Origin of the sequence: Acinetobacter sp. ANC 3929, assembly GCF_000369405.1 — a bacterium.
Taxonomy (GTDB): domain Bacteria; phylum Pseudomonadota; class Gammaproteobacteria; order Pseudomonadales; family Moraxellaceae; genus Acinetobacter.
In genome coordinates, this window is the sequence record NZ_KB849999.1 from 385,914 (window position 1) to 443,584 (window position 57,671).

Below are 57,671 nucleotides of genomic sequence, written 5' to 3' on the forward strand. Positions count from 1 at the left end.
TGGACAGCAAGTGTGGCAGGTAGTGACTTGTTAATAGATGCTGACCACACTATCGATGCCAAAGCGACCTTCACCGATGCAGCGGGTAACAGCAGCAACGTGACTGATACCCAGGTGTATACAGTAGACATTACACCGCCGAATCCAGCAGGTGCAGTGATCAATATTAATGCGGTCACCGCAGACAATGTAGTGAATGCAGCTGAATCAGCAACCAATGTGACCATCACAGGAACCTTGACAGGTATTCCTGCGGATGCAGCAACGACTGTGGTGACCCTGTTGATTAACGGAGTGAGCTATACAGCGACGGTTGATCCTGTAACAGGTAACTGGACAGCAAGTGTGGCAGGTAGTGATTTGGTGGCGGATGGTGATAAAACCATTGAAGCCACAGCAACCTTCACCGATACAGCGGGTAACAGCAGCAATATTATTGATACTCAAGTGTATGCGGTGGATCTTACTCCGCCAGATACAACAGGCGCTGCTCTAAACATTAATGTGGTGACAGCAGACAATGTGATCAATGCAACTGAAGCAGCTGCGAATGTTACAGTCACTGGTACTTTGACTGGTATTCCTGCAGATGCAACTAGCACAACGGTCACCTTATTGATCAATGGTGTGCTTTATACCGCAATTGTAAATGCCGTAGCAGGTACATGGACGGCAAGTGTCGCGGGCAGTGACTTATTGGCAGATGCAGATAAGACCATTGCAGCAACGGCAACCTTTACCGATGCAGCAGGCAACAGCAGTACTCTGCTAGATACACAATTGTATGCTGTAGACATTACACCGCCAGATGCTTCAACAACAGGAATCACAATCAACCCGATTACCGGTGATAATGTTATTGATCTCACTGAAGCAGGTCTGAACCAAACTATCAGTGGTACGGTAACAGGTGAATACACTGTTGGTGATGCAGTCACCGTCAATGTAAATGGTGTTAACCTTTCAACGACGGTACAAGCGGGTGGAATCTGGAGTGTAACGGTTGCAGGTTCTGAACTGGTTGCAGATGCAGATAAAACCATTAATGTGTCGGTTAAAGCAACAGATGCAGCAGGTAATATTGGAACGATCAGCTCAAATGTCAGCTACATCGTAAATACAAGTACCATCATTGCGTACGACAACGTTGGCCATGCGGTATTGAGCCCACAACCTGCCTTAGTTCAAGATGATGTGAGTTTAGGCAGTGCATCATATCTGTTATTGACCTCATTAGCTGGAATTGATCTACAGCTTGGTGGGAACTCAATTGGCTTCAATGTCGCTGCTAATCATGAAGGTACGGTGACATTCCAATATAGTGGTTTAATCGATGTTGGTTTACTGTCCGACTATAAATTAGTAGTACAGAAATTTAATACGACAACGAATCAATGGGAATCTATCCATGGTGATAGTGATGCTTCACTTCTTAGCTTACATTTACTCGGACTTGGTATCGGAAATGTACCAGGTGTGGTACTTGAAGGCTTAGATGCGGGTCAATACCGTGGATTCTTAACTTACGATGGTTTATTAGGACTGGGTGTTCTCGGTACTTTATCTGCAACCATGGATGATTATGATCTGACTATCCCAGGTGGGTATGAAGTGGGCAATGCCGAAGGTAATGTGATTCTTGATCCAGATCCAACAGGTCATGTAGATCAAATCACACCAAACACTTATGTTTCTTCAGTCAATGGTCATCCGATTGATGCAAATGGTGAAACCTTCACGGGAACTTATGGAACAATTACTTTCCATCAAGATGGTAGTTATACCTATGTCCCATTCTCGAATGGTTCAGGTGTCGGTCATAACGATGTGTTCACTTATACCTTAACTGATTCAGTCACTGGCGCGACAACACAAGCCAATTTGACCATTGAGTTTGATACGATTCGCGCTGCGGACAATTTGGTTGAAGTCGAGATTAACCCTCAATATCAATTGGTGGGTACAGAAACTGATTCAGCGTTCTACGGTGTGTTGCTGAATGTTGGAAATCTGGTTGATTTACAACTTCTCACAGTGAATACGGTCGACTTTAACGTCGCTGCAGGACAAGAAGGGGTTGCAACATTTAGCTTCAACAGCTTGATCGGTGCTTCAGCACTCGGTAACTATAATGTTGTACTGCAAAAATACAATGAAGTGACAGGACAATGGGAAGCGGTGAACGGTACAGGTGATCGTTCATTACTCAACCTTACCTTGTTGGGAACAACACCAACCGCTCAAATTGCTGGATTGACAGAAGGCGAATATAGAGCATTCTTATCCTTCAACGGTGCGCTCGGTGGTGCGATTGGTGTGACCTTAAACGGTGAAGTTGACCTTTATAACCCAGCTGTTGTAACTGGATACGATGTTGTTGCGGCACATGGTAACTTGATCTCAGATCCAAATACCAATGGCGCAATTGATATCGCTACACCGAACAGTGTGATCAGTGAAATCAATGGTGTTGCAATAACGGCATCTCCAACCACGATTACAGGCACTTACGGTACCTTGGTCATCTATCCAAATGGTGACTATACCTATACACCAAACCCTGCAAGTGCAGGTTTAGGACAAGTGGATCAGTTCACTTATACCTTAAGAGATCCAGTATCTGGTACAACTTCACAAGCGACATTCTATGTTCACCTTGATAGTAAAGTTGTCGATATGAATTGGCCGGCTGATCCATCACAACCTGCAACTGTCAGCATCATTGCTGCAGACGATGCAGTGAATGCTGGAATCACCGCTCAACCTCATCTTATTGATGATGATCGAGCATTGGGCAGTGCAACTTATCTTGCATTGCTTTCATTGGCAGGTATCAACTTACAAGCACCTTTACCATTCGTGAACAGCACAGTGAACTTCAATGTGGCTGCGGGTGAGCAAGGAACAGCAACCTTCAAATACAGCAGTTTAATCAATGAAGGTGCACTGGGTGATTACCAACTTGTGCTCCAAAAATTCAATACGGTCACAGGTCGTTGGGAGTCTGTTACAGGTAGTAGTGAGGCATCCTTACTCAATCTTAGTATCTTAGGTATAGGCTTGAATGCTACACCTGGGGTTGTCATTGAAGGTCTGGAAGCAGGTCAATACCGTGCATTTATGACTTATAACGGTCTATACGGTAAGAGTATCTTAGGCACATTGTCAGGTACGATGGATGTCTATGACCCAACACTAGTGGATTATACGGGTGTTGCGACAGAAGGAAACGTGATTACTGGTTTAGGTGTTGGTACGCATGCTGATTCAGTCACAGGCTATACGGTGGTTGGTTCAGTAACATTCAATGGTGTAACCACTACTGTTGATCTTACCAATGGTGCAACCATTGTGGGTCAATACGGAACACTGAAAATATTTGCAAATGGTGATTACATCTATACACCAAATAATACCAATGCAAATATCGGTCTGGTTGATCACTTCACTTATACCTTATCAGATCCACTTGGCGGTAACCTTGCCAGTGCAAGCCTAGACTTCACAATTGGCAACAGTGCACCAGTGATTGCGGTAGACGATCTTGCGGTTGCGGAAATCAATCCTGAATATCTACAAATTGGCAATGATGTTGCGGTAGGCAGTCATGGTTATCTCGCATTGGTATCATTAACCAATAACTTTGATTTCCAACTGGGTTCAGCGGGTGTGAATTTCACACTATCAAACAGCACATTGAATGATGTTACGTTTAGCTACAGTGCATTGATTAGTGCGAGTCTGCTTGCTGACTATGTACTCGTGGTTCAAAAATTTGATACTGCGACAAATCAATGGGTTGCTGTACATGGAACAGGCAATGCAGATTTACTGAGCCTCGCAGCCTTTGGTGGTAATACCATCACATTAGATGGATTAGGTGCAGGACAATACAGAGCCTTTATGACCTATGCTGGCGGTGGCGTTGGCGTAAGTCTATTAGGTACACTTTCTGTTCAAAAAGATGTGTTTGATGCGACCAACATCACTGGATACAGCGTCCAAGCTGCGGAAGGTAATGTGATCCATGACATTGGCTTGAATGGACATGCTGATACTGCATCTGGATTCAGTAGCATTACAAGTGTGATCTTCAATGGCGTTAGCCATGCTGTGAACGCCACTGGTGTTACAACGATTGTCGGTGATCATGGTACATTATCGATTTACGCAAATGGTAACTACAGTTATCAACCAACAGCCAATCCAAATGGCTTAGGACAAGTTGATCAATTCACTTATACATTGACTGATGGTGTGAATAGTTCACAAGCAACCTTGTACTTCCATATTGATAGCGATGCTGTCGATATGACTTGGAATCCAACTGATCCATCACAACCTGCGAATATTATCGCGACACCTGTAGATGCACTGGATGATGTGGTCTCTGCTGGCATCGATATCGTTCCGCAAGGTCAACTTGGTGTAGCAGTTGGTTCAGCAACATACTTGTTGCTGGTTGGATTAACAGAGAACCTCAATGTTTCCTTGTTAGGCACGCCGAGTGTGAAATTTAATATTGCAGCTGGACATGGCGCGGATGTGACATTTGCTTACGCCCCAACTGTTTCACTATCTTTACTCAATGATTATAAAGTGGTGCTACAAGAAAAAGCTGCAGACGGAACTTGGCATAATATCAGCGGTGGTTCAAGTACCGGAATATTAAACATTGGATTGTTAGGTAGTGGTGGTATCGGGGTAACTGTTCCTGACTTGGGTCAAGGTGAGTACCGTGCATTCATGGTCTACACAGTCGTTGGTATCGGTATCTTAGGTACCATGAGTGTGGTTAAAGATGACTTTGACTACAGTGTGGCTCCAACCAATACCGCAGTTGTTGCAACAGGTAATGTGTTGGCTGATGACTCAATTACATTGACCACACATGTATCCACAGTGACTTCGGAAATTGTGGGTGCACCAGTCCAAACGATTGGCACAAATACAACGATTGTTGGTGCTTATGGTACCTTGGTGATTTCCGCAAATGGTCAATATACTTACACGCCAAATACAACTGACCTCAGTGCAATTGGCAAAGTAGATACATTTACCTATACGGTTCGTGATGTACTTACTGGCGCAACCGATACAGCGAAATTGCATATCCAAGTGGGTTCACCAGATGTCAAAGTGGTTTGGGATACTGCCAACCCTGCGAATGATGGCACCATTGATATCGTTGCCAATGCAGATAATGTTACTGCAACGACAGACTTCTCGAATAGCAAAGATGCAGCAGTTGATGTACTGAGTCCTGATATTACGATTAATGGTCTTGGCTCAACTACGGTTAACTCTAGTACCTTCACTATTGCAGCAGGAACAGTGGGTAGTATCGATCTCGCGGCTGTTTATAAAGTTCAACCATTGGTTGGGCTATTACCAACAGTGAGTTATGTGATCCAGATATGGAATGCAGCAACCAGTCAATGGGTTGATACGGTCTATAAAGGGTCTCAAACAGCTTTAGGTAATTTAGCGACGCTTCAAGTTGGTAGTGTGGCTTTCCAAGATACTGTAGAGAATCTTGCTGCTGGCTTATACCGAGTTCATTACGGATTACAAGGAGTCTCAGTTGGAACCACAACGTTAGACACAAGCGTTACAACAACCACAGTTCATTTGAATCAATATAGTTCAGATTGGATCAACGGTAATGTATTGCTTGGAGACACAATTGGTGGAGTAGCAGATACAGGTCTTCTTTCTCATGAAGGTTATAAACTTCAAGTGTGGAACAGTGTTTCAGGTTCATATGTGGATGCATTAGGACAAACGATTAATACCGGAAACGGTGTGTTAATCATGCAGTCAAATGGTGAGTATGAATATCGTCCAAATGATGTCAATGTGACAACGCATTTAACATCTACAGACAGTATTGAATACAAAATCATTTCTGCAACCGGTGTTGAATCAACTGCAACCTTGAATATTAACTTGACGCATCCTGATTACAACTTGCTTTATTCGAGTACCAGTGGCAATGATACATTTACCAGCGCGATTGTCGGCAGTGGCTCAGATACCTTAATTTATCAAATACTGAATGGTACTGCGGCAACAGCGGGTAATGGCGCAAATACAGGCGGTAATGGTGCTGATCATTGGAATGGCTTCGTGGTCGGAAACACTGATACACATGCCGTTAACTATAATGATCAAGCCGATAAAATTGATATCCGTCATCTTTTAGATGGAGATCAAACAGATGGTAATATCGCTGAATATCTCCGTGTAACTAACGTAGGTGGTAATACGGTGATTGGTATAGACCGTAATGGAGCAACTCCAATTCTTGGAAGTAACTATACTGACTTGATTACTTTAGATGGTGTTACAACGAACTTAACTACCTTGTTAAATAACCATCAAATCCTTTACTAATCCAAATCCTTAACTCAAAAAGAGAACCTTCGGGTTCTCTTTTTCATTTTGCGAAGATCATAAAAATATGTGGTATCGTATTTAAAACACTTAAAAATTCTAAAAATTGAAGCTATGACCATTACAACGATTTCAGCATTCGAGCAATTCAAACAACAACTCAGTGATCATTTTTTTAAACAGGTTCAGCAACATATTGATGTGTCTAACGCTGTTATCTTTTGTTCCTACGGAGAACAAACACAACGTTGCCAAGTCTGGAATTCATCTTGTTCAGACTTTTCTAGCAGTAAGCAGGAATTTTTTGATTTTCTGGCGTATCAATTTACTCTGCAGCCAGAGTTTACGACACTGATTAAAATTGATGTCGCCTTCAATATTCAAAAAGTAAAATGGCAGGATATTGAACAGACTTTAAAGAATCAACTGCATAATAATCATTATCGCAAAGGGATCAGTTTCGATGCCGATTTTAAGCAGTGTTTTTTGGAGCAGGAGCTATACGGTAAGGCGATTATTCGTGCACTCAGCTATAACACACCTAACTTTGTTGATGAAAAGAACTTAAATAGCAGCCTTTTAAAAAAGTATCCAAATCAGCATTGCATGATAAAAACTGAAAACCTTGAACAGGTATGGACTTTTGATACTTTAGCTGTGATTTATGAGGATCGACAGTTGATTCCACTACACAGTCTGTTTAGTGCAAATGGGGTACGTTATCTGCTTGAACCGAAAAAAAAGCATTTCAAAAAAATGATCGAAGCAAATGCTGAATTCCTATCACGGCAAATACACACGGATGGACGTTTTGCCTATGGTTTTTTCCCTGCTTATGATCGTGAAATTCGTAGCTATAACACGGTCCGGCATTGCACTTCAATCTATGCATTAATTGAAGCTTTAGCGATTCAATCGCATCAGGCTGATATCAAAAAAATTCAATCTGCCATTGATTATGCACTACGGCATTTTTATATCGAAAAACAGGCTGAACTGAGTTATATGCTGGATGGCGATGAAGCTAAAGGGCTAGATGAAATTAAGCTGGGTGCCAATGCTGCAGCGATTTTAATGTTGAGCAAATATCAAGAAATGACAGGAGATAATCGCTATCTTGCTTATGCTCGGCATCTGGCGAATGGTATTTTGTCGATGGTCAATGAGGCTGGCGAAACCACACATGTTCTGCATTACCCTGGTTATGAGGTAAAAGAGAAGTTCCGCATTATTTATTATGATGGCGAAGCCGCATTGGCATTATTACGGCTCTATCAATTGCATGCAGACGAAAAATTACTACAAACCGTCAAACAGATGTTTGAACGTTTTATGACACAAAAATATGATCGTTATCATGATCATTGGCTCAGTTATTGTACCAATGAACTGACAAAAATTTGCCCAGAAGAAAAATATTTCCAGTTTGGACTAAATAATTATTTAAAACATATGGTTTTTATCCGTAACCGAAAAACAGTCTATGCCACTTTGTTGGAAATGATGATGGCAGCCTATCAAATGGTTTGTCGAATTCGAGTGCTTGGTTTGGATCAACTTTTTGAAAAAGCACAATTTGAAGAGTTAAAAAAACTGATTGAGTATCGGACCGAATTTCAACGGACAGGATTTTTCTATCCAGAAGTGGCGATGTATATGGCCCGACCAGATAAAATTTTAAATGCTTTTTATGTGCGGCATGATCGTTTTCGTGTACGGATTGATGATCAAGAACATAATCTCTCAGGTTATATTGCTTATGTTCAGCACTTCGAAACTGAAGCCTAAGGAGGAATAAATGAGTCTTCCTCAAGAAATCAAAATCATCAGCCAGATTGGCAATCAAAACTTTCAGCATCCCGTCTGGCAAACTGAAATAGCAGGGGATTGTTCGTATTTGATTTTATTACTTCTTAGTTTAGAACGTATTGCCGATGGATCGTCGCAATTCGATGATATGGTGACTCATCATGTTCTCGCAAGAAAGGGATCGAATCCTGTCTTTGAAGATCACTATTCTATTCTAGAATTATTGCAAGCTTTAACCTTTACTCAAACTCAGGAGACTCAACAGCTTCTCGGCTGCCATTTATTTGGAAATTGGCAACAGGCACAACATGAAGTTGCTCAAGAAGCACAACAGTTTGATTTAAAAATTTATTCTGCCGATAAAAATGTTAAAAACACGCTCCAAAATATTTATCGTTTGGCTGAACGTATTTTTAGCTTACCCATTGAGTTATTGAATCAAGTCTTTGTAAAAGCATTGAATATCAATGGAAAGAAGATTGCTCCAATCCGTTCATTATGGACATGTAGGCAGTTGGATGCTGTACTTTATCTGACCGATCAAACACAAGATTTTTACTTTTCTTATCGACATCATAACCAGAGCATAGGCATTTTCCACTTATTGGATCATATGCATCGGATTGATCATTTAGTGCCGTATTCTCATTATTTTCAGCAGGGTTTATTGCCTGCAAAACAGATTCAAGCCAAAAGTGAGTGGGTCAGTATTATTGGCGATACTTATTTTGGTGAATTTTATACCGCCAAAAGAACACAACAAGGGATCGACGATGCTTTACAGCGTTATGGCTATCAACATTCGTTTGAAGGCATCAAACAGTTTTTTGGTCCAGATGATATCAATATTGCCAATCTAGAGGCAGTTTTTAATCTTGATGAAGACTCAATTTTAGAAGGGAAAAAAGCTTATATTCTTGGTGCACGGTCTGAGCCAACCTTGGCAGAATTTAAACGTAGGCATATCAATACGCTGTGTTTGGCCAATAATCATTTAAAAGACTATGGTGACGCAAGCCTCAAACATACTTTGGAATTGCTAGAGCAAGCAGAGATTAATTTTATCGGGGCGGGGACTGATCAGCAGCAAGCACATCAATACCTAGAAATTCAAACTGATGGGCAGCGTGTGGCAATTTTCAATGGTTATTGGCATCGGGCAATCGCTTATCAAGATTACGATTTTTACGCTCTTGGCAATAGTTCTGGAGTGGCTTGTCTCAATGCGATTTTATTCGAACAAATCATGCAATATCGTGTCAAGCATCCACAGCATAAGATCATTGTCATTGGTCATTGGGGCGTTGATTTTAAATCGATACATCCAGAGCAAGAAAAACTTGCCAAGATACTGACTCAAATCGGGGCAGATCTCGTCATTGGACATGGCGCACATACCATTCAGCCAATACGATCTATTCATCAAAAACCTGTCATTTTCGGCATAGGAAATGGCGTATTTAACAGTAATGGCAATTTTGAAAACTATCAGGCCCTGCCTTATGGGGGAATTATTCGACTCAATTTAAAACAATCTCGATTACGGTTTTATCCAATTTATACTCATAACCGTAAAACCTTTTGGCAACCTCGTCCCGTCGATGAGATACAATTCGAACAAGCTCAATCTGTTTTGACCAGTCAGTTCGATCAAGCCAATTACACGCTAGGGCAGGACCATCTAGGCCATTATATTCAGCTTGATTTTTAAGGATATTGGTTATAATTGTTGAGCATAATATTGAGCTGTTCACGGGTAAAACCAAGGTTGCGTAAGCCACCACTGCCCAAACGACAGTCGTAACTGCTCATGATATTGGTCGGTGTCGTTTTGGTCGCTTTGGGTGAGCACACATGACCTAAGCCGAAAGCATGTCCCATTTCATGGACGCTGGCGGCTTGGGTTTGATAATTCAGTCGTTCCCAATCAATCAAAATAAACGGTTGACCTTGATTGCGGAATCCCCAACTGGTGATATCTGCATATTTCAATTTTTCGCTATAAGAGTCATAAATAATAAACAGTACTTCCTTGCTTTTTCTGCGTGGAAAACAGCTTTTAACAGCAGCTGGAAGATTGTCAGGAATCAGTGCTGTCGGTTGATTTAACTGATTTGCAAGATCACATTTACGTTTATTAAAGTCTTGATATGAATAGTATCGGTGGATTTTAAACTTAAAGATTTTTTGATTATTTTCATCGACAAAATATCGATTCAATATCGCCAGTTCTTTATAGATCTGTGTTTTGTTATCCAGTGCTTTAATTTCAGGGCGATTGCTGGTCACAATAAAACTGACATTGACCACAGGTAAATCATTGGCATCTAGAGGATACTGATAGGGGGGCATTTTGACAGGTGCTTTTTGAGTAGTACAAGATGCACTGAAGATCAGACATAATAGGGTCAGGGCCGTAATTTTTAACCGCATTTTGTTCTCTCAAGTTATTGCGTTTTAATTATTGTGGCTAGCTTTTCGCATGATTTTGATCATCTTAGCAGATTTTTGGAGCTTGTATGGTGCAAGATACCAATGAACTACATCGACAGATTTTAGAAGTGATTGCCTTAATTCCCTATGGAAAAGTGGCAAGTTATGGACAAATTGCCAAGCTGGTGGGTTTGCCTAAACATGCACGTCTAGTCGGCTATGTACTCAAGCATTTAGATATCGAAAGTACCATTCCTTGGTATCGTGTCATTAATTCTCAAGGCAAGATTAGCGTGACTCGAATCAATGAGCGCGGTGAAAATATTCAGCAGAATTTGTTGGAGCAAGAGGGAATCTATTTATTAAATGGCAAGGTCAGTTTAAAAATCTTTGGCTGGCAGCCTTAACTCGGATGTGAGCTTAGAACGCATAATCTGTTATTGCAGAATTCAGCAAATATAGATTATACGTTCTGAGACTTTTAATGATTCAGCGAACAATTAATACAGGAATATGGCTCTCTGCCAAAACTTTCTGCGCTACGCTACCCAGTACAAATTGTTTAAAGCCTGTACGTCCATGTGAACCCATAATAATCAAATCTACCCCAATGTTTTGGGCCGCACCAATAATTTCCTGATGCACTGAAAAGCCTTCCAAGACTTGAGTTGCGACAGTGAGTCCAAGCTCTTCAAACTTTTGTTCAGCCTTAGTTAAATTATCTTGAACATAGCCTCGGACACGTTCAATCAGTTCATTGCTTTGCCCCATACGAACATAGGCATCGGCAAGATAGGGATCTAAAGTCATCACTTCAACCACAGTGATTTCACTATTTAACGCTTTTGCGAGTTGGGCTGCTTCCCGAATGACATTCGCAGCAATTTTAGAGTCATCGATCGCCACTAAGATTTTTTGATAAGCCATGTGCGTTACTCCTTATACTTATGATTTTGCATTGAATTCAGTATTTAAAAATTGTTTAAATTACAAGCTCTATGGTTATAGTAAACCTGTTGGAGGATAAATAAAACCTAGCATTTTTATAGGGATAGTTATTATTTATAGCAGTATGGTTAAGCGCAGGTTTTATTTAAATTACATGAAATTTCCATGAAAAAGGAACATAGGTATAACTCTGATTTATCTATAAAAAAGTTAGATTAACTTTCCTTGAAGTATTGGATAAGGGCTTCTACATCATCCGTCTGTAACTGTTCCCGCATTTTTAAAATCTGCTTTTCATCTAAGTCATAAAGTTTAAGAGCAAGCAGTTTATTAATATCTTGTTCAGAGAAACGGTATTTAATGACTTTGGCAGGCACGCCACCGACAATTGCATAAGGTGGTACATCTTGCGTGACCACAGCACCAGTTGCCACGACTGCACCTTCACCCAGTTTTACCCCTTGCATGATCATGGCACGACTACCAATCCAGCAACCATCTGCAATTACTGTGTCGCCCGCAGGTAGAAAGCTGCGGGTATCAAAAGGGAAGGTCGAGATCCAGTCAGGACGGTGCAGTTGATTACCACCCATCATAATCACGCATTCGGCACCAAAGCAGACAAAGTTGCCAATATGGAGTTGATCAATGGGTTTTTCTGCTGTTGAAGCTTTATCATGTAGATAACGCACAACACAGCGTTCAAAGCCCTGATCCCAGTAAGCTGAATAATAAGAGTAGTTGCCTTTGATATGGATATTCGGATTTTTCACCGTTTTAGCAATAAACTCAAACTCGCACCAATGTTTGACAGGGGAGTTGATCAATGAATCCATATGAAATCCAAAATGAATACAGATATATTGTACTAGGGTGAAGAAATTACGTTTATTTAGTCCTAATACTACTAGGTATCAGGACTAAATATTTACACAGTTTTATTTGCAGTCTAATTATTGAGACCAAATGAAATAAAATGAGCATATCTGGATACACTCATTTTTTTCACGCACAGATATTAGCATGAAGAGTTATTTTTATTTTAGATAATATGAAAATACATTACTTCAGATTGATTGCATAGATCGTGGATGCATTACTAACTAAGAGTACCCCATTTGATGTAATGGCAAGATTCCCAGTTTTTTTGAAGTACCATACTGGAACATGTGTGGTTTTATCAATTGCATAGGTTCCAGCATTTGTTACTACAAAAATAAGATTGGCTGTCACAACTATATTACCTATAAATTGTGTTGTTGATGCATCGTCAGGCAGCCAACTCCAAATAAGCTTGCCATCAACTTCATTTCGCGCTTCTAAACGAAATGGAGAAGCATTGGTGACATAGACAACTTTATTTGCAACAGCGGGGGTGCTTTTAAATTTACCACTAATTGTCCAATTTACATTTCGTTGAGTGATGTTATAACTCAGAAGACTATTATTATTATTTTCTGTACCATTGACAACAAGTACATCACCAAGACTACCGATGACAGGTGCACTATTTATACTATATCCATTCCACTTAAATGTTGAGTCTGGAATTTCAAAGACTTTATGACCATCTTTCGCACTTAAGACACTAAACATATTGCCTGTATAGGCATATACATAATTCGCATCTACCGCTGGAGTCCACATATCATATTGATTTAATACTTGAAACCAAGAGTCTGTGCCATCTGAAATATTGAAGCTATTAACACCACCATTATAACCACCATTGGTATAGACCTTACCATTTTTTATAGTCGGTGCAAGATAATGTTCCCATTGAGAATCAAAGGGGGTTTTTATAAGTTTAGCTCCAGTTGCGGCATCAAATTGCCACATTGCTGTATCTCCATGACCAGAAGATGCTACAAAAACTTTACCATTAGACACGGATGGAGGACTAACTGCAAAGATACTTCCAAAGTTTTGAGTCCATGCCGTGCTCGCATCACTTTCGTTAATTGAATATAGTTTTGAATCTGCAAAAAAACCAGTGGTTGTAACAAACATTTTACCCTGATTAGAGCTAATAGTACTCAAGTCCTGTGCATCTGTTGATGGTTTGACCCAGCTCCATCGACGGGTAATCTTTTTAGGGTCAATAGTGATAGGAACATAGCCAGTATGGGCAGCATTACCTTGGAACATTTCCCAGCCACTAACTCCAGTAACTGGCGTTAATGCTGTTAGATTTACGATAGGTTTAATCTTAATTGTATAAGGAATTTTTTGAGGAGAGCCTGCATAGGTTTTAGAACAACTTTCATCTACACATAAAGAGACATTTACAGTACCAGTATGTGTGCCGACCGCTAGATCACTAGGTACGGTTAGTTCTAAATTGTATTTTTTTGCATCAGTTTGGCTGAATGATTGCGTAAAATGGATATCACCAGATGTTGTAACTTTAGGTAAGACATTTGTAATTCTGTCTGTAACTTGAATTTGTATGACCGATTTTGAGCTATCGTCTACATCTTGTTCAAGTGTAATTGCGGCAGGACTCGTGCTAAAACTAGCAGGAGGTGGCGTGACTGTAAAAGAATATGGGGCTTTTACAGGTGATCCTGGATATTGTTGTTTACACGCACTATCACGGCATAACATAATATCTAGAGTGCCAGTATGTTTTCCTAATGCTAATGATGCTTTGGTGGTCATTCTCACATTATATAAATTAGAACTTTCTGATGAAACCATGATGCTTGGTTCTATCATGCCAGAAGAATCAAGGACCAATACATACACAGATCCATTGACTATTGTTGTATTTACAGTTGCTTTTAGATTTAATTCTTGGGATTCACCTGCGTACAGTGTTTGATTTAGAGTGGTTGGTGTAAGTAATAACGCAGGTGTAGTAGGCGTCGTCGGTGTAGTGGGGGTTGTTGGTGTAGATGAGTTATTATTATCTCCGCTACTACTGCCACCACCACAAGCAACCAATGCCAAAGAAATTGCACTAATGAGTGCAAAACGATTTGTTATGTACATTATTCTCTCTTTTTTTACAAAAATAAACCAATTTGTAATTGTATATAATCTTTGATTTTTAACCTAGTGAATTGTCACTAAAATTTTCTTATTCTATTATTGTGTAGTAGCCGTATAACGTAATATCCCTAATGAAAAAATTGGATGCCTGAAACAAAAGAACTCTTCAATTGATGAAGAGTTCTTTACTCACTTAGTCGAGTGGATTAGATGTATTCCACACTCACGATTTCGTATTCAACTTCACCTTGTGGTGTTTGAATTTTTGCTTCGTCGCCTTCACTTTTACCTAAAAGACCACGTGCGATCGGGGAGTTTACTGAGATTTTATTAATTTTAAAATCTGCTTCGTCATCGCCTACGATTTTATAAGTCTTACGTTCTTCGGTATCCAGGTTTTCAATGGTGACAGTCACGCCAAACACAACACGACCATTTTGCTCGAGTGTTTTAACATCAATTTCTTGAACTGCACCAAGTTTACCTTCGATATCCTGAATACGGCCTTCACAGAAACCTTGCTGTTCACGCGCAGCATGATATTCAGCATTTTCCTTTAAATCACCGTGCTCACGTGCTTCAGCAATCGCTTGAATAATACGTGGGCGATCAACTGTTTTGAGCTGTTGTAATTCTTTCTCTAAGGCAACCTTGCCTTCGGGAGTCATAGGATAACGTTGCATTTCAGTCCCTCTAAATTGGTTGGGAAAATACAGGATTAAAAAAAGAAAAAGCCCGCCACCGATAAGGTGACGGGACTTTATCGGTAGAGAATTAACCTACAGTTTGTAAATCTTGCAAGCGGTATACATCCATTGGCAATTTCACAGCAAATGCTTGGCAAACTGCTTCTGCACCGTTAATTGTCGTAGTGTAATACACCTTGCCTTGCAGGGCAGCACGACGAATCATGGCAGAGTCATACTGAGCTTGTTTGCCTTCAGTTGTGTTGACAATAAGATGAATTTCACCATTTTTCAAGCGGTCAACAATATGTGGGCGACCTTCGGTCACTTTATTGACTGCTTCACATTCAATCCCTGCTTCTTTCAGAACACGATGTGTGCCATTGGTTGCAACAAGCTTAAAGCCATAAGCGATTAACTGTTTTGCAATGTCGGCAATGTATTTCTTATCTGATTCACGAACAGATAGGAATGCATGTTTCACTTCGTCTTCGGTTGGTAAGCCCGGTAAACGTTCATTTGAACCAAGCACTGCTTTGTAGAATGCTTCACCAAATGTTTTACCAACGCCCATCACTTCACCTGTAGATTTCATCTCAGGCCCAAGCATTGGGTCTACGCCAGGGAATTTAGCGAATGGGAATACCGCTTCTTTAACAGCAAAATGTGTTGGAATGATTTCTTTGGTGAAACCTTGTGATTCCAAAGATTGGCCAGCCATACAACGTGCAGCAACTTTTGCTAAAGAATCACCAATACATTTAGATACGAAAGGAACGGTACGTGATGCACGTGGGTTCACTTCAAGAATATAAATGTCATCGCCTTTTACCGCAAACTGCACGTTCATCAAACCGATTACGCCAAGCTCTTTTGCCATTGCAACCGTTTGACGACGCATTTCATCCTGTACTTCTTGAGAAAGAGAGTAAGGAGGAATTGAACATGCCGAGTCACCTGAGTGAATACCTGCTTGTTCAATGTGCTGCATGATACCGCCGATCACAACATCTTTACCGTCAGATACGCAGTCCACGTCAACTTCAGTTGCATCGTCAAGGAAACGGTCAAGCAGGACAGGGGCTTCATTCGATGCTTGTACTGCTTCACGAAGGTAACGTTTCAGTTCTTCTTCGTTATACACGATTTCCATTGCACGACCACCCAATACATATGATGGACGAACAACCAGTGGATAGCCTACTTTCGCTGCTTCAGAAATACCTTCTTCAGCAGATTTTACAATGCTGTTGTTCGGTTGACGAAGCTGTAGACGTTGAATCATTTGTTGGAAACGTTCACGGTCTTCTGCACGGTCAATTGCATCAGGAGATGTACCAATGATTGGTGTACCTGCTTCTTCCAAAGCACGCGCCAATTTCAAAGGAGTTTGACCACCGTACTGTACGATCACGCCTTTAGGCTTCTCGGTACGTACGATTTCAAGTACATCTTCAAGTGTTACTGGTTCGAAGTATAAACGGTCAGATGTATCATAATCGGTTGAAACAGTTTCAGGGTTACAGTTCACCATGATGGTTTCATAACCGTCTTCACGCATTGCAAGCGCAGCGTGTACACAGCAGTAGTCAAACTCGATCCCTTGACCAATACGGTTAGGACCACCACCAATGACCATGATCTTGTCGCGGTTTGATGGATTAGCTTCACATTCTTCATCGTAAGTTGAGTACATGTAAGCAGTACCAGATTCAAACTCTGCTGCACAGGTATCAACACGTTTGTAAACTGGATATACACCCAAGTTCCAACGTTGTTTACGGAATTGCTTTTGTGAAATACCCATCAAGTCAGCAATACGAAGGTCAGATAAACCTTTGCGCTTGAATGAACGGATATTGTCAGCGTTTAGGTCACCAAAACCTAATGCTTTCACTTGTGCTTCAGTTTTAATAATGTCTTCGATTTGGATCAAGAACCAACGGTCGATCTTGGTTGCTTCAAAGACGTCATCTAAAGTGAACCCATGACGGAATGCATCAGCAACGTACCAGATACGCTCTGGACCAGGAACTTTAAGCTCTTTTAAAATGATGTCTTTGGCATTGGCAGTACCAGCTTCAACTTTCTCGTCAAAGCCACTGACACCCACTTCAAGACCACGAAGTGCTTTTTGTACAGATTCTTGGAAGTTACGACCAATCGCCATGACTTCGCCCACAGATTTCATCTGAGTCGTCAATACAGGCTCAGCTTGTGGGAATTTTTCGAAGTTGAAACGTGGAATTTTAGTAACAACATAGTCAATCGATGGTTCGAAAGATGCAGGTGTAATACCGCCAGTGATGTCATTTTTCAATTCATCAAGGGTATAACCTACAGCAAGTTTCGCTGCGATTTTAGCAATCGGGAAACCTGTTGCCTTAGATGCAAGTGCAGATGAACGAGATACGCGAGGGTTCATCTCGATCACAACCATACGACCATCTTTCGGGTTAATACCGAATTGAACGTTCGAACCACCAGTCTCTACACCAATTTCACGAAGAACTGCAACCGATGCATTACGCATCAATTGATATTCTTTGTCTGTCAATGTTTGAGCAGGCGCAACAGTGATTGAGTCACCTGTGTGTACGCCCATTGGGTCAAAGTTTTCGATCGCACAGACGATGATACAGTTGTCGTTTTTGTCACGAACAACTTCCATCTCGTATTCTTTCCAACCAATCAGTGATTCATCAATCAATAATTGTTTGGTTGGAGAAAGATCGAAACCACGTTCACAGATTTCAAGGAATTCTTCGCGGTTATAGGCAATACCACCACCTGAGCCACCCATCGTGAATGATGGACGGATGATGACTGGGAAACCAAAGCCTGCTTGAATTGCCAAAGCCTCTTCCATTGTTTCAGCAATGGCCGCTTTTGGACACTCCAAACCAATTTTACGCATCGCGATATCAAACAGTTTACGATCTTCTGCTTTTTCAATCGCTTCTTTTGATGCGCCAATCAGTTCTACATTATATTTTTCAAGAACGCCGTGCTCGTCTAAAGCAAGGGCACAGTTCAATGCAGTTTGGCCACCCATGGTTGGAAGGACTGCATCTGGACGTTCTTTTTCAATGATTTGTGCAACTGTCTGCCAAGTGATTGGCTCGATATATGTTGCATCAGCCATTGCAGGGTCAGTCATAATGGTCGCTGGATTAGAGTTCACCAAAATAACGCGATAACCTTCTTCACGAAGCGCTTTACATGCTTGCGCACCTGAATAGTCAAATTCGCAGGCTTGACCAATGACAATAGGACCAGCACCAATAATTAAGATGCTTTTAATATCCGTACGTTTAGGCATTATTCGCTCCGTAATTACTTCTTAGCTGCTTCGATAAGTTCGATGAAATGATCGAACAATGGGGCACAGTCATGTGGACCAGGGCTAGCTTCAGGGTGACCCTGAAAACTGAATGCTGGTTTGTCAGTGCGATGAATACCTTGGTTTGTACCATCAAACAGTGAGCGATGTGTCACTTTTAAGTTTGCAGGTAAAGTACTCTCGTCAACAGCAAAGCCGTGGTTTTGAGAAGTAATCATCACTGTACCTTTCTCAAGGTTTTGTACAGGATGGTTAGCGCCGTGGTGACCATGGTTCATTTTCATGGTTTTCGCACCAGAAGCGAGTGCCAAAATTTGGTGACCTAAACAAATACCAAATACAGGTAAGTTGGTTGTATCAACAATGGTTTTCACTGCTTCAATGGCATAATCACATGCTGCTGGATCACCAGGACCATTCGATAAGAACACGCCATCTGGATTGAGTGCGAGTACTTTCTCAGCAGATGTTTGTGCAGGAACAACAGTCAATTTACAACCACGGTCTGCAAGCATACGTAAGATGTTGGTTTTGACACCATAATCGTATGCAACAACATGAAATTTTAATTCTGGTTGAGTGAAACCTTCACCCAAAGTCCAAGAGCCTTCAGTCCATTCAAAACCTGTCGGATCACAGCATTCTTTCGCAAGATCGAGACCGTTTAAACCGCCAAATGCACGTGCTTTTGCAATTGCTTCTTCTTCTGTAATATTTTCGCCAGCAAGGATGCAACCATTTTGTGCACCTTTGTCGCGTAGAATACGAGTCAATTTACGCGTATCAATATCAGCAATCGCAACAACATTATGTTGTTTTAAATATTCACTCAATGATTGTTCAGCACGGAAATTACTATGTAATAAAGGCAGATCACGAATAATTAAACCATTCGCCCATACTTTATGGATACGACCTGATTCAACGTCTTCACTATTACAGCCAGTATTTCCAATATGAGGATAAGTCAACGTCACAATTTGTTGTGCGTAGCTTGGGTCGGTCAAAATTTCTTGATAACCAGTCATGGCAGTGTTAAAAACGACTTCACCAGTCGTACTACCCGATGCACCGATAGACGTTCCTTTAAAGATCGTTCCATCTGCGAGGGCTAAAATGGCGGGGGTGCTCAAACCAAAGCTCCTGAACTAAGACCACAAAAATAGGGCTGTAAAAAAGCGAGAAGACATAAAAAAAGGCAGGCCGTCTTTAAAAAAACATGCCCCTCCTTCCAGTCTGCTCGCTTGTAACTTAACAGCGCATTATACGCATGAGTCCGTGAAAAGTCTATGTGTTTTATTTATTAAAGTCGGGAATTATCGAATTCTTTTTAAACAAGCGGACCAAGGTGTCTATTGCAAAATCGCTCATCTAGATATCGTTATCATGAGATATTATGCAAATTGTTAGACAATTTTTTCCGTGTTTGAGATATAGCCGTTTTATCTTATAGCTAGCCAAAAAATCAACAATCAATAATGAGGGGAATCAAAATGGCTGACAATCAAACAACACCTGCAACTGCTGAAGAAGTGAAAGCTGCTGTAGTTGAAAAAACCACGAAAGCGAAAGAAGTGGTTGCTGAAAAGACTGCTGAAGTGAAAGAAGTGGTTGCTGAGAAAACTGCAAAAGCGAAAGAAGCGGTTGCAGAAAAAACAGCAAAGGCAAAAGAAGTGATTGCTGAAACTCAAGAGCAAGCCAAAGAAGTTCTTGCTGAAACTCAAGGTCAAGTGAAAGAAGCTTTAGCGGAAACTCAAGAAAAAATTGAGACTGAAGCAAAAGAGTTAAACCAAAATATTCAAAATCAGCTTGTACAGATCAAACAAGATCTTTTAGAGCGCATTGAAGTGATTAAAACTCAACTTAATTCATCGCAAGGTAACTTACTTGAATTAAAAAATGCATTAAAAACAGAGTTAAATGCATTGATCGAAGATTTAACTAAAGTGAGCAAAGAATTGAAAGATGACATTAGTCAAATTTCAGTAAAGCATAAAGATACTTTGGTTGTAAGCCTTAAACGCACTAAAGAGCAAGCTGTTGAAGCTTGGAATAAAGTACGCGCAAGCTAATAAATTGTATGCATAAAAAAAGCGAGAATTTTTCTCGCTTTTTTTATGTGCAAAACATTAGAACTGATGTAACCAGTCACGTTTGTTATGAAAGTCAGCTTGAGGGCTACTGTGCTGCATTGCAAAATACTGCATATCTTGCGTGGTATTCAATACCATAGTTAAACCGAGGTATAAGTCAGACCATTTCAATTTATGTTGTTGCATAAATTGAGACAGATCTAAACTGACGTTCAAACCATAGTGGGTCCGCTGTAAATGATTCAGCTCAATGTCATACGCAGCGATTGGCGGCATATTTTCAGGAAAGCGATATTCTTCAAATTGATAGACTTGCCAAGCTTGAGAAGGGGAAAGATTAATTTCACGATAGAAATCTTCACCTTTCACACCAATAAAAATCTCAAAGCAAGTTTGTTCCCATAAAAAGTCTTGACGTGGATGTGCCGCGACTTGATCTGGGTAGATCAAAAATTGATTTGGGTCACGAACCCAAAAACCAACATTTAGGGTTGCTGGCGTTTGTTGCTCAATCGCTCCAACTACGGTAATGGCGCTAAAGCGATCAAAGGCAGACAGTTCATAACTTGCCATTGTAATTATTTATTACTTAAATGAGCAAAACGAACTAGGTTAGAAAGGTGTTGGTTTTGTTTCGCTGCTTTTTTATAGAGCAAAACAATTTTACCAATTTTCTGTACAGACTCTGCACCTGTTGCTTCAACAATCGCGTCAATCACTGCTGCACGCGCATCACGGTCTTCGCCCGCAATTTTCACTTTGATTAACTCGTGATCATTCAGCGCACGATTTGTTTCTTCAATGACGTTTTCTGTAAGACCTTGGCTACCAATCATTACAACTGGATTAAGCGCATGGCCAATTTGACGTAAACGCTTGCGTTCATGGATAGATAAAGCCGCCATTAAAAATACCTGATTGGAAAAACGACCTAGTATAACTTGCATCCTGAATCTAAGATAGATTGAGCAGACCAGCACTTGAAACAAAAATGTGAAAATCGCTAAAAATCATCAATCGTGTTGATCGAAAAAAATCTGTAAAACTTCGTGTGAATGAAGTACATCCGTACTGTAATGAGAGTAATTTTCACGTACAATGACTGATCAGAAGTTTTTTGAAATTTAGTGAGTTATGGCAACACGCATTACCAATCAAAAATTGTCTAAAAGCAGTCGTGTGTGGATGCGAGAGCATTTGGATGACCCTTTTGTCAAAAAAGCACAAAAGGAAGGTTATCGTGCACGGGCCGCATATAAACTACTTGAAATCCAAGAAAAATATAAAATGATCAAGCCTGGTATGACGGTTGTCGACTTAGGTGCGGCACCAGGCAGTTGGTCTCAAATTGCAGGTAAACTGGTGGGATCCAAGGGCTTGGTGATTGCTTCAGATATCCTCGCAATGGATGCACTTCCAGATGTGACCTTTTTACAAGGTGACTTCCGTGAAGAAGAAGTTTTCGAAAAATTGTTAAATATTTTAAATGGACGTCAAGTAGACATTGTAATTTCAGATATGGCCCCCAATACATCAGGTAATAGGGCTGTTGATCAACCGCGTCAAATTTACTTATGTGAATTGGCTTTGGATTTTGCTCAGAAAGTTCTCGGACCAAACGGACAGTTTATTGTTAAAGTGTTCCAAGGGACGGGATTTGATGAATTCCGAAAACAGGTGGTCGATAGTTTTGATGTATTAAAAACAGCCAAACCTGCGGCATCACGTGCTCGATCGAAAGAAGTTTTTTTGATTGGCCAAGGTCGTAAAAAGGCATTGCAATAAAAGTGTACTTGCCAAGTTGTTAAAAATTGTGCATTTTGTACCTTTTAAGTTTTTTGCAACGCAAATTCATTGCTGTTTTTGTGAAGGTCAGCCAAGATTAGGTATGATCAAATTAGATTGATATGGGAATAAAGCCTTGAGCGATTACTTCAAGAATGCCGTATTGTGGCTCATCATACTCGGTGTTCTGATTTTGATTTTTAGCAACGTCAGTGACCGCAATAAGCCTGCAGCGATGAAATATTCTGATTTCGTTGCAGCGGTGAATGCTGGGCAAATTAAACAAGTCACAATTGACGGTTTAAATATTAATGGTGAAAAAACCAATGGTTCTGCCTTTGAGACGGTTCGTCCTCAAGTAGAAGACACTGAGTTGCTACCAAGCTTGAATAAACAAAATGTAGTTGTTGAAGGCACAGCGCCACAACGTCAAGGCATTTTGATGCAACTTCTCATTGCGAGTTTCCCTGTATTGCTCATCATCTTATTATTCATGTTCTTCATGCGTAATATGGGCGGTGGAGCAGGCGGCAAAAACGGTCCTATGAGTTTTGGTAAGTCAAAAGCGAAAATGTTATCTGAAGATCAAATCAAGTTAACATTTAGTGATGTTGCAGGCTGTGACGAAGCAAAACAAGAAGTGGTTGAAATCGTTGATTTCTTAAAAGACCCTGCCAAATTCAAACGTCTTGGTGCGACCATTCCTCGTGGTGTATTGATGGTTGGTCCTCCGGGTACGGGTAAAACGTTGTTGGCGAAAGCGATTGCCGGTGAAGCTAAAGTTCCATTCTTTAGTATCTCGGGTTCTGACTTCGTTGAAATGTTTGTCGGTGTTGGTGCATCTCGTGTCCGTGACATGTTCGAACAAGCAAAACGCCATGCACCATGTATTATCTTTATTGATGAGATTGATGCAGTTGGTCGTCATCGTGGTTCGGGTACAGGTGGTGGTCATGATGAGCGTGAACAGACCCTGAACCAGATGCTTGTTGAAATGGATGGTTTTGAAGGCAATGAAGGTGTAATCGTTATTGCTGCAACCAACCGTGTTGATGTATTGGATAAAGCATTACTTCGTCCAGGTCGTTTTGACCGTCAAGTGATGGTCGGTTTACCAGACATCCGTGGTCGTGAGCAAATCTTGAATGTTCACTTGAAGAAACTTCCTTCTGTGACAGGTGTAGATCTTAAAGTTCTTGCACGTGGTACACCAGGATTCTCAGGTGCGCAACTTGCGAACTTAGTCAATGAAGCTGCATTGTTTGCTGCTCGCCGTAATAAAAACACGGTGGATATGCATGATTTTGAAGATGCCAAAGACAAGATCTATATGGGTCCTGAACGTAAATCGATGGTGATTCGTGAAGAAGAACGTCGTGCAACGGCTTACCATGAAGCGGGTCATGCGATTGTTGCTGAAATCTTACCGGGTACTGACCCTGTGCATAAAGTAACGATTATGCCACGCGGTTGGGCATTGGGTGTGACTTGGCAGCTTCCTGAGCAAGATCAAACCAGCCATTATAAAGATAAGATGTTGAATGAACTTTCGATCTTGTTTGGTGGTCGTATTGCAGAGGAAGTCTTTATTAACCAAATGTCGACAGGTGCATCTAACGACTTTGAACGTGCAACTAAAATGGCGCGTGCAATGGTGACCAAATATGGTATGTCTGATGCGCTTGGTGTAATGGTTTATGAAGATGAAAACCAAAATGGTTTCTTCGGTAATGTGGGTAGTCGTACGATTTCTGAAGCTACACAACAAAAAGTAGATGAGGAAGTTCGTCGTATCTTGGATCAACAGTATAAAGTTGCACGTGATATCTTGGAAAATAACAAAGATATCGCTCATGCAATGGTGAAAGCGTTGATGGATTGGGAAACAATCGATCGTGATCAAATCCGTGACATCATGGAAGGTCGTGAACCACAACCACCTAAAGTTTATGTTGCTGAAAATCCAGTGGCTGCATTTGAACCACCGAAAGATGGTCCATCTACACCACCACCATTACCAGCAATGGGCTAAATCAAGATGAAATAAAAAGAGCGGCTTCGGTCGCTCTTTTTTTGTTTGTATTTTGCCCTAAACTGAAAATAAATCAGCAACGTTCTAGAGGCTGTGTTGTTAAAATAAGCCCGTTAAAGTACCAAGAGTCTTGATCATGCAGTTGATGCCATTACCACAATATCAGTTACAGTGTGGCCGTTTTAAATTAGATCTCTCTCAGCCTCATGTAATGGGCATCTTGAATGTCACTCCTGATTCATTTAGCGATGGTGGGCAGCACCATCAAAAAGATCAAGCGATCAAACATGCTTTACAGATGCTTGAAGAGGGTGCAACCATCATCGATATTGGTGGAGAATCGACACGTCCAAATGCATCACCTGTGGCGCTAGCAGAAGAAATTCGTCGAGTGATTCCTGTGGTTGAAGCCCTCTCAAATTATGATGTAATTATGTCGATTGATACCAGTCAGCCAGAAGTGATGCGTGCTGCCGTACAAGCTGGCGCACATATCTGGAACGATGTTCGTGCATTAACACGTCCACAGGCCTTGGAAACCGCTGCTGAGCTGAATATTCCTGTGGTGCTGATGCATATGCGTGGTGAACCGACCAATATGAATCAGCTCGATCAATATGATGATGTGACGGAAGATGTGATTTTTGAATTGCAGCAACGCTTGGATCAAGCAATTGCAGTGGGAGTGAGAAAAGAAAATATTATTATCGATCCTGGTTTTGGCTTTGCCAAAAATGCGCTGCAAAATTTTCAATTATTGAATGAGTTTTGGAAGCTCAATCGAATGGGCTACCCAATCTTATCGGGCCTTTCACGTAAACGTTTTATCGGTGAAGCCTTAAATGGTGTACCTGCGCAAGAGCGCACTGTCGGCAGTGTGACAGGGCATCTATTCAGTATTCAGCAGGGAGCAAGTATCGTTCGTGCCCATGACGTTAAGGCCACTCGCGATGCGATAAAAGTCTGGAATAGGATGCAAGCTTATTAAGCTTGTATACTTCAATAGGGCTCAAGGGCTCTATTGACTTGCTGAATCAGATTAAATATAACAAATGTATAATGAAGATGAGTGATATTAAAAAATGGAAAATAAAACAATTACATATAAAAGTTTATGGGTGTTTGCCCTGATTCTGAGTCTCGGTTTTATAGTTTCTGCTGCGGTGATGGGTTATGCGCTTAAACAGTTTAATAGCACCAAAAATTCAATTACAGTCAAAGGCTTAGCTGAGAAACCAATTCAAGCAGATTCAGCACGTTGGGAAATCAACTTACAAACCAACCACACTTCAGACACGATCCCAGAAGCTTATCAATTACTCGATCAACAAATGAAAGCATTACAGGCTTTTTTTGTTGAACATGGCTTTAAGGCCGCGGATATGCAACTCGGGAATAAGCGTTCTCAATCTTATTATGAGGAAGTTGATACAGGCGAGGGACGCATCAAGCGTGAGTTTAAAGGCTATATGGCATTACAATCCCTAGTGATCAGTAGTCGCGATATCAAGAAGATTGAACAGGCAGCCAAAGAAGCTTATCTACTGGATGAAAAAGGCATAGCCATTGAACAGAAACCTGAATATCTAGTGTCGAATTTAGAAGAAATCAAAATGTCTCTGATTGCCAATGCAACTAAGAATGCCTATAGCCGTGCCAATGAATTTGCCAAAGTCGGTGGTGTAAAAGTGGGGATGATGCGCTCAGCCAGCCAAGGTGCATTTTATATCCTGCCAGAAAGCGGCTCGGATGATGACAGTGATTATGGTGGTGCTTATGACAAGGCCACCATTAATAAAATTGCCCGTGTGGTAGTCACCATCAATTATGCGATTGAATAGAACTTCAGCTGTAGATCATGAATAACCAATTCTAGAAAGATACATTCGAATACGATGTATCTTTCTTTTTTTGCATACAATTCTCTGTATATCGACTTTATTTGAAAAAACAAAATACAATTGGGAATTGAACAATGCATCAATCAACAAAAATATTAACATTAACTGTGCTGAGTTATATGGTGATGGCGTGTAGTACACCTGTCAAACACTATGATCAGGTTGCAGTTGAAACTTCGATGCCCGTATCGCCAGCACCAATTAACTTCTCAAATCAGGGATTGGCACAAACGCGTAAGATGATTGCACCTGCATCTTATATTGCGGTGATGCCGACTATGGAGAGACCACGTTTAGAACAGAACACTGAAAAATACCAAAAAAATGAGGTCAATCCTGTTCATCGTGTGGCTGTTCAAGCCGTTTCAACTTTTAGTATTGATGTAGATACAGGTAGTTATACTAACACACGCCGTTTCTTGAATGATGGCCGACTACCACCCGTCGATGCAGTCCGTGCCGAGGAAATGATTAACTATTTTGATTATCAATACCCACAACCAAATAGTATTCATCCATTTTCAGTCACCACTGAAACGGTGGATTCGCCGTGGAAAGAAAATGCCAAACTGATCAAAATTGGTATTCAGGCCAAAGATTTAAGCACTAAGCAATTGCCACCTGCCAATCTGGTTTTTTTGGTCGATGTTTCTGGCAGTATGGATGCCGCAGATAAATTACCTTTGGTTAAACAAACTTTGCGCTTACTCACTGAGCAACTTCGTCCACAAGATAAAGTCACCATTATTACTTATGCCAGCGGTGAAAAGCTGGTGCTAGAACCGACTGCTGGTGACCAAAAAGATAAAATATTGGCTGTGATTAATGCATTACAGGCAAGTGGGGCAACCGCAGGTGAGCAAGCCATTCAACTGGCCTATAAGCAGGCTGAAAAAGCCTTTGTGAAAAATGGTATTAACCGCATTTTACTGGCGACGGATGGTGATTTTAATGTCGGTATTACTGATTTTAGTACCTTAAAAGGCATGGTGGCTGAAAAACGCAAAAGTGGGATTTCTTTAACCACATTGGGCTTTGGCACAGGGAACTATAATGAGCAACTCATGGAACAACTGGCGGATGCAGGCGATGGCAATTACAGTTATATCGACAATAAAAATGAAGCGAAAAAAGTAGTACAGCGTCAGCTTTCTTCAACCCTTGCAACTGTTGCTCAGGATGTCAAAATTCAGGTCGAATTTAACCCTGCGACGGTGAAAGAATATCGCTTGGTTGGCTATGAAAACCGAATGTTGAAACAGGAAGATTTTAATAATGACAAGGTTGATGCAGGAGATATTGGGGCAGGTCACAATGTCACAGCAATTTATGAAATCGTTCCAGTCGGTCAACAGGGCTGGCTCAATGATTCACGTTATCAGGAATCTACAAAAACAGAGACAACGAAAAAGTCTGAATATGCCTTTGTAAACTTGCGCTATAAATTGCCAAATCAAGAGAAGAGCATCCTTTTAAACCAAACCGTAAAAGTTGAAAGTAAGCCTCTTGCTCAAGCCAATAACGATACCCGTTTTGCGATTGCGGTTGCATCGTATGCTCAGCAGTTAAAAGGCGGGCAGTACAATGGCGCATTGGGATGGGATCAAATTATCCAATTGGCACAACAATCAGCGAAACCTGATCCTTATCAGATGCGGGAGGAATTTGTCGAGTTAGCGAAGATTGCCAAAAGCTTAAGTGCTAAAAAAGATTAAACATTGCTTTTGGGAAATGGTCGGAAAGTATAATGTTACTGACCATTAAATCAGAATGATTTCAATAATAGAAGAAATGATAGTTAAGATGAAAACACCACTCATTCGATCAAGTCAGTTAAGTGAACTAAATAATTGCAATGTTTGGTTGAAAATGGAATCTGCTCAGCCTACAGGCTCATTTAAGCAGCGTAGTATTGGTAATGCCTGTTTAAAATATGCTGAAAAAGGCGCAAAGAAATTTGTGAGCTCTTCTGGTGGCAATGCAGGGATCTCCGTTGCGTATATGGGCAAGCTGTTAGGTATTACAGTAACGGTCGTTGTCCCGAAAACAACCTCACAAAAAGCAATTGATTTAATGCGGCAGGAAGCTGCTGAAGTGATTGTGCATGGTGATTCCTGGATTGAAGCCAATGAACTCGCACTCTCTTTTGTCAGTGAGGAAGCTATTTATATTCACCCTTTTGATGGTCAATATCTGTGGGATGGCGTCGCTTGTATTATCGATGAAGTGGTTGCAGAGGGAGTACGGCCTTCAGCAGTGGTTTTATCTGTTGGTGGGGGGAGTTTACTTTCTGGTGTTGCGCAAGGTTTGCAAACGCATCAGTTGGATATTCCTATTTATGCAATCGAAACAGAAGGCACAGCATCTTTAAATACCTCAATACAACTTGGGCAGCATATTAGCTTAGAACATGTCACAGGTATTGCAACCACACTTGCAGCAAAAAGGGTCTGTGAGCAAGCATTTAAGATCGCTCAACAGCAAAATGTTCAGGGAATAACGGTTGCTGATCCAGATACAGTAAGTGCATGTTTAAAATTCTTAGATGATCATCGTACCTTGGTCGAGCCTGCCTGTGGAGCAACTTTGTCGATTTTATATGATCAAAAAGTTAACTTTAGTCCATCTGATGATGTACTGGTGATTGTTTGTGGTGGTGCTTCGATTACCTTTGAACAGCTTTCGAAATATGCTGAGCAATTTGCTGAACCGGTCACGATGTAGATCTATTGGTTATATACCATCACTTTTCTCATAGCTAGGATGTATTAGCGCGGTAGATGGTCTAAATAACTTCTAAAAAATGCGGTCGGAAAAACCGCTTTTTTTATGTCTAAATATCGTGATTTTGGTCGGATTATGTTATAAGCATGGCGTTTTATTGGCATATTATTTTTTATGTTTGAAAATTTACTCCTCCCCATGTTTGATGACGAATATTATCCCGATATTCTTGTCGCTGAAGTGAAGCAACATATCCATCGCTTTTCAAAAAAGGTCAGTCGCACAGACTTATCTGATACTGAAATTTATCGTTATGCAAATCAGACCTTGATTGAAATTAACGAAATGAAGCCGCAATTTGAAGACTTAGACTCAAGTTTAGATGACACTGCCGCAGATTACATTGCTGAAGCTATGATGATGGTGGTGCAAGATGTCGGTTACTTCGACATTGAAATGGAAGAATTGATTGCCAATCGAGAGTGGTAGAAATCACTCTCGTTGGTTTTTTATAATAAGAACAACTATTTCGCAGCAGCTTCAGGCCAAAGCTTAGGCAAAACAATTTGCCCCGAAATCCATGCTTCAATTTTAGGCTGTTTGATTCGTTGATAATACTGACTCTCACTCTTGATCAACAAACCTAAAGTATCACCCTGCTTAAGTTGTCCATAGACACTAGGTAACTCGATGGATTGTGCTGTTCCCATTTGATCGTTTAAGCCCAATCGAATCTGATCATAACTTCTTTTTTGAGTTGGATTAAATGGCACAGTCTGATCATTTAAAATTGTATATTTCCCTGTAACTTTTGATTTCACCGCAACAGAAATAAATAGCGTCGCAACTGCATATTCAGGCGCTGTTTCCATCTTGAGAGTGAGTTGGGGAGAGCCTGTCATTGAAGTCGGTTGTGAGGCTGTATGGATTGGAACAAATACAGCTTGAGCCCTAGTCGGAGCAATCCAAGTTTTTTTCAGGTTATATGCTATTACTGGCTTAAGATCAGTAAGCCGATTCACTGGGCTCTGATCGACACATAATTCAGGTAAAGATTCGGTTGGTATTTGATCTTTTAACTTTTGATTAAACCAAGCCAAGATGGTTTTTTGTAAATTATAGTGCTGCTGCTGACCACAACTGACTGATTTACCGATATACCAAAATGGCGTGCTTCCGAGCGGAGAATGTTGGGTAAAAGGCTGCAAATGCCCCCCTTGTACGCCAATTAAATGTACTTCTCGCTGAGCCTGTTGTAGGCATTGTGCAGCTTTGACACCCTCATTAAAAGGGAACAATACATCCCTGAATCCTTGAATGATTAGTGCATCTGCTTGAGGTGCCTGATGATGACTACAAAACCAGCTGGCTTGGTGTGTTTTAAGAAAATCGTAGGTGGATTGCTTTAATTTTCCGTGTTGCGTATCCAGATAAGCCTGCTTGAGTTCAGGATCAAATTTATTCCAGTTCCACCAATCTCCAATCAGATTGAGGAAACTAATCCAGTTACTTTTAGGAATACCATTGGGTGCAAGGCTATGCACAATATCATACCAAGTGGTAATTGGAACAATGGCCTGTAAACGTGGATCTAAAGCAGAAGCAAGATATTGCACCCCGCCTGCATAAGATTCACCAATCATACCAGTACGAACACCATGCTGATTTTTTGTCAGTTGAGGCAAGTTTTTTTCAGCCCAGTTCATGATAGTGATGACATCTTGTGCTTCTTTTGCAGGATCTGTCAGCCGAATTTTGCCTTGACTGTCACCATGTCCCCGTTGATCGTAGCTGATTACCCAATAGCCATTTTGCCAAGCTGTTTTTGCTACCTGTCCTGTAGGTAAGAGAAATCCATACAAGCTGAGTTCAGGTCGTTTCATTCGAGAAAGACCAAAGCCATGGGTATGTAAAAGTAATGGGGCGGTTTGATCTGATCTTAGATGGGGTTGATAAACCGTAAAGGCGAGTACAGTCCCATCAGACGCTATTGTCTTCGCTTGATAATAGCGTTGTTTTAGCTCGGCTGTTTTGCCTGTAATTGTGGCTGATTGTGTTGTTGCGTGGACACAACCCTGCAAAACGAAGACCAGACTGAGGCAAAGCCATAAGACGTAAGAACGCATAGATTATTTCATCCTTGAACAAATCTTTGAGAAGTCACGCGGTGCGTAGACACAGTGTACTTGAGCCTGTGCCTCGATACTATCACTGATAGGCCATGTTGTTTGACCTATCAGTTTTCATGGTTATAACAGACGTGGTTTTTTGCGATAGGCATATAAAAATAAACCTAGACACAGGAACATTAAACCCAACACAAGATGTGAGCTTAATGCTTCGTGGTTGAGCCATACACCCCAAAAAGTGGCCAATACTGGCGTTACAATAGTAATCAGCATTACCGTTGTTGGGTTGAGTTTTTGAATGAGGTGAAAATAGAAAATCATGGCCAATACTGAGGAAAATAATGCGCTATAGAGCAGCGCCAAACTGGTTTGCAGGCTGGGTAACTGATTAGGCATTTCAGATAAGAAAAAAGGCAACAAACACAGATAACCGAACCATGAAACGATAGTTGAACCTGTGGTTTGAATGATCGGATGAATTTCTGCACCTACTTTTGCAACCATAAACATTGACAGCACGTAAAGTAAAACAGCGATGATTTCATAACACACACCAAGCAAATCGAGTTGAATATGCTCTGCTCCTATACCGAGTGTGAGTGATAAACCCAAAATTGCGAGACTAAGTCCATACCATTGGCGTTTTAAAAAATGTTCCCGTTTTAGGATAAATACAGCAATCAGACCAGACCATAGCGGAGCAGTGCCATAAATAATTGAGATCATGCCTGATGAAACACGAGTCGCTCCCATATAACAAAAAGTCATTGAACCCAATAAGCCAATCGCACCTACCGCATAGCTGATGAAGGCTGTATACGTGAAGTCGAGTTTGAGTCGAAAATAAAGCAAGCACATATACGCCAAAGGAATGGCCAAACTGAACCGAAAAAATAATCCCCACGCCCAATGAATTTCATGCACCGTCAAGACTGCTGCCAATGGAGTCAATGACCAAATCAGCACGACTGCAATGAATTGACCGACTGTAGCAAGGCGAGGGTGAATAGGGGCTACAGTCGGTTGGATCTGTGTGCTGGGTATAAAACTCTTTTCTGGTAACTGCGTCATGGTCATGCTCCTGTGATAACAACGGTCGGTTGAATGGTCGTAAATTTAGGCAATAAAAAAGGTCGCTGTTGAGGCGACCTTTGTGTTCATATGATGTTTTTTTTATTTCTCATCGGATGAATCTGTGCAAAGTCTCCTCGCATGAACATACAGACACGTCGCCATGCGGCATTGACAGAAATGCGATGCGAAATGGCAATAAGACGTGAAGAGGAAATTTTGTGGATCAACATATCAAAGAATCTAAATTGGATCAGTTTTTTATAGCACAAGGTTTGGATGAAAAATAGTCATTTTCTCAAATCAAGATAAAAATATCAGTAAAGAAAATAAGTCATTTAGCATTGCTTAAATTGCGGATTTTTCCATAATGATTGCAATCAAATCTTGAAAGAAGTCTGCTCTTGTCTGCTTTAGAAATCGTTGCAGTGATTATTAGTCTGATGGGTGTGACATTGACCATCCGACGCAATATATGGTGCTGGTGGTTTAATTTTCTGGCTTGTGGGTTGTATGCCTATTTTTTCTTTACCATAAAACTGTATGGTGAAACGATCCTGCAATTTTTCTTTATCTTGATGAATGTTTATGGATTCTATTATTGGTTGAAAGGCAAGCGTCAGGATCATGATATTCGGATTGAACCCATTGCCAAGCCCCTTGTGTTGTTCCAAATGTGTTTAGCGGTGGTGTTTGGCTTAATCTTTGGTTTGATTCTTAAACACTTTACCGATGCTGCTGTACCGATGCTCGATTCACAGTTGGTGGCGTTTAGTTTACTGGCGACCTATTGGACCAGCCGTAAGCATATTGCAACATGGATCCTCTGGATTTTTGTCAATATCATCTATGTAGGCATGTTTATCTACAAAGAAGTTTTCCTGACCGCAGGGCTCTATGCCGCCTTTGTCGGGCTGGCTGCTTATGGCTGGTGGCAATGGCAACAGGTCAAGCAAAAACAGCATAGCCATGCATAAATAAGGGCAGCTGAGGCTGCCCTTAAATTTGAAACAAGTCTTATTTTACCGTGGCTTGATAACTTTGTACTGCCTGGCGGCCCAATGCTGGATCATCGGTAAAGATACCATCTACACCTGCTTTGAAATACAGCTGCATTTCCTTTATTGAACCTGCGGCACAACGTTCCGCTTCTTTGGCTTTATCTGCGCTACATTTTAAGCTGGCTGGCAGGAAGTTATTTTCAGGCCGGAAGGTATATGGATGCACCTTTAGCCCCGCCTGATGAGCATCGGTCACAAAAGAAGTGGTTTGCATGGTTTCTTGGTCGATAATATAAGGTTTCCATGGTCCTACACCATTTGCATATTTTGCAACGTCTTTTAATCCCTGTGCAGTTGCCATATTGCCATAGGTAGTCGCGATATTTTGAGCGACATAATCCGCAGGGCGTACTGTTTTTTCATCATAAAGCTGGATCAGTTGGGCATGTTTAACACTCTTATGTAAATCCAGTTGGTTTTTCAAATATTTTAAATTGCCAACTTCGAAAGATTGTAGATAAATTGGTGCAATATCGCGAGTGTATTGATATTTAGACAGCGTTTTAAGTAGCGTGTCTTCCATCGCCAAATTTTGTTTTTGGAAATAGGTCGGATGTTTAGTTTCAATATACAAGCCAATAATCTTGCCGGTTTTTTTATAATGCGCATCAGCAAGTTCAATGATCTGCTCTAAAGTCGGAACAGGATAGAGATCATTATATTTTTGATTGTCTGGTCGAAATTGCGGAATACGTTCACGTGCTTTCAGTTGTTGTAATTCGTTTAAAGTAAAGTCTTCCGTAAACCAACCGTTATCAAAACGTGTCCCATCAATCACTTTAGTTTTTTTACGATCCGCAAATTGAGGTAGGGTAGAAACATTGGTGGTGCCACCAATTTCATTTTCATGTCGAGCGACCAAAACACCATCTTTAGTTGAAACTAAATCTGGTTCGATGAAGTCAGCACCATCATCAATGGCTTTTTGATAAGACGCAAGCGTATGTTCTGGTCGAAGTGCACTGGCACCACGATGTCCAATCACTAAAATTTTTGGCAGTTGATATTCAGGTTGAGTGGTATTACTTTGATTATTATTGTCATCATTACAGCCTGCAAGACTGATCAGGCAGAGACAAAGCGCAGCTTTTTTAAACATGAATAAACTCATCAGTTTTTATCTAAGCGCCTAGTTTGAAAGCTAAAGTTATCAAATCAATGACAGTTGTATGATGGTTTGATGAAATTATGAAGAATTCTACAGTTGAGATTTGAAAAATAAAAAAATCCAATTTAGATAGAAGCCCAAACTGGATTTTTTATTCATGATTGTTAAGACTTATGCTTCCAATACGGCCAATTGATTTCTGGGGTAAATTGATAATTTTCATCTTGCCAATAAGACTGTTTTGGCGATGATTTATCTTTAAGCCCCATGATATGCATGAGATTATTATCAAGTTCTGCGGTATTTAAGGTCTTGTCTTTATTTACCCCAGTCGCCAGCATTTTATCAGACCACATAATTACAGGAACTTGATAACCAGCTTTGGTATTTGGACTATGTCCCGCATAATCGATTTCATGTCCAACTTCATTGCCATGATCCGATACAACGGTGAACGATCTAAAGTCTGGCACTGCATCTGCTCTCAAATCATCTAGAAACTTTGCTAACAGAGAGTCTTCGTATAAAACTGCATTATCGTAATCATTACGCAGTGAGCGAATCCAGGGATCAATATTTCGATTTTTAAGTTCCATTTCAACTTGATCATTACTGGTACTGGTAAATTTATTGAATGCAGATGGATAACGTTCTTTATAATTTGGATGAGCGCCAATCAAATGAAGAATAATTAACTTTTTCGGTTCAGGGTCTGCCAACGCTTGTTGATAATCAGGGATTAAGCTTTCATCCAAAGACGTACTACTTCGCCCGGAACGGGTGTTTTTATACACGGCTTTATCGGCATAGGAACCAAACAGAGAGGACAAATAGGTGTCATCTTGGTTACTGAGCCAATAAATCTTATAACCAGCAGCACGTGCATAGGCCAATACACTTTCGGATGAATATTTATCATGTTCTGCGGCTGGACTTTCGGTCAATAGAACACGTAGTGCATTGATAGTAGATGGTGCTGGAGAAAAGGCATTACAGAAGACATTAATCTCAGCAAGTCGCTTTGTCATTTCAGGTGTGGTATCTCGCGGATAATCGCATACGCCTAAGTTTAGACTGGTGAGACTTTCTGAAAGGATCAAGACATGGGTTTGTTTTCCTTTGGCTTGGTCTGTCAGCACTAAATTATTTTTTGCACTCAGATCCCATTGATGATGCACATCTTTATGTTGCTTAATTCTATCTTTAAAATCCTGAATTTTAGTTTGGAACTCAGACCAAAATATAACAGGGTGAACCTTGCGAGAAGGTTTCATTAAATAGCTGGTAGTGGCTAACAAGATCAGTAGAATAATGCAACTGCGATATACACGACTCTGCCAAAGGCGACTGAAATGAATCGGTTTAACCAGTTTGAATACAGCAAAGCTATACAGCGTGAGCGCGCTGAGCAAACCGAACACCACTGCTGCAATGGTAACGAGATGCAGTTGGATAAAACCCCAGCTTTCTTGTTGATTGGTATTGGCAATTGCTTCGATAATAAAATAGGCTTCATTATCACTATTGAATAAAAACCATGTACTGGAACGAAGTAGGGCATCGAGCCATGCGATGAACCACCAAGTAATGGTAAGAACATACCAATATATCTTTTGTCGCGTGATTGCTAGATAGATAAAAAAAACGCCCGGTAAAGATAAAAAGCCAAGCCTTAAACCATCAGACAAATTACCTGCGCCAATCAGCAAGCCTCCAGTAATGAATGCTGGAAGCAGGATAAGCAACAAGATATTAAAGTTTTTTAAGCTGGCCTTCATATATGACTAATAAAATGGGGGAGAGTTACCGAGCGTGCTAATATCGGTTTAAGTGGGGAATGTGTCAATTCCAAATTAAGAAGTATTTGATTGCACAGTAAATTAAATTAATTAAACAGCTAAACTGTTTACTCAGTGAAGAAATAGATCTTTCATTTATTGAAGCGTTGCAAAATCCATTATTTCTCCTCAATCCTCGCTTTTTGAAATGATATGTTAATAGGGATGGTGTTTGCTGCAAAGCTCGGTAATGATCGTAGATTGAAAGTGCCAAAATTTATCTATCTTTTTGAAAAATTGACTGTTTCAATAATGGAATGAGCAGCCATGTTATCTAAGTTTTTTATTCATCGCCCAATTTTTGCTGGAGTACTGGCAATCATTGTCATGGCTGTTGGTCTCTTCTCCATTTTAAATTTACCTGTAGAGCGCTATCCTGATATCGCACCGCCGCGAATCACGGTTGCAGCAAATTATAGTGGTGCAGATGCCCAAGCGGTTGAAGATAGCGTTACCCAAGTTTTAGAGCAACAGATTAAAGGGATTGATCACCTGCTGTATTTCAACTCTAGCAGTGATGCCAGTGGTAATAGCCGAATTAGTCTGTTCTTTGAACAAGGGACTGACCCTGATCAAGCACAGGTACAGGTACAAAATGCAGTAAATGGTGCGATCAACCGTCTCCCAGAAGATGTACAGCGACAAGGTGTTAATGTCCGTAAGTCTTTGAGTGATTCCTTTATGGTCATTGGGCTTGGGGACAAGTCAGGACGTTCAAGTAATCTCGATATTTCAGACTATCTAACTAATAATTTTGAATTGAACCTGAGCCGCATTGAAGGTGTCGGTGAGGTCAGTGTGTTTGGATCACAATATGCGATGCGTATATGGTTGGATCCACAGCGCTTGGAACGTTATCAATTACAAGTCAGTGATGTACGTTCCGCGATTGAAAATCAAAATACCCAAGTTGCTGCTGGTGCAATTGGTGACTTACCCGCAGTCGACAACCAGTATTTAAATGCCAAGGTTACCTCTGGCTCACTTCTGCGTACACCTGAACAGTTTGAAAATATTATTGTTAAAGCCAACAGTGATGGCAGCTTTGTCTATTTAAAAGATGTAGCACGAGTTGAGGTGGGGGCGGAAAATTATCAGGTGTTTAACAGTCTGAATGGATATCCAGCTTCGGGGCTTTCATTATCATTGACTGTCGGTGCCAATGTGATGCAAGTGGCTGATGCCGTTTATAAAGAAGTTGCACGTTTAGAAAAAACCTTGCCCGATGGTTATTTTGTGGTTTATCCACGCGATGATACGCCGTTTGTAAAAGAGTCGATGTCACAAGTGGTTTCGACCTTGATCGAAGCGATTGGACTGGTTGTGTTGGTGATGTTTATCTTTCTGCAAAATTGGCGCGCAACACTTATTCCAGCAGTCACAGTTCCCGTGGTCATCCTCGGGACTTTTGCTGTTTTAGCGGTTCTCGGGATGAGTATTAATACGCTGACCTTATTTGCAATGGTATTGGCGATTGGACTGCTGGTTGATGATGCAATTGTTGTGGTTGAAAACGTTGAACGACTGATGCATGAGCAGCAACTCAGTGCCAAGGAAGCGTCAATCCAATCCATGCAGGAGATCAGTGGGGCTTTGGTCGGGATTACCTTGGTCCTGACCGCTGTTTTTATTCCAATGTCTTTCTTTAGTGGTGCAACAGGGATTATTTATCGACAGTTTTCGATTACTCTGGTTGTAGCAATGGGGCTTTCTTTATTGGTGGCGTTGATTCTAACACCCGCCTTATGTGCAATTTTATTGAAACCTCAACAGAAGCAAGCACGTTGGGCAATCTGGTTTAATCAATGTTTGGATGCAATTAAAAAGCGTTATCTCAATATTTCCAAAAAAGTCATTGCAGTAAAAGCGGTGTCCTTGATTGGCATTGTCGTACTGGTTGTTAGTTTTATCTGGGTGTATCGCGATCTGCCGACAAGTTTCTTGCCGCAAGAAGATCAAGGGATTTTGGGTGTTCAATTCCGGCTACCAGAAGGTACGCCAATGAGTAAGACTGAAGAGGTTGGTAAGCAGATCTCTGATTACTTCCTTGAGCATGAAAAAGCCAATTTGAATGGGGTGATGGTGATTCATGGACGTAACTTTTCAGGTACTGGACAAAACCTTGGTCAAGCCTTTGTGTCGTTAAAACATTGGGATGATCGTAAAGGGACAGAAAATAGTGCACAGCAAATTCGTGCAAGAGCGATGCAATATTTCTCAAAGAATAATCAAGCACGTATTATGGTATTAATGCCTTCGGTGATTCGTGGTTTAGGTAACTCCGATAAAATTGATTTTTGGTTGCAAGATACTCAAGGACTGGGGCGACAAAGCTTGGTGAATTCTTTCCAACAGTTGCAACAGCAAGGTAATGCACTCGATTCCGTCGAAAATGTCGATAAAAAGGGTAATGATGATCAAGCCGTATTAAATATCAAGATTGATCATAAGGCTGCCATGATCCATGGGCTGAATGTAAGTGAAATTAATCGCACCTTATCGACTGCGTGGAGTGGAAGTTATATCAATGACTTTATTGACCGTGGTCGAATTAAGCGAGTGTATTTACAAGGTGATGCGCCATATCGTTCCAAACCTGAAGATTTAAACTATTGGTATGTCAAAAATGCCAATGGTCAAATGGTACCATTTTCACAGTTTAGTCAGATTGCTTGGCAAGGTGCTCCACCGATGCTAGAGCGTTTTATGGGCTATCCAGCAATGAGCATGGAAGCAGACGCATCGAAAGGCTTTAGTAGTGGACAAGGCATGCAAGCAATTGCTGGTTTGGTTGATCAAATGCCAAATGTGGGTCTTGCGTGGAGTGGCTTGTCTTATCAAGAACAGCAATCCAGTAATCAGGCAATTTGGTTATATCTGATTTCTGTCGCCTTTATTTTCCTCTGTCTTGCGGCACTCTATGAAAGTTGGTCCATTCCAACAGTGGTGATTGCAGCAATTCCACTCGGCATTGGTGGAACCATTTTATTTAGTTATTGGTTTGGTTTCGCCAATGATATTTATTTCCAGATTGCACTACTGACTACCATTGGTTTGTCCTGTAAGAACGCCATTTTGATGGTCGAGTTCGCCGCAAGTTTGCAGCAACAAGGCCGTAACGCACTGGACGCTGCTTTAGAAGCAGCTGGGCTTCGTCTCAGACCGATTCTGATGACTTCAATCGCATTTGGTGCAGGTGTGATTCCATTAATGTTCTCGAGTGGGGCAGGGGCTTTAAGTCGACAGGCGATTGGTTATAGCGTATTCGGTGGTGTAGTTTTCGGTACGATTTTGGTCCTGATCTTTATTCCATTTATGTATGTACTGGTCAGAACCCTGTCTAAGTCGAAAGACAATCCAGTTGAAGTGTTAAAATAAGCTTCGGATAAACAACTGAAATGAACAATTCGCTGCGCAAAATAGCATTCGAATTGTTCATTTTTGTTGTCTAAGTTGAGAATATAAAAAAATATTTGTAGTATTGCCGTGCCGTATAAGCGGCTTAATGAGGTTTGATTCCCCAAATGGACACGCAGAGTTGTAGTTTATTCCAAATTACACATTTTTATATTAATCAAAATCTGAATGAAGTTTTCTATTCGATCGTAAAATAATACGCTGCGTTTAGCCCTTCATTGCAGATACTTTGTAGTGAAGAGGCAAATATGAGCTACAACAACTTTTTATATTTATTAAGCGACGCACTTAAAAATAATCATATTGAACTTGCACTTGCATCAGTTGAAACATTTCAAGCAGTCGATATTGCGGATGTATTAACACAGCTCTCACCTGAACAGAGTCAATTACTACTCACGCATTTACCTGATCGTGCCTATGTATTTTCATATCTTCCACCCAATGAACAGGTCAAACTGGCCCAAGCCATGCCCAGAAATATTTTGGCAGAGATTATTGGCGAAATGTCATCGGATAAACGTGCCGATGTCTTTAAATGTTTGGATGAAGAACAACAAAATGCACTATTGCCAGCCCTTGCACAGGCTGAGAGAGAGGATATCCGTCAACTGTCCTCTTATTTAGAGGGAACGGCGGGCGCGATTATGAGTTCCGAATATGCGACTTTGAAACCCAAGATGATGGTCATGGATGCGATCAGAATGTTGCGCCTTGAAGCACCTGATACTGAAATGATTTACTTTGCTTATGTTCTAGATGAAGCACGTAAAATCCTCGGGGTTTTGTCCTTAAAGCAGTTGATACTTGCACCTGAAGATCAGAATATCAATGAACTCATGGAAACCAATGTCTTAACCGCGTTTGTGGATACAGATCAAGACGAAGTGGCAAAAACCATTGCACGGTATGATTTATTAGCACTGCCAATTATTGATCACCAAAACATGATGGTCGGGATTGTGACCTATGATGATGCGATGGACGTTGCCAGCGAAGAAGCCACTGAAGACTTTTTAAAAGTCGGTGCGGTCAATGCATCATCTAAGCTCAGTATTAAGTCTGCACCGATTTTGCAACTGTATCAGAAACGGGTTTTTTGGCTCGTTTTTTTGGTGTTTGGTAGCTTGTTGTCAGGAATTGGTATTGCTCACTATGAAGATGTGATTGCAAAAAATCTGGTATTAGTGTTCTTTTTGCCGTTATTGGTGGGTAGTGGTGGTAATGCTGGTTCGCAATCCTCAACCTTGATGGTTCGTGCCTTAGCCACAGGTGATGTGCAATTCAAAGATTGGTTTCACCTATTGGGGCGAGAAAGCTTAGTGGCTTTATGCTTAGGTGGCACCATGGCAATTGCAGTGTCATTACTGGGGTATTTCCGTGGTGATGAAATGGTGGCTTTAGTACTGGCACTGAGCATGATGGGGATTGTATTGATGGGCTGTTTGATTGGAATGAGCTTACCGTTTATTTTAAACAAGGCTGGACTCGATCCTGCCAGTGCTTCCGCACCGTTGGTAACCTCGATTTGTGATGCGACTGGGGTATTGGTGTATTTATTTATCGCATCGATGATTTTATTCTGAATTCTGATCGGTAATAATAATTGTACCGACAAACAGGAAAATCTGCTTTATTCTCAAGCATAAACATGGTTTTTAGGTTGAGTGAATGACTGCTCCAACAGAACAAAAAAAATTAACCCAGCAACAAGCAATTGCTGTCGAACGTGATTTAGCAAAATTTGCCAATACCATGGACAGTTTGGTTCGGATCCCCTTTACCAAGCAGGGAGTCGGGGCCGATGCTGCGCTGAGTACTATTCCATTTGCGGGTGATATTGCAGGTTTTATTTTGACGCTATATGCCTTTAAAAAGGCCAGAGAGGTCGGTGTACCACAGCACAAGCTCAAGGGCGTGGTCAAACTGGCGATTATGGATATGTTGGTGGGTTTTGTACCCATAGTGGGCACATTATTTGATGTATTTATCCGTCCGAGTCGCAAGACGCTTGAAATTGTGCATGACCATATCCGTGAGGAATATCAAGTGCACAGTGATATTCATGTGGTCCATCCATTCCTACATGAATCGCTAGAGCAGAAGCAAAAAACCTCGGCATTTTGGCGTAATCCGATCGTGAGCTGGATTTGGCTCCGCATTCCAGATCTATTGGGAATTGCAGTGGTGATTTTACTGGTGCTGGCGGTGTGGGCTGGCTTTAGTTATCTGTGGCAATTTTATCAAAATATTATTTCTTAGTGGTTAATATATGAGGCATCTAAAAGAATTGCCAGAAAATTGGGTACTTATACAAGCAGAAAAAGAGTCGATATTTTCTAATGAACTTAAACGTGAGCTTATATTGGGTCATGTGCTTTTTGCTAAAAAAGCGGTAGCTATTGCTCGAAAAGATGGAGAGGATGATGTTTTATTCTTTTTAGAAAATCAGGAAGATCAATATGCTGAAGTCCATTTAACATGGAATAATGAAACTAATCCGAGATGGCCACATACTTCACTTTTTAAAAGTTTCAATGATTGGAAAAAAACAATTGAAGATGCTTGGGAATAAAGTAATTTATACTTATAGTATGATCATATAATCTTTGATTTCTTTACCTTATCAAAATAGGGTGATTCAAACATTAATTTTGATATGGCAAAAAATAAAGCCTCCATTGTGGAGGCTTTATCGTTTATCTGATACTGATTATTGAACGTTTAATTGCTGTAATGCAGCAACACGCTGTTCAATGGTTGGGTGGGTCTGGAATAAAGCCGCTAAGCTAAAGCCTTGTTCCTTACCTTCCGTAATCGCAAATGCTTTCATTTCTTTCGGCATTTGATCTGGCATTTCTGACTCTGTTTGTAAGCGAAGTAGGGCAGAAATCATGGCCTGTTTACCAGCTAAACGTGCGCCAGCTTCGTCTGCGCGATATTCACGTTGACGAGAGAACCACATCACGATGGTAGAAGCCAAAATACCGAATACGATGTCGAGTACAATCGTAATGGCAAAATAAGCAAGACCTGGTGCTTCACCATCTTCACGACCAAATACGTTACGGTCGATGAAGTCACCTGCAATACGTGCAAAGAACATCACGAAGGCGTTCACGACACCTTGGATCAGCGCAAGGGTCACCATGTCACCATTTGCAACGTGTCCGATTTCGTGAGCCAATACAGCACGAAGTTCATCTTTGTTCATACGCTCGAGTAGACCTGTTGAAACAGCTACCAAAGCATCATTTTTATTCCAACCTGTCGCAAATGCATTGGATTGGTAAGAAGGGAAAATACCTACTTCAGGCATGTTAATACCTGCACGTTGAGATAATTGCGCCACTTCTTGTAATAACCAAGCTTCTGCTTGACTACGGGGTGCATTTGGGTCAATTAATTCTGTCCCAGTGGTTTTTTTAGCCATCCACTTCGACATGAACAGGGAAATAATAGAACCCACCATACCAAAGACAAAACAGACGACTAAAAGGTTGCCTAGATTCAAGCCCCCTGCGCCATGGTAACTACCGACACCGAAGAGTGACAAGATAATGCCAGCTACAACCAGTACCGCGAGGTTGGTTAGCAAGAACAAACCAATCCGCATCATTGAGAAAACCCTCTTATAGAGAAAAAGTGATCTGATTTATAAATTATAAATCATAACGCTAATATGCAGGGCGAATTGTAAAAATTCAAGCAAAAAATAGGCGTAGATACATTTAGCCTATAAAACCATGAACTGAATGATAAACAGTAACTTAAAACAATTTCTGTATGAAAACAATCAGCTAAAATCATGCTGTGAGAATCGCATACTTGAATTGTTAATCACTTAAACGGATTCGTGCAGATGCGGTGGCATTGGTGGTGGTATAGGTACCTGAAGGAGCATCGGTAAAGGTGCCATCTGCAAGAGTAATAATTTGACGGTTATATGATTTAGCCGCAGGTGCTGCCACTTCAGCAGCTTCAGTCGATGGCGTGGTGTAATTGCTAGATTGAGCAATTACTTGGGTATTTGAGCTGGATGATGAACCGATACTCGATGCATATAGATTTTGATAGCGACTGGTGACACGACGGACATAATCTTGTGTTTCACGGAAAGGGGGAATGCCACCATACTTATCGACATTACCTTCACCTGCGTTATAGGCAGCGATCACGAGTTGGGTATTGCCGTTAAAGCGTTTCAGAAGCCAACTTAAATATTTTGCGCCCCCAAAAATGTTCTGCTGCGGGTCATAGGCATTATTTACGTTAAAGCGGCGTGCTGTTGCCGGCATCAGTTGCATTAAACCTTGGGCACCGACAGGAGAGCGGGCATTGATATTAAAGCCTGACTCAGTATGCATGACTGCTTTAATGAGCCCTTCAGAGATACCATGTTGCTGTGCTGCTTGGCGAATCAATGAGTCGAATGCATTTTTATTACGACTATAGCTTGGAAGGACGGAGGCCTCACTTGCACCCCAGTTACTATAGCTATGAATATTACTGTCTGGATAGTAGGTCGCTTTAACTACTTTTAAATGGCTATATTCTGCTTTCTTTTTATTGGTCAGCAGCGTTGTACCATTACTGTCTTTAAATTGATAAATCGTCTGACCAGCATAGCTTGTTGCTACACCATTAAAAAAACCGATTGTCCCCAAGCAAAGGGTAAAAAAATATGTTGTTTTGTTCATCGTTATAATATTCACAAAAGGATGAGCATAAGTTCTTCACAGCAGTGTAACAAAAAAAAGTAAAAAAAGAACTTTCGCTACAATTTTTTTATTTTCGGCTGTCAGACAAAAATCAAGTCATTTTGTTCGAATGTTCAGCAAAAAAAATTAAAAAAAAATTTTTAAAAACTAAGTCTTGACTTATGTAAGTCATTGATTTTATTTTTTAAAAATCACTGGTTAAAAAATGATCAATCCAATCGGAAGCCTTATTTTAAGACAAAAAGAGTTTGTCAATAGCGAAGAAATCCACAAATTTATCCACAGCTTTTGTGGACAACTGTGGAAAAGTTTGAAATATAAGCAATCCAGCCGAATCTGAATTATTTTGGTCAGAATTTTACCAGTATGAAACTCAAATATGACGATTGGAAGAAATTGAAAAATTCTTTAGATGCGCATCTTTTCGGAATGAGATAAAATCTTGCGGTATTTTTGTTTATGAGTAAATCACGTCTATGTACGCGCCAGTGGAATCCAACCAAGGATTTAATTTCAAGCCAGAACTTCCGACAAGTTCAGCGTATTATCGCCTGTTGAAAAAGCTTCGTCGTCAGGTTGGGCATGCAATTCGTGATTACAACATGATCGAAGAGGGTGACAAGGTCATGGTTTGTGTGTCTGGTGGTAAAGACAGCTATACCTTGCTGGACATCTTGTTACAGTTTAAACGCATTGCACCGATCAATTTTGATGTTGTGGCTGTGAATCTAGATCAAAAGCAACCTGGCTTTCCAGAAGATATCTTGCCGCGCTATATGGAAGAAAACAACATTCCATATTACATTCTTGAAAAAGATACTTATACCATTACCAAGCGTTTAACGCCTGAAGGGAAGACCTACTGCGCCGTATGCTCTCGTTTACGTCGTGGTTCGCTGTATGGCTTTGCACAAGAAATTGGTGCAACCAAAGTTGCATTGGGTCATCACCGTGATGACATTATGGCGACTTTCTTTTTGAACTTGTTCCATGGTGGTAGTTTGAAAGCGATGCCACCAAAATTACTGTCATCTGATAAAAAGAATATATTGATTCGTCCTTTGGCTTATGTCGAAGAGAAAGACATTATCAAATATGCGGATTTACGTCAGTTCCCGATCATTCCGTGTAATTTATGTGGTTCACAAGAAAATTTACAACGCGCCATTATCAATGACATGTTACGTGAGTGGGATAAGCAGCATCCAAAACGTTTACACAGCATTTTTGGTGCTTTACAAAATGTCTCTCCCTCACAATTGGCGGATCGTGAGCTATTTGATTTTGAAGCGTTGGATGCTCAGCGTGAGTTTGATATGAAAGATCCAGAAGAGCTGAAAAATCGTTTAGCTGTGGTTAATCTGAGTTTCGCGGCTGAGTAAAGTGTAAAAAAATTTGAAAAGGTACTTGTTAAGTACCTTTTTTTTATAAAAATTTTAAAAATTGAATCCCGCGTACAAAAAATCATAGCCTAAAATAAAAATTACATGCTATAACAGGGCACGAGCAAATTGCTTCATGAGATGTCGTCTGGATAGATGGCACAAGAAATTGAACAAATACATTTGAGGAATAATCATGGCTGCATTTTTAACTGATGATTGGTTTGCAACTGTTGAAAAACTTACTGCTGAAGCAGGTGATTTAAACTTGCCACCAGCACTTGCGAATTTAGCGATTAACTTGGTTGTAACAGATGCAGCTGGTAATACAGAGTTGGCTTTAGATGCAGGTAAAATCCAAAAGGGTTTATCTTCAAATGCTAAAACAACTTTGAACATGGATGCTGAAACTTTACGTAAAGTATTCTTGGAATTTGATATGGCTGCTGCGATGCAAGCATTCATGACGGGTAAAATCAAAGTACAAGGCGATATGTCTCAACTTATGGCTTTACAAACCGCGAAGCCAAGCCAAGAGCAAAAAGATTTATTCAAGAAAGTACTTGAGCTTACTGCTTAATTCTTATTGAATAAAAAAAGCTTACCCAGAGGTAAGCTTTTTTTATATCTATTCAGTTATACATCAATACGGCTATTGGTTTTCAGATGTTCTAAATAGGTACGAATACGCGTCACATATTGTACGGCTTGTTTATATCGACCATTCCGTGCTTGGTTACGCTGTAAATAGTCATATAAATTGACCCATTGATTCGGATCTTTGCCTTGAGCACGAATACGTTTCTGAATCTGGCTGACCGCACCAGGGCCCATATTGTAGGCCACTAAGGCATACCAGTTACGATCTGGATAAGGCACATTGCCAAATTGATCTAACATCAGATCAAAGTACTTCGCACCACCTTGGATGCTCTGCAATGGGTCTGAGCGGTTACTAACACCCATTGCTTTAGCTGTACTGTTGGTCAGCATCATTAAACCACGTACGCCAGTGGGAGAAACTGAGCTCGGTTTAAGATAAGACTCTTGATAGCCAATTGCTGCGAGTAAGTGCCAATCTAAATTGTATTTAGATGCGCTTTGTTTAAAACTTGCCTTATAAATCGGTAAGCGTTGATTCAAATCTCTTTGAATCGTAGACCAAGACTCTGGTTTAACCACATTGCGGTTATAGAATGAGGCCAATTGCTGGGTTGTACCCGACTGCTTACTTTGACAGATAAAACCACTCGCTGTGAGTGTGAGGGGATCATCGGCTTGTTTAAACACCCAGTTTAACTGAGGATTTAAACCATTTTTGCTTAAGCTTGCCTGATCACCACAACTTGCCGAAAATGAAACCAGTTGTTTGCTTTCAATTGCTGCCAGATTGGCTGTGGTCATGGCAATGTTGGCTTTGCCTTGAGCAACCCATTTCAATGCCGTGGCATTGTCAGGAACGGTTTTAAAATCAAGTTTTACATTTAAGCTTTGTGCATAATTGCGTGCTAAATCATAGCCAAAACCATGTAGAAACTGACCGTCTTTAAAGACTGTGGTAGGACTTTCAACTGCAACGATAGTTAACACATTGGTGTTCACGACCGTATTGTACTGATGTGATTTTTCAGCATTCAGGCTATTAAAAGGAAGGATTACGACTCCTAACGCTAAAGCCTGAAAAGGAAGTTTGGAAGATAAAGAGTTAAGGCTAGGCCTCGACCCTGAACTTGAATTACTGTGCATGTTGTCTCCGCTACAGATAATTTATGCCCAAAAAGTTCGGCAAAACACTGCCTTAACTTTTAAAAGTTGATAAATTCAATAAGGGGTGGGCAATTCATGAACGTCATTCAAAATGACATTGAGTTAAAAGAAATGATGTAAATGTTTCACAACGTTTACAAAGTGTATAAAAATTGAACAAAAACAAACTTAGGGGCGCATATTAAGCGCCAAAAAGAAGAATGTCAAATTTTGTACAATAAAAAATTGAGAATTACATCACAAACGCATGATTTGAAAAAGAATAAAATTTATACACTTTAGTCGTGGGGAAATAAGGAATACAATGCAAAAACATGTAAATGGAATGTTGTATTAACGTATTTGGGCTTATGAAATCGAATTTAATCACACGTACTGGACATGACCTTTTGGTTGCTGAACTAAAAAAGCTTTGGCACGATGAACGCCCAGAAATAACCAAGAAAGTAAATTGGGCTGCGAGTTTGGGCGATCGCTCAGAGAATGCTGATTATCAATATAATAAACAAATACTTAGGAAGATAGATCGCCGTGTGCGTTATCTGGGAAAGCGCTTAGAAGAATTAAAGATTGTGGACTATGTCCCTGAGCAAGAAGGGAAGGTCTATTTTGGTGCTTGGGTTGAGATTGAAAATGATGCAGGCGAGAAAAAAAGTTTACGTATCGTTGGAGTGGATGAAATTTATGATCATCACCCTCAACACATTTCAATTGAGTCACCGATGGCCCATGCACTCCTGAGTAAACAGGTCGATGACGAAGTTGAAGTACAGACACCATTGGGAAAAAAGTTGTGGTATATCAACTCAATTCGCTATGAAAAATCTGAAAATGTTTAAAATTACAGAGTGTTGTTTTTATTTTGAGCATTTGAAGCATTATTTTAAATAAAAGATTTGCCAAGTCGAACTTTTATTTATATGATAGCCGCCATTGGAAGCGTGGCAGAGCGGTTTAATGCACCGGTCTTGAAAACCGACGAGGGTGTGAGTCCTCCGTGAGTTCGAATCTCACCGCTTCCGCCAAATTCAAGTTTCTGACACTGTTTAACACTATATAAGTTTATGATTTGTAAGGTTAAAGTTGGGAATGTACGATATAACAAGCCGTGACGCACTACGCCAATCGGTGGTTATAAAGTAGTAAAAAATGCAGTAAGATTATTTCTTACTGCATTTTTTTATGTCTGAACTATGGCAACTCGTGGAATCAATAAGCTTAGTGCTTTACAAGTTAAAAAAGCCAAACCTGATCCTGATAAGATGTATAAGCTGTCAGATGGTGGAAATCTTTATCTGCGTATAGATCAGGGCGGTAGCAAATATTGGATATTCAATTACACACGCCCATTCTTAGGCAAGCGTAACGATTTATCTTTAGGCACTTACCCAGAAGTTTCGTTAGACGATGCTCGTACGATTCGTGATGAATATAAAAAACTTATCAAACAGGGCATAGACCCTGCAATGGAAAGGATTGAAACTAAGTCTCAGAAACAGAAAGAAGCAGAAAACACCTTTCGTATTGTTGCTGAAGCATGGTTATATAAACGGGAGTTGGAACAAAAGCAGGATGAAGAAACTGTTCGTCGTTTAAAGCATGATGCTTATCCTTATATTGGTGATTTAACTTTTCCACAACTCACATTAGAGATACTAGAAGCTAAGGTCTTTAAGCGCATCATTGAACGTGGTGCATTGTCAGTAGCCAAGCGTCTTAAATCAGACCTGAACCAAATCTTTAAGTCAGCGCGTAAGAAAAAGCTGATTCAGTATAATCCTATTGAGGATATAGAATTACCAAAGCCACAGGGCGGAAACTTTGCAGCTGTAACAGAAGAACAGGATTTAGCTCCGATGCTGAATAAAATTTGGAACTACTCCAAACTTTATACACGTTGTTTATTGACCACGCAGGTAGCATTGAAAATCTCTGTGCTGACATTTCAGCGACCTGGGGAGATACGCAAGCTGAAAAAGGAGTATTTTTATCGTGAGGAGCGCTGCTTTAAATTTACAGCCAGTAAAACCAAGCAGCTTCATATTGTACCCTTGTCAGATCAGGCTTTTGGTCTAATTGAGTCAATCATTGATCTACATCCATACTGCGAATATATCTTTGTTGGTCGAGATGGCAAAAACATTATTTCTGATAATACCATCAATTCAGCTTTAAAGCGTCTAGGTTACGGTGGTGAACAGACAGCACATGGCTTCAGGGCAACTGCACGTACTATGCTGGATGAAATTCTAGAGCAGCGTGTGGACTTTATTGAGCATCAACTGGCACATAAGGTAAAAGACAACAATGGTACAGCTTATAACCGAACCAAGTTTCTGAATAATCGTCGTGAGATGATGCAGGAGTGGGCAGATTATTTGGGGTCTTTACTTGAATAAAGTGAATTGAAGCGAGAAGAATGTTGATCTTGTAATTAAATTGCTAGTCAAAATATTACCGAGAAGTCTAAGAGAAGCCAATTTGTAATAAATTGGCTCTGTGTACTTTAAATAAATGAGATATTTATGTATAAGTAATTAATTTTATATAATGACCATTGTCTTAAATGGCAGTTGTAATGAGTGCTGAGTGAGTAATTTTTTAAGCTATCTCTTCACAAGAGGATAAAAGACGTTTTGCATATGCGTATGCCCTAACTTTTACCCATGTTTCATTTATCATGAAACACCAAATTAATAAAAAAATAACGTGTAGGATGATTAGAACATAGTATTCAGATGGTAATAAGATTAGAGAGTTTATATCCACATATTTATCTTTAAATTTAACATAGATTATTGAAAGACTTATTAGTAATGAGGCTAAAATAATTATTATAGCTGTGGTTTTAAAAGCTAATAGATTTCTGCTAAATCCATAATTCATGTTTTCTTTAAGAATTAAAGGATATTTTTTACTATCTCTTGTTTTTTCTTTTAGGTAGTTAATTGCTGAAATATAGTATTGATCAGCATTGGCAGGATTAGACCTTTCAGCTCTTTCAGTGACATTTTTAAAGTTTGATACTAATGAAACTAGCTTTTCTCTATATCTTTGTTTTGTATATTTGTCAAGTTCATTGTTTGAGTGGCGTAAAATAAGAGTTGTAGGAGCGCCACCCCATTTAGTAAATAACGTTTGTTGAATTACATTTCCTTTTGATGACATTTGATTGGAAAAAAAATTAACTACTCCACAAGTCAATAAGATTGTTAACAGAGAGCCTAATAGTGTTCTAAGTGGTTCAAACAGTATATATGCCGTTAATATTATTGGTAAAACAATAAAGAGTGCAGGTCTTACTCGTGCAGAAAGTGAGTATTGATCAAAATAGTCTGATAGTTTCACTATATTTTCTCATTCTATAAAGTATATATGGTTTCGGTTGGATGCAGGTTTTCAAGTATTTGGTGCTTAGATATTCCTACATGAACTCTAAAGACTTACCCTCACTCTCCAAGGTTATCAGTAGAAATTATAGCTAACTTCAGGGATGGGGAAATTTAAAAAAAGCCCAATAACGCACAACTTGCTAACTAAAATAAATCATTAAATTTTAATTGAAATATCAAAAATAGCTACCACTTATTATACAAGAATGATTATGGGGTTTTAAGATGATTACAAGTTATGAGATAGAGTTTTTGCCTGTTGGGAGTGGGGAAAAAAGTGGAGATTGCATTCTTTTTCATTACGTTGAAGATAATGTAGGAAAAATCATTGCCTACGATGGTGGCACTCAAACATCTGGCAAAGCTATGGTTGAACATATTAAAAAATACTATGGTATGGATAAGATTGACTATCTTATTAATTCACATCCGGATGGTGACCATGTTTCTGGATTAACTTATGTGTTGGAAAATATGCAAGTTGGTGAAGTTTGGATTCATCAACCGTGGAAATATAGTGCAGAGATTCTAGATCTATTTCATGATGGACGTATGACTGCAAATAGTCTTAGTGAACGTATGAAAACTAAATTGAGACTGGCTCATCGTGTGTATGAACTAGCTATAGAACAATCTATTCCAGTGTATGAACCCTATGCAGGCGCAAAAATTGGACCATTTACAGTTCTGTCTCCTGATGAGGATTGGTATAAAAATACACTAGTACCAGACTTTTCAAAAACTCCACCAAAAGCAAAAATGGTTTTTGAAAATATTATGGATGGCATGGAAAATTTTGTTGAAACAGTTGCTAAGCTACTAGAGGAATCTTGGGGTGATGAGAATCTTCCTAATAACGTTCAAACTTCAGCAGAAAATAATAGTAGTGTAGTGCTATATGCCAATTTATTAGGACGCGGATTCGTACTTACTGGTGATAGTGGTGTCGAAGCTATTGATAGGGCTTGTATTTTTGCTGAACGAAACAATTTAAGACTGAAAGAAGATTTAAAGTTTGTTCAAGTACCACATCACGGTAGTCGGAGAAATGTATCTACTACTGTACTAAACCGTTTATTAGGTGAGCCGATCAATTTTGATGCGCATAATCTTACTTTAAATAAGACGGCATTTGTTTCAGCATCCCAATCCTCTAAAAAGCACCCTAGAGACCGTGTTGTGAATGCTTTTATGCGTAGGGGATTTAAAGTTGTTGCAACTAAAGGAAGTACAAAACGACATTATAATGGAATGCCTGAACGAGCTGGCTGGGGTTCAGTAACCCCATTAGAGTTTTCATATGAAGTAGATGATACTGATAATTAACTTTTTCTAAAATTAGCTACAATACTGCTTAATTATTTTTCTGCTTGAGCTAGGTATTAATTTGACTTTCAGTCCAAGTAGGCTTATTGCAGTTAAGTGGGCTATATAGTAAATGATTTATGTAAAGAAGCCCCAATGCTAAGTTAGGGCTTCTCTTTTATTCGTAGTGATAACGACAAGAAATGATAGTTATCGCTACATCACTTACTTCATAGACTAATCTATTTTTTTCATCTATTCGTCTGCTCCAAAACCCCGCTAAATCACCGAGTAATGGTTCAGGCTTGCCAATACCTTCAAAGGGAGTACGAAGACACTCTTTGATTAGTGTATTGATACGCTTAAGAGTTTTTTTGTCTTGGCTTTGCCAGTACACATAATCCTCCCAAGCTGTTGGAGTAAAACTAGTCTTCCGTTTCATCTAAAAGTTCTCTTTCGATTGCTTTAGATGCCCGTAATTCTGCAATTGATTTCGCTAGGTGTGCTGCGTTACTTGGAGAAGACATGAGGTACAATGTTTCCATTATACTGTTGTAATAGTCTTGGCCCATTACAACTGCATGTTGACCTTCTTTCCTCGTAATTACTGCAACATCTGAATCATCAATAACACGGTCTAAAACCGTTTTCAGATTATTGCGAGCATCGGTATAAGTGAAAATTTGCATAGTCTTAATTTTCCTATTACTCAAGCATTACAAGTCATTAATTACGATATTCATTCGCCACTATATTTTGACATTTCATTTAACACTATTTTTGGTCACTTCTTTAGATACATTGATCATTACATTTGGACACTATGGCTGGCTGTATTTTCGTCATTCAATTTTGGGCATTAAATTTAGATACTTAGATAGACACTAGTTAGCTTATTACTCTTACAATTGCGACTAAGCATACTAACTATAAGTCTCTTTAATTTAAGTGTCAATATTCTGTACAGACAATATTTTGTACATAATGTGAAAGTATAAGAAAAACAGCCTGTCATCGACAGGCTGTTTCCTTTTATGCCGCTTGAAGTACTTTCTGCTCAAGCCAAGCATTGATTTGGCTTTCAGTCCATGTTGGCATACTTGTGGTCAAGTATGTCGGTTCAGGAAAATCACCACGACGAATCATCTTCCAAAAAGTAGATTCTGCGATATTCAACAAACCTTTGCTGGCAGGCTTGTGTGAAACTCTCCGTCTACGACCACTACGATCCACATAGTCCTTTGCTGGGCGTTCAGGGTAGTTCACTAAATCTTTTACACGATAGCGTAACTCTAACATTTTACTGGTTTCCATTAAGCCAAATTCTACTCAATCATCAATTCAATTTCATCAGACTTTTCGTGTGATGCCGACTTAATGACTGTCCATGACCTGATGGTAGTGACTCAGTGAGTTTTTTTTTAGCATACTACAAAGATAATAAAATATTATACTAGAATATGTGTTAAATTTATAATTATTATAATATTTTTATTTTGAGCATGATGAAAGTTACTAATGAAGACATCAATATTCTAGAGGTGGAAATGCTTAATTGTTACCTTTACCATGCAGGTGGTGTAAGGGCTTTGAAAGAGCAGAGGGAATTTGCCTCTGACGAAATTGAGTTTATAAAAAAATGTATGGCTGATGAGATTGCACTCAAAGGAGAAGCTCAACTTTCACAGTTTTATGGGCTGAATCAGTTATTAGATCGTATTGCTCAATTAAAAGAAGAATTATTGGGGGCTAATGATAAGCAAAAAAATAAACATAGTGTTGCTGGCTATAAACCAATACTTTATGCATACCTAGCACTTGATTTTGATCAGCATGTTTTTCAGCATCCTAAGTTACAACGCCGAATCAATGGTATAAAGAATGTGAAAAAGCGCTATGAAGGTAATCTCTATGAAAAGCGAGAGATCATTTATAGGGTATTACGAGAAACTGCAAAAATAAAAGGACGCTGGAAATCTGTTACGGCTGCAATTAATGATGTTTATCCGACACTGGAAAAAGAGCTTAAAGCTTTTGATCAAAATTGGATTAAAAATCGTATAGCAGAAAATACCGGCAAAATTGCAGAATTACAGGATGCTTTAGAAAATAATAAAAAACGATATGAGGGATCTTGTGATATCAAAATTCAGGATCGAACCTATATTAGCTACATTAAAAGTCTGGAAGAAGAAAACAGAGAATTTATACGAGCTTTAAACGCCCATAATGTTGCAGATATTTTGAAGAAAAAAATGGCTTTTAACTCGAATGATCAAGAACAGACACTTCTTAATCATGTACGGAACTGCCCAGAGCTGCTTGCAGAGATTATTGAAAAAGATTCCAAATAGGGAGGAGTGTTGGTAATGGGGTGGTGACGAATAAACGTTTAGGCCAATCGATGGTGCTGATTTAGTAGATGAATTACGATGGATATTACAGAATTTAAGTTACCCTTAGCAGCCGATAGAGACTAGGAATTTACTTATTCAACACTTACATTAGTTAAGCAGTTCAATGTAAGCGAGGTCATATTTAAATAAATGGTGGGTGATGATTCCTATAGATTGGTTCCCATGATTCTTAATCCTGTTTTTACTGCTAATACTCTTTATGTTTTTTTAGGTGAGGGTGGGCGGCGTTCTATGATCAGACCTCTTCTTAATTTTTCTGGGTCTACTTTGGTTGTGGCTTTTGTGCGTGTATATAGAGTTCGTTGACCTGTTTGGCCTTGGGTAGGTGATTGCATGCCAAGAGCATCGTCTTTTTGTTCAATAGCTTCTTTTTTTTGTTCTGTAGATGCAGTCTTTCCACGTTCTGTCTCGGATAAGGTCATTTCATTTTGACGGGGGGCTGTAGGGAGGACGTGGAGACTAATCTCATTTGTAGATTGTATTTCTTCATTGATGCTTTGACACGATTCTGTCGGGGTATGATTTTCGCTCTCGGGCGGCATTCCGTTTAGACAATTTTTATCAATATTGTCTAAATCATTTTCTAGTTCTACTTGTGAATTATTCTCATCTATAAATGGGGTGAGAGATGGTTTCAGGCGTAAACTCTGCCGATAGCTTGCAAGTTCTGCCAAATAGGTTTTTTCACGCTCATAAGCTAAATCTAGCTGTTTCTGTAAGGTGATATTTTGCAAATGCATCATGTTTAATATATGTCTAAAATTTTCTTGATTGTTTATCTTCGTTTTCTTAATTACTAATGAAGTGATAACTTGTAGCGCATCTTCATAATTTATTTTACCATTTAAAATCATTAATTTACCTTTTTTATTGAGATAGTAGATTTTTGATCTAGAGAGACCTGTCAGTTCGCTCAGTTCAATAACAGTCACTTCTTTCATGATTAAATTATGTCTAAAATAAGTATAATTAGACATAATTTTATAAAAAAATTGACCGATTTGCCATAATTAAATTAACTCTTTAAGTGAATTAGAGATTTAAAAAGATGTAGTTATATTACTCACAGTGCATAATGTTTTTATTCATTGTTAATGATGGTAAAATTTGATGTGAATAATAGTGAAAATAACTGTGATTAATGGGATGGAATTTATTGTTTAGTTCGACTCGATCCAGCTAATATAAAGGATATTTACTGGTTTTGGGTATGTTAATGGATAATTATAAGCTAATAATTAAAGATAAAGATCTATTTGATTTATTTTTTAATCAAGTTCCTTATATCTGGCAAGCCTTAGATCGCTCCGTGAAGGAAGATCAGGAGTACCAACCTGCTTGTTTATATAAAGAATCTGTTCAGGTTATTCGGGCAATCGATAAGTTTGTAGATGATTTGAAGTCTGGAAGTTTACCTCGGGCGACTCAGTTGAGAATTAGTGTGACTGGGCATGCTGAATTTGACCCTTCATTCCTTGTTTATTTTAAAGCCCTTCAATTTGAGCGCAAAATGTTCGATATGACTTATCTTGGGCTTGGGTTAAATTGGGTTTATTATCAAAAGTTTTTAGAAGAAGATGCAGTTAAGCTACCAAATAATACTGCTTGTATTGAACAGGTTCTGTCGGGTTCTGGTGGTTTGCAGGAACGAAAGCAACAATGGTCACCTTCAAAATTCCATTATCAAAAAGCATGGAGATTGATGAATTTTTTTTCTGAGTTGCAGAAAAATCCATTATATATCGAAGAAACTAATAAGCAGACTCAGCAGGTTGTAGACGAGATCAATCATGCTTTCGCACATTTTGATACGCTTTTATCAATACATCAGGAAGTGTATATCTTGGTGATTGATGTTCGTTTCTTGCGTATAGTGAGTCAAACTGAGAATGAACCGTTAGTGCAATTGATTGAAAAAGTACTTAGAGATCGGGCTGAGATACAGAATACAATTTTTAAGATGATCCCTGGTTGGCTGCGAGCATATACCAAGCTTGGACATGATTATCAAAATGGTTTAAAGCTTTCATGTGTTTTTATACTAAGAAGTTATAGCATTGATCAGGAAGAAGTGATTGTTACTCGTCTACAAGCATTATTGAGGAATAATTTTAGTCACTATACTGCGATTGATGTCGTTAATGGAAATGAGTTTGTACGAACACATGGTAAGAAACATGCTGTTGGTTCTGTCGGAATAAATACGCCTGTTCGGATTGAACAATTTAAGTATTGGGTACTCAGCTATTTTTTTAAAATGGATTCAATAGCAAAGCTTATACATCCTGAAAAATCTCTTGAGGTGAATAAGGTTTATATGCATCCGAGTGGGCAACAGCCAAAGATAAAGAAGCAGGCTGTGTCATCCAAGATAAGCCCTCCACCTAAAAATTTTGCACAGGTATTGCAGGAATGCAAAGTACTCAAAGGTATCTGGGATGTTAAACATCTTGCGAAGCGCGTAGCTGATCGTCTGCTCGTTAGCCAGATTTACTACAAAGAATTTTGTGCTGAACAAGGTATTTCAAAACAGTATGGTGAGTGGTTGTTCCAAATTGAAGTATTTATTGAGACTTTGTTAAATAATCAACAACCCGTCTTTAATGAGGTGAGATCAGCGCATCAGACCTACTTTTTGAATGCTAAAGATATGCAAGAATCCGCTACACAGCTTGGTCAGCAGTATTTATCGCTTGTGAAGCAGGTTGCAAGTGATTTTAATTTTTTTAGGCAGATTGATCATTTAATTCAAAATTACGGTTTACGTACATGGTGGTTTGGGCATGAAGACAATTTGAACTTGTGGATTGGTTTTCAGCAGATTTTTACAGGATTTATATTCAATCAGCCTGTCGACTCTGTTGTGTTAGGCCAGTTAAATACAAACCTCCAAGCTGTAAGGAATTATTTTCTTGAACA

At 39.8% G+C, this 57,671-nt stretch carries 45 protein-coding genes and 1 tRNA gene (1 of these 46 only partly in view); 25 read left to right on the top strand and 21 right to left on the bottom strand.

Annotation, left to right across the window (positions count from 1 at the left end; translation table 11 throughout):
- The 3 genes from F909_RS0120255 to F909_RS10905 form a co-directional block, all read left to right on the top strand.
- Positions 1-6,396: BapA/Bap/LapF family large adhesin (locus tag F909_RS0120255; RefSeq protein WP_005150373.1), on the top strand; the 6,396-nt coding region annotated here is incomplete at its 5' end.
- A 114-nt stretch (positions 6,397-6,510) separates the two neighbouring features.
- On the top strand, positions 6,511-8,184 hold the full coding sequence (locus tag F909_RS10910; RefSeq protein WP_005150374.1) for a glycoside hydrolase family protein: 1,674 nt from the start codon (positions 6,511-6,513) through the stop codon (positions 8,182-8,184).
- Positions 8,185-8,194: 10 nt separating this feature from the next.
- A complete protein-coding gene (locus tag F909_RS10905; RefSeq protein WP_005150375.1) occupies positions 8,195-9,916 on the top strand; it encodes a CapA family protein in 1,722 nt (573 codons plus the stop codon).
- Here F909_RS10905 and F909_RS10900 read toward each other — a convergent pair.
- A complete protein-coding gene (locus F909_RS10900) occupies positions 9,913-10,638 on the bottom strand; it encodes a zinc metalloprotease (RefSeq protein WP_005150377.1) in 726 nt (241 codons plus the stop codon). The genes F909_RS10905 and F909_RS10900 overlap by 4 nt on opposite strands.
- An 86-nt stretch (positions 10,639-10,724) precedes the next feature.
- On the opposite strand from F909_RS10900, the gene F909_RS10895 reads away from it, so the two are divergent.
- Positions 10,725-11,045: an MGMT family protein gene (locus F909_RS10895; RefSeq protein WP_005150383.1), complete on the top strand. Its 321-nt coding sequence runs from the start codon at positions 10,725-10,727 to the stop codon at positions 11,043-11,045.
- Between the two features lie 82 nt (positions 11,046-11,127).
- Here the strand turns inward: F909_RS10895 and F909_RS10890 are convergent, their stop codons facing one another.
- The 6 genes from F909_RS10890 to carA all read right to left on the bottom strand — a co-directional run bounded on the left by F909_RS10890 (position 11,128) and on the right by carA (position 19,742).
- Complete coding sequence (locus F909_RS10890) at positions 11,128-11,565, bottom strand: universal stress protein (RefSeq protein WP_005150390.1); 438 nt, start codon at positions 11,563-11,565, stop codon at positions 11,128-11,130.
- A gap of 236 nt (positions 11,566-11,801) precedes the next feature.
- Positions 11,802-12,422 (bottom strand): CatB-related O-acetyltransferase, encoded by a 621-nt coding sequence (locus tag F909_RS10885; RefSeq protein ID WP_005150392.1) that lies wholly within the window; start codon positions 12,420-12,422, stop codon positions 11,802-11,804.
- A gap of 226 nt (positions 12,423-12,648) precedes the next feature.
- Positions 12,649-14,580 (bottom strand): outer membrane protein assembly factor BamB family protein, encoded by a 1,932-nt coding sequence (locus F909_RS10880; RefSeq protein WP_005150394.1) that lies wholly within the window; start codon positions 14,578-14,580, stop codon positions 12,649-12,651.
- A gap of 206 nt (positions 14,581-14,786) precedes the next feature.
- Positions 14,787-15,263 carry a transcription elongation factor GreA gene (gene greA / locus F909_RS10875; RefSeq protein WP_005150395.1) on the bottom strand — a complete coding sequence of 159 codons (477 nt, stop codon included), beginning with the start codon at positions 15,261-15,263 and terminating at the stop codon, positions 14,787-14,789.
- Positions 15,264-15,354: 91 nt separating this feature from the next.
- Positions 15,355-18,588, bottom strand: coding sequence for a carbamoyl-phosphate synthase large subunit (gene carB, locus F909_RS10870; RefSeq protein WP_005150397.1), 3,234 nt, complete (start codon positions 18,586-18,588; stop codon positions 15,355-15,357).
- Positions 18,589-18,602: 14 nt separating this feature from the next.
- Positions 18,603-19,742: a glutamine-hydrolyzing carbamoyl-phosphate synthase small subunit gene (carA, locus tag F909_RS10865; RefSeq protein WP_005150398.1), complete on the bottom strand. Its 1,140-nt coding sequence runs from the start codon at positions 19,740-19,742 to the stop codon at positions 18,603-18,605.
- A gap of 360 nt (positions 19,743-20,102) precedes the next feature.
- On the opposite strand from carA, the gene F909_RS10860 reads away from it, so the two are divergent.
- Complete coding sequence (locus tag F909_RS10860) at positions 20,103-20,681, top strand: hypothetical protein (protein ID WP_005150401.1); 579 nt, start codon at positions 20,103-20,105, stop codon at positions 20,679-20,681.
- Positions 20,682-20,738: 57 nt separating this feature from the next.
- Here the strand turns inward: F909_RS10860 and F909_RS10855 are convergent, their stop codons facing one another.
- Together F909_RS10855 and yhbY are read right to left on the bottom strand one after the other, a co-directional pair.
- A complete protein-coding gene (locus F909_RS10855) occupies positions 20,739-21,275 on the bottom strand; it encodes a DOMON-like domain-containing protein (protein ID WP_005150402.1) in 537 nt (178 codons plus the stop codon).
- 5 nt (positions 21,276-21,280) lie between these two features.
- A complete protein-coding gene (gene yhbY / locus F909_RS10850) occupies positions 21,281-21,607 on the bottom strand; it encodes a ribosome assembly RNA-binding protein YhbY (RefSeq protein WP_005150404.1) in 327 nt (108 codons plus the stop codon).
- A gap of 229 nt (positions 21,608-21,836) precedes the next feature.
- On the opposite strand from yhbY, the gene rlmE reads away from it, so the two are divergent.
- From rlmE to F909_RS10815, 7 genes are all read left to right on the top strand, one after another.
- The gene (gene rlmE / locus F909_RS10845) at positions 21,837-22,487 is read left to right on the top strand and encodes a 23S rRNA (uridine(2552)-2'-O)-methyltransferase RlmE (protein ID WP_005150405.1); all 651 of its coding nucleotides are present in this window, start codon (positions 21,837-21,839) and stop codon (positions 22,485-22,487) included.
- A gap of 136 nt (positions 22,488-22,623) precedes the next feature.
- Complete coding sequence (gene ftsH, locus F909_RS10840; RefSeq protein WP_005150407.1) at positions 22,624-24,519, top strand: ATP-dependent zinc metalloprotease FtsH; 1,896 nt, start codon at positions 22,624-22,626, stop codon at positions 24,517-24,519.
- Positions 24,520-24,655: 136 nt separating this feature from the next.
- Positions 24,656-25,507 (top strand): dihydropteroate synthase, encoded by an 852-nt coding sequence (gene folP / locus F909_RS10835; protein ID WP_005150410.1) that lies wholly within the window; start codon positions 24,656-24,658, stop codon positions 25,505-25,507.
- A 94-nt stretch (positions 25,508-25,601) separates the two neighbouring features.
- Positions 25,602-26,360, top strand: a complete 759-nt coding sequence (locus tag F909_RS10830) for an SIMPL domain-containing protein (RefSeq protein ID WP_005150414.1) — start codon at positions 25,602-25,604, stop codon at positions 26,358-26,360.
- 134 nt (positions 26,361-26,494) lie between these two features.
- Positions 26,495-28,135 carry a vWA domain-containing protein gene (locus F909_RS10825; protein ID WP_005150418.1) on the top strand — a complete coding sequence of 547 codons (1,641 nt, stop codon included), beginning with the start codon at positions 26,495-26,497 and terminating at the stop codon, positions 28,133-28,135.
- 88 nt (positions 28,136-28,223) lie between these two features.
- Positions 28,224-29,144: a pyridoxal-phosphate dependent enzyme gene (locus tag F909_RS10820; RefSeq protein ID WP_005150422.1), complete on the top strand. Its 921-nt coding sequence runs from the start codon at positions 28,224-28,226 to the stop codon at positions 29,142-29,144.
- Between the two features lie 174 nt (positions 29,145-29,318).
- The gene (locus F909_RS10815; RefSeq protein WP_005150432.1) at positions 29,319-29,633 is read left to right on the top strand and encodes a DUF5713 family protein; all 315 of its coding nucleotides are present in this window, start codon (positions 29,319-29,321) and stop codon (positions 29,631-29,633) included.
- A gap of 35 nt (positions 29,634-29,668) precedes the next feature.
- Here F909_RS10815 and F909_RS10810 read toward each other — a convergent pair whose 3' ends face one another.
- Both F909_RS10810 and F909_RS10805 read right to left on the bottom strand, forming a co-directional pair.
- Positions 29,669-31,270 carry an alpha/beta hydrolase family protein gene (locus F909_RS10810; protein WP_005150433.1) on the bottom strand — a complete coding sequence of 534 codons (1,602 nt, stop codon included), beginning with the start codon at positions 31,268-31,270 and terminating at the stop codon, positions 29,669-29,671.
- Between the two features lie 123 nt (positions 31,271-31,393).
- Entirely contained in the window at positions 31,394-32,344 is a 951-nt protein-coding gene (locus F909_RS10805) for a DMT family transporter (protein WP_005150436.1), read from the bottom strand.
- Between the two features lie 404 nt (positions 32,345-32,748).
- Between F909_RS10805 and pnuC the strand changes: the two genes are divergently transcribed.
- Positions 32,749-33,321, top strand: a complete 573-nt coding sequence (gene pnuC, locus F909_RS10800) for a nicotinamide riboside transporter PnuC (RefSeq protein WP_005150438.1) — start codon at positions 32,749-32,751, stop codon at positions 33,319-33,321.
- Positions 33,322-33,361: 40 nt separating this feature from the next.
- On the opposite strand, the gene F909_RS10795 is transcribed toward pnuC, so the two are convergent.
- Positions 33,362-34,504 carry a glycerophosphodiester phosphodiesterase gene (locus F909_RS10795; protein ID WP_005150441.1) on the bottom strand — a complete coding sequence of 381 codons (1,143 nt, stop codon included), beginning with the start codon at positions 34,502-34,504 and terminating at the stop codon, positions 33,362-33,364.
- Positions 34,505-34,677: 173 nt separating this feature from the next.
- On the bottom strand, positions 34,678-36,291 hold the full coding sequence (locus F909_RS10790; RefSeq protein ID WP_005150444.1) for a phosphoethanolamine transferase: 1,614 nt from the start codon (positions 36,289-36,291) through the stop codon (positions 34,678-34,680).
- A gap of 327 nt (positions 36,292-36,618) precedes the next feature.
- Here F909_RS10790 and F909_RS10785 point away from each other — a divergent pair, with 327 nt between their 5' ends.
- The 4 genes from F909_RS10785 to F909_RS10770 all read left to right on the top strand — a co-directional run bounded on the left by F909_RS10785 (position 36,619) and on the right by F909_RS10770 (position 42,343).
- Positions 36,619-39,729: an efflux RND transporter permease subunit gene (locus tag F909_RS10785; protein ID WP_005150447.1), complete on the top strand. Its 3,111-nt coding sequence runs from the start codon at positions 36,619-36,621 to the stop codon at positions 39,727-39,729.
- 287 nt (positions 39,730-40,016) lie between these two features.
- Complete coding sequence (gene mgtE / locus F909_RS10780) at positions 40,017-41,354, top strand: magnesium transporter (RefSeq protein ID WP_005150449.1); 1,338 nt, start codon at positions 40,017-40,019, stop codon at positions 41,352-41,354.
- 85 nt (positions 41,355-41,439) lie between these two features.
- The gene (locus tag F909_RS10775; protein ID WP_005150452.1) at positions 41,440-42,030 is read left to right on the top strand and encodes a DUF4112 domain-containing protein; all 591 of its coding nucleotides are present in this window, start codon (positions 41,440-41,442) and stop codon (positions 42,028-42,030) included.
- A gap of 10 nt (positions 42,031-42,040) precedes the next feature.
- Complete coding sequence (locus tag F909_RS10770; protein ID WP_032877866.1) at positions 42,041-42,343, top strand: hypothetical protein; 303 nt, start codon at positions 42,041-42,043, stop codon at positions 42,341-42,343.
- A 138-nt stretch (positions 42,344-42,481) separates the two neighbouring features.
- On the opposite strand, the gene htpX is transcribed toward F909_RS10770, so the two are convergent.
- Positions 42,482-43,387 (bottom strand): protease HtpX, encoded by a 906-nt coding sequence (gene htpX / locus F909_RS10765; protein WP_005150458.1) that lies wholly within the window; start codon positions 43,385-43,387, stop codon positions 42,482-42,484.
- Between the two features lie 217 nt (positions 43,388-43,604).
- Positions 43,605-44,468 carry a lytic transglycosylase domain-containing protein gene (locus F909_RS10760; RefSeq protein ID WP_005150460.1) on the bottom strand — a complete coding sequence of 288 codons (864 nt, stop codon included), beginning with the start codon at positions 44,466-44,468 and terminating at the stop codon, positions 43,605-43,607.
- A 497-nt stretch (positions 44,469-44,965) separates the two neighbouring features.
- Here F909_RS10760 and ttcA point away from each other — a divergent pair, with 497 nt between their 5' ends.
- Both ttcA and F909_RS10750 read left to right on the top strand, forming a co-directional pair.
- Entirely contained in the window at positions 44,966-45,871 is a 906-nt protein-coding gene (gene ttcA, locus F909_RS10755; protein WP_005150462.1) for a tRNA 2-thiocytidine(32) synthetase TtcA, read from the top strand.
- A gap of 196 nt (positions 45,872-46,067) precedes the next feature.
- A complete protein-coding gene (locus F909_RS10750; RefSeq protein WP_004801562.1) occupies positions 46,068-46,451 on the top strand; it encodes an SCP2 sterol-binding domain-containing protein in 384 nt (127 codons plus the stop codon).
- A 56-nt stretch (positions 46,452-46,507) separates the two neighbouring features.
- On the opposite strand, the gene F909_RS10745 is transcribed toward F909_RS10750, so the two are convergent.
- Positions 46,508-47,617, bottom strand: coding sequence for an MltF family protein (locus F909_RS10745; RefSeq protein WP_005150465.1), 1,110 nt, complete (start codon positions 47,615-47,617; stop codon positions 46,508-46,510).
- A gap of 371 nt (positions 47,618-47,988) precedes the next feature.
- On the opposite strand from F909_RS10745, the gene greB reads away from it, so the two are divergent.
- From greB to F909_RS10730, 3 genes are all read left to right on the top strand, one after another.
- Positions 47,989-48,477 carry a transcription elongation factor GreB gene (greB, locus tag F909_RS10740; protein ID WP_005150467.1) on the top strand — a complete coding sequence of 163 codons (489 nt, stop codon included), beginning with the start codon at positions 47,989-47,991 and terminating at the stop codon, positions 48,475-48,477.
- 96 nt (positions 48,478-48,573) lie between these two features.
- Positions 48,574-48,663, top strand: a tRNA-Ser gene (locus F909_RS10735).
- A 168-nt stretch (positions 48,664-48,831) separates the two neighbouring features.
- Positions 48,832-50,037, top strand: coding sequence for a tyrosine-type recombinase/integrase (locus F909_RS10730; protein ID WP_005150469.1), 1,206 nt, complete (start codon positions 48,832-48,834; stop codon positions 50,035-50,037).
- A gap of 202 nt (positions 50,038-50,239) precedes the next feature.
- Here the strand turns inward: F909_RS10730 and F909_RS10725 are convergent, their stop codons facing one another.
- Entirely contained in the window at positions 50,240-50,986 is a 747-nt protein-coding gene (locus F909_RS10725; protein ID WP_005150471.1) for a hypothetical protein, read from the bottom strand.
- A gap of 269 nt (positions 50,987-51,255) precedes the next feature.
- Here F909_RS10725 and F909_RS10720 point away from each other — a divergent pair, with 269 nt between their 5' ends.
- On the top strand, positions 51,256-52,356 hold the full coding sequence (locus F909_RS10720) for a ComEC/Rec2 family competence protein (protein WP_005150472.1): 1,101 nt from the start codon (positions 51,256-51,258) through the stop codon (positions 52,354-52,356).
- A gap of 157 nt (positions 52,357-52,513) precedes the next feature.
- Here F909_RS10720 and F909_RS10715 read toward each other — a convergent pair whose 3' ends face one another.
- The 3 genes from F909_RS10715 to F909_RS10705 form a co-directional block, all read right to left on the bottom strand.
- A complete protein-coding gene (locus tag F909_RS10715) occupies positions 52,514-52,777 on the bottom strand; it encodes a Txe/YoeB family addiction module toxin (RefSeq protein ID WP_005150473.1) in 264 nt (87 codons plus the stop codon).
- Positions 52,761-53,024 carry a type II toxin-antitoxin system Phd/YefM family antitoxin gene (locus F909_RS10710; protein ID WP_004671839.1) on the bottom strand — a complete coding sequence of 88 codons (264 nt, stop codon included), beginning with the start codon at positions 53,022-53,024 and terminating at the stop codon, positions 52,761-52,763. The genes F909_RS10715 and F909_RS10710 overlap by 17 nt, the downstream gene beginning before the upstream one ends.
- Before the next feature lie 343 nt (positions 53,025-53,367).
- Positions 53,368-53,634 (bottom strand): helix-turn-helix transcriptional regulator, encoded by a 267-nt coding sequence (locus F909_RS10705; RefSeq protein WP_005150474.1) that lies wholly within the window; start codon positions 53,632-53,634, stop codon positions 53,368-53,370.
- A gap of 203 nt (positions 53,635-53,837) precedes the next feature.
- On the opposite strand from F909_RS10705, the gene F909_RS10700 reads away from it, so the two are divergent.
- Positions 53,838-54,689, top strand: coding sequence for a hypothetical protein (locus tag F909_RS10700; RefSeq protein WP_005150475.1), 852 nt, complete (start codon positions 53,838-53,840; stop codon positions 54,687-54,689).
- Positions 54,690-54,949: 260 nt separating this feature from the next.
- On the opposite strand, the gene F909_RS10695 is transcribed toward F909_RS10700, so the two are convergent.
- On the bottom strand, positions 54,950-55,729 hold the full coding sequence (locus F909_RS10695; RefSeq protein WP_005150477.1) for a hypothetical protein: 780 nt from the start codon (positions 55,727-55,729) through the stop codon (positions 54,950-54,952).
- A gap of 239 nt (positions 55,730-55,968) precedes the next feature.
- Between F909_RS10695 and F909_RS10690 the strand changes: the two genes are divergently transcribed.
- Positions 55,969-57,671 carry the 5' portion of a hypothetical protein gene (locus tag F909_RS10690; RefSeq protein ID WP_017402191.1) on the top strand. Its footprint extends 664 nt past the window's final position, so only the first 1,703 of its 2,367 coding nucleotides appear in the window; its start codon is at positions 55,969-55,971; the stop codon falls past the right edge of the window.

What these genes read in the sequence shown, in the direction of transcription:
- folP (WP_005150410.1), top strand. Translation starts at nt 24,656, where the DNA reads ATGCAGTTGATGCCATTACCACAATATCAGTTACAGTGTGGCCGTTTT.
- F909_RS10890 (WP_005150390.1), bottom strand. Translation starts at nt 11,565, where the DNA reads ATGGCTTATCAAAAAATCTTAGTGGCGATCGATGACTCTAAAATTGCT.
- F909_RS10695 (WP_005150477.1), bottom strand. Translation starts at nt 55,729, where the DNA reads ATGTCTAATTATACTTATTTTAGACATAATTTAATCATGAAAGAAGTG.
- F909_RS10830 (WP_005150414.1), top strand. Translation starts at nt 25,602, where the DNA reads ATGGAAAATAAAACAATTACATATAAAAGTTTATGGGTGTTTGCCCTG.
- F909_RS10705 (WP_005150474.1), bottom strand. Translation starts at nt 53,634, where the DNA reads ATGTTAGAGTTACGCTATCGTGTAAAAGATTTAGTGAACTACCCTGAA.
- F909_RS10805 (WP_005150436.1), bottom strand. Translation starts at nt 32,344, where the DNA reads ATGACGCAGTTACCAGAAAAGAGTTTTATACCCAGCACACAGATCCAA.
- greA (WP_005150395.1), bottom strand. Translation starts at nt 15,263, where the DNA reads ATGCAACGTTATCCTATGACTCCCGAAGGCAAGGTTGCCTTAGAGAAA.
- F909_RS10775 (WP_005150452.1), top strand. Translation starts at nt 41,440, where the DNA reads ATGACTGCTCCAACAGAACAAAAAAAATTAACCCAGCAACAAGCAATT.
- yhbY (WP_005150404.1), bottom strand. Translation starts at nt 21,607, where the DNA reads ATGGCGGCTTTATCTATCCATGAACGCAAGCGTTTACGTCAAATTGGC.
- F909_RS10715 (WP_005150473.1), bottom strand. Translation starts at nt 52,777, where the DNA reads ATGAAACGGAAGACTAGTTTTACTCCAACAGCTTGGGAGGATTATGTG.
- F909_RS10885 (WP_005150392.1), bottom strand. Translation starts at nt 12,422, where the DNA reads ATGGATTCATTGATCAACTCCCCTGTCAAACATTGGTGCGAGTTTGAG.
- F909_RS10895 (WP_005150383.1), top strand. Translation starts at nt 10,725, where the DNA reads ATGGTGCAAGATACCAATGAACTACATCGACAGATTTTAGAAGTGATT.
- F909_RS10910 (WP_005150374.1), top strand. Translation starts at nt 6,511, where the DNA reads ATGACCATTACAACGATTTCAGCATTCGAGCAATTCAAACAACAACTC.
- F909_RS10770 (WP_032877866.1), top strand. Translation starts at nt 42,041, where the DNA reads ATGAGGCATCTAAAAGAATTGCCAGAAAATTGGGTACTTATACAAGCA.
- mgtE (WP_005150449.1), top strand. Translation starts at nt 40,017, where the DNA reads ATGAGCTACAACAACTTTTTATATTTATTAAGCGACGCACTTAAAAAT.
- F909_RS10880 (WP_005150394.1), bottom strand. Translation starts at nt 14,580, where the DNA reads ATGTACATAACAAATCGTTTTGCACTCATTAGTGCAATTTCTTTGGCA.
- F909_RS10820 (WP_005150422.1), top strand. Translation starts at nt 28,224, where the DNA reads ATGAAAACACCACTCATTCGATCAAGTCAGTTAAGTGAACTAAATAAT.
- F909_RS10905 (WP_005150375.1), top strand. Translation starts at nt 8,195, where the DNA reads ATGAGTCTTCCTCAAGAAATCAAAATCATCAGCCAGATTGGCAATCAA.
- rlmE (WP_005150405.1), top strand. Translation starts at nt 21,837, where the DNA reads ATGGCAACACGCATTACCAATCAAAAATTGTCTAAAAGCAGTCGTGTG.
- carB (WP_005150397.1), bottom strand. Translation starts at nt 18,588, where the DNA reads ATGCCTAAACGTACGGATATTAAAAGCATCTTAATTATTGGTGCTGGT.
- F909_RS10785 (WP_005150447.1), top strand. Translation starts at nt 36,619, where the DNA reads ATGTTATCTAAGTTTTTTATTCATCGCCCAATTTTTGCTGGAGTACTG.
- F909_RS10825 (WP_005150418.1), top strand. Translation starts at nt 26,495, where the DNA reads ATGCATCAATCAACAAAAATATTAACATTAACTGTGCTGAGTTATATG.
- greB (WP_005150467.1), top strand. Translation starts at nt 47,989, where the DNA reads ATGAAATCGAATTTAATCACACGTACTGGACATGACCTTTTGGTTGCT.
- F909_RS10760 (WP_005150460.1), bottom strand. Translation starts at nt 44,468, where the DNA reads ATGAACAAAACAACATATTTTTTTACCCTTTGCTTGGGGACAATCGGT.
- F909_RS10700 (WP_005150475.1), top strand. Translation starts at nt 53,838, where the DNA reads ATGATGAAAGTTACTAATGAAGACATCAATATTCTAGAGGTGGAAATG.
- F909_RS10795 (WP_005150441.1), bottom strand. Translation starts at nt 34,504, where the DNA reads ATGTTTAAAAAAGCTGCGCTTTGTCTCTGCCTGATCAGTCTTGCAGGC.
- F909_RS10815 (WP_005150432.1), top strand. Translation starts at nt 29,319, where the DNA reads ATGTTTGAAAATTTACTCCTCCCCATGTTTGATGACGAATATTATCCC.
- ttcA (WP_005150462.1), top strand. Translation starts at nt 44,966, where the DNA reads ATGTACGCGCCAGTGGAATCCAACCAAGGATTTAATTTCAAGCCAGAA.
- F909_RS10860 (WP_005150401.1), top strand. Translation starts at nt 20,103, where the DNA reads ATGGCTGACAATCAAACAACACCTGCAACTGCTGAAGAAGTGAAAGCT.
- F909_RS10720 (WP_005150472.1), top strand. Translation starts at nt 51,256, where the DNA reads ATGATTACAAGTTATGAGATAGAGTTTTTGCCTGTTGGGAGTGGGGAA.
- F909_RS10855 (WP_005150402.1), bottom strand. Translation starts at nt 21,275, where the DNA reads ATGGCAAGTTATGAACTGTCTGCCTTTGATCGCTTTAGCGCCATTACC.
- F909_RS10750 (WP_004801562.1), top strand. Translation starts at nt 46,068, where the DNA reads ATGGCTGCATTTTTAACTGATGATTGGTTTGCAACTGTTGAAAAACTT.
- htpX (WP_005150458.1), bottom strand. Translation starts at nt 43,387, where the DNA reads ATGATGCGGATTGGTTTGTTCTTGCTAACCAACCTCGCGGTACTGGTT.
- F909_RS10900 (WP_005150377.1), bottom strand. Translation starts at nt 10,638, where the DNA reads ATGCGGTTAAAAATTACGGCCCTGACCCTATTATGTCTGATCTTCAGT.
- F909_RS10790 (WP_005150444.1), bottom strand. Translation starts at nt 36,291, where the DNA reads ATGAAGGCCAGCTTAAAAAACTTTAATATCTTGTTGCTTATCCTGCTT.
- F909_RS10730 (WP_005150469.1), top strand. Translation starts at nt 48,832, where the DNA reads ATGGCAACTCGTGGAATCAATAAGCTTAGTGCTTTACAAGTTAAAAAA.
- F909_RS10810 (WP_005150433.1), bottom strand. Translation starts at nt 31,270, where the DNA reads ATGCGTTCTTACGTCTTATGGCTTTGCCTCAGTCTGGTCTTCGTTTTG.
- F909_RS10745 (WP_005150465.1), bottom strand. Translation starts at nt 47,617, where the DNA reads ATGCACAGTAATTCAAGTTCAGGGTCGAGGCCTAGCCTTAACTCTTTA.
- F909_RS10710 (WP_004671839.1), bottom strand. Translation starts at nt 53,024, where the DNA reads ATGCAAATTTTCACTTATACCGATGCTCGCAATAATCTGAAAACGGTT.